The sequence below is a fragment of the Streptomyces sp. NPDC002853 genome, assembly GCF_053591915.1.
The window spans coordinates 249,816-306,436 of record NZ_JBSFUS010000014.1 but is presented as its reverse complement, the minus strand read 5'-3'; the positions used below and the strand labels follow the sequence as shown (position 1 = coordinate 306,436).

Annotated in this window: 51 protein-coding genes, 3 pseudogenes and 1 riboswitch (2 of these 55 cut by a window edge); of the genes and pseudogenes, 34 read left to right on the top strand and 20 right to left on the bottom strand. The window is 69.8% G+C overall.

The window, feature by feature from the left end; translation table 11 throughout:
- Positions 1-154, bottom strand: the start of a protein-coding gene (locus ACWD02_RS35120) for a L,D-transpeptidase family protein (protein WP_451218390.1). The gene continues 368 nt to the left of window position 1, outside the view; only the first 154 of its 522 coding nucleotides appear in the window; it begins with the start codon at positions 152-154; the stop codon falls past the left edge of the window.
- 402 nt (positions 155-556) lie between these two features.
- Here ACWD02_RS35120 and ACWD02_RS35115 point away from each other — a divergent pair, with 402 nt between their 5' ends.
- Positions 557-1,264: a class I SAM-dependent DNA methyltransferase gene (locus tag ACWD02_RS35115; RefSeq protein WP_451218387.1), complete on the top strand. Its 708-nt coding sequence runs from the start codon at positions 557-559 to the stop codon at positions 1,262-1,264.
- 12 nt (positions 1,265-1,276) lie between these two features.
- Here the strand turns inward: ACWD02_RS35115 and ACWD02_RS35110 are convergent, their stop codons facing one another.
- The 5 genes from ACWD02_RS35110 to ACWD02_RS35090 form a co-directional block, all read right to left on the bottom strand.
- Positions 1,277-1,825 carry a GNAT family N-acetyltransferase gene (locus ACWD02_RS35110; RefSeq protein ID WP_451218384.1) on the bottom strand — a complete coding sequence of 183 codons (549 nt, stop codon included), beginning with the start codon at positions 1,823-1,825 and terminating at the stop codon, positions 1,277-1,279.
- A gap of 69 nt (positions 1,826-1,894) precedes the next feature.
- Positions 1,895-3,004 carry a WD40/YVTN/BNR-like repeat-containing protein gene (locus tag ACWD02_RS35105; protein ID WP_451218382.1) on the bottom strand — a complete coding sequence of 370 codons (1,110 nt, stop codon included), beginning with the start codon at positions 3,002-3,004 and terminating at the stop codon, positions 1,895-1,897.
- Positions 3,005-3,006: 2 nt separating this feature from the next.
- Positions 3,007-4,122: a hypothetical protein gene (locus ACWD02_RS35100; RefSeq protein ID WP_451218379.1), complete on the bottom strand. Its 1,116-nt coding sequence runs from the start codon at positions 4,120-4,122 to the stop codon at positions 3,007-3,009.
- A 158-nt stretch (positions 4,123-4,280) separates the two neighbouring features.
- A complete protein-coding gene (locus tag ACWD02_RS35095) occupies positions 4,281-5,027 on the bottom strand; it encodes a transglycosylase SLT domain-containing protein (RefSeq protein WP_451218376.1) in 747 nt (248 codons plus the stop codon).
- Positions 5,028-5,029: 2 nt separating this feature from the next.
- Positions 5,030-5,186: riboswitch (cyclic di-AMP (ydaO/yuaA leader) on the bottom strand.
- A 635-nt stretch (positions 5,187-5,821) separates the two neighbouring features.
- Entirely contained in the window at positions 5,822-7,117 is a 1,296-nt protein-coding gene (locus tag ACWD02_RS35090; protein ID WP_451218373.1) for a PAS domain S-box protein, read from the bottom strand.
- Between the two features lie 340 nt (positions 7,118-7,457).
- On the opposite strand from ACWD02_RS35090, the gene ACWD02_RS35085 reads away from it, so the two are divergent.
- From ACWD02_RS35085 to ACWD02_RS35075, 3 genes are read left to right on the top strand one after another with little or no spacing between them, the layout of a single operon-like run.
- Complete coding sequence (locus ACWD02_RS35085) at positions 7,458-8,813, top strand: ATP-grasp domain-containing protein (RefSeq protein WP_451218370.1); 1,356 nt, start codon at positions 7,458-7,460, stop codon at positions 8,811-8,813.
- Positions 8,810-10,834, top strand: a complete 2,025-nt coding sequence (locus ACWD02_RS35080; protein ID WP_451218367.1) for a PEP/pyruvate-binding domain-containing protein — start codon at positions 8,810-8,812, stop codon at positions 10,832-10,834. The genes ACWD02_RS35085 and ACWD02_RS35080 overlap by 4 nt, the downstream gene beginning before the upstream one ends.
- The gene (locus tag ACWD02_RS35075; protein WP_451218364.1) at positions 10,831-12,189 is read left to right on the top strand and encodes an MFS transporter; all 1,359 of its coding nucleotides are present in this window, start codon (positions 10,831-10,833) and stop codon (positions 12,187-12,189) included. Before ACWD02_RS35080 ends, ACWD02_RS35075 begins: the two co-directional genes overlap by 4 nt.
- Positions 12,190-12,206: 17 nt before the next feature.
- On the opposite strand, the gene ACWD02_RS35070 is transcribed toward ACWD02_RS35075, so the two are convergent.
- Complete coding sequence (locus ACWD02_RS35070; protein WP_451218362.1) at positions 12,207-12,908, bottom strand: hypothetical protein; 702 nt, start codon at positions 12,906-12,908, stop codon at positions 12,207-12,209.
- 223 nt (positions 12,909-13,131) lie between these two features.
- Between ACWD02_RS35070 and ACWD02_RS35065 the strand changes: the two genes are divergently transcribed.
- From ACWD02_RS35065 to ACWD02_RS35045, 5 genes are all read left to right on the top strand, one after another.
- Positions 13,132-13,500, top strand: a complete 369-nt coding sequence (locus tag ACWD02_RS35065; RefSeq protein ID WP_451218359.1) for a YrdB family protein — start codon at positions 13,132-13,134, stop codon at positions 13,498-13,500.
- A gap of 251 nt (positions 13,501-13,751) precedes the next feature.
- A complete protein-coding gene (gene dctA, locus ACWD02_RS35060) occupies positions 13,752-15,185 on the top strand; it encodes a C4-dicarboxylate transporter DctA (RefSeq protein ID WP_451218356.1) in 1,434 nt (477 codons plus the stop codon).
- 54 nt (positions 15,186-15,239) lie between these two features.
- Positions 15,240-16,142, top strand: a complete 903-nt coding sequence (locus ACWD02_RS35055; RefSeq protein WP_451218353.1) for a LysR family transcriptional regulator — start codon at positions 15,240-15,242, stop codon at positions 16,140-16,142.
- Between the two features lie 158 nt (positions 16,143-16,300).
- Positions 16,301-17,383, top strand: a complete 1,083-nt coding sequence (locus tag ACWD02_RS35050) for a tartrate dehydrogenase (RefSeq protein WP_451218351.1) — start codon at positions 16,301-16,303, stop codon at positions 17,381-17,383.
- A 277-nt stretch (positions 17,384-17,660) separates the two neighbouring features.
- The gene (locus ACWD02_RS35045; protein WP_451218348.1) at positions 17,661-18,143 is read left to right on the top strand and encodes a peptidoglycan-binding protein; all 483 of its coding nucleotides are present in this window, start codon (positions 17,661-17,663) and stop codon (positions 18,141-18,143) included.
- Between the two features lie 132 nt (positions 18,144-18,275).
- Here the strand turns inward: ACWD02_RS35045 and ACWD02_RS35040 are convergent.
- Positions 18,276-18,354 (bottom strand): annotated as a pseudogene (locus ACWD02_RS35040) (response regulator transcription factor); the annotation flags it as partial.
- A 134-nt stretch (positions 18,355-18,488) separates the two neighbouring features.
- Here ACWD02_RS35040 and ACWD02_RS35035 point away from each other — a divergent pair.
- From ACWD02_RS35035 to ACWD02_RS35015, 5 genes are all read left to right on the top strand, one after another.
- On the top strand, positions 18,489-19,115 hold the full coding sequence (locus tag ACWD02_RS35035; protein ID WP_451218345.1) for a M15 family metallopeptidase: 627 nt from the start codon (positions 18,489-18,491) through the stop codon (positions 19,113-19,115).
- Positions 19,112-20,182, top strand: coding sequence for an endonuclease/exonuclease/phosphatase family protein (locus ACWD02_RS35030; RefSeq protein ID WP_451218342.1), 1,071 nt, complete (start codon positions 19,112-19,114; stop codon positions 20,180-20,182). The genes ACWD02_RS35035 and ACWD02_RS35030 overlap by 4 nt, the downstream gene beginning before the upstream one ends.
- 242 nt (positions 20,183-20,424) lie before the next feature.
- On the top strand, positions 20,425-20,910 hold the full coding sequence (locus tag ACWD02_RS35025; protein ID WP_451218339.1) for a hypothetical protein: 486 nt from the start codon (positions 20,425-20,427) through the stop codon (positions 20,908-20,910).
- Positions 20,911-20,980: 70 nt separating this feature from the next.
- Complete coding sequence (locus ACWD02_RS35020) at positions 20,981-21,262, top strand: hypothetical protein (protein WP_451218336.1); 282 nt, start codon at positions 20,981-20,983, stop codon at positions 21,260-21,262.
- A 90-nt stretch (positions 21,263-21,352) separates the two neighbouring features.
- The gene (locus ACWD02_RS35015; RefSeq protein ID WP_451218333.1) at positions 21,353-22,318 is read left to right on the top strand and encodes an ADP-ribosylation family protein; all 966 of its coding nucleotides are present in this window, start codon (positions 21,353-21,355) and stop codon (positions 22,316-22,318) included.
- 31 nt (positions 22,319-22,349) lie between these two features.
- Here the strand turns inward: ACWD02_RS35015 and ACWD02_RS35010 are convergent, their stop codons facing one another.
- Together ACWD02_RS35010 and ACWD02_RS35005 are read right to left on the bottom strand one after the other, a co-directional pair.
- On the bottom strand, positions 22,350-22,751 hold the full coding sequence (locus ACWD02_RS35010; RefSeq protein WP_451218330.1) for an Imm10 family immunity protein: 402 nt from the start codon (positions 22,749-22,751) through the stop codon (positions 22,350-22,352).
- A gap of 85 nt (positions 22,752-22,836) precedes the next feature.
- Positions 22,837-23,286: a carboxymuconolactone decarboxylase family protein gene (locus tag ACWD02_RS35005; protein WP_451218327.1), complete on the bottom strand. Its 450-nt coding sequence runs from the start codon at positions 23,284-23,286 to the stop codon at positions 22,837-22,839.
- 82 nt (positions 23,287-23,368) lie between these two features.
- On the opposite strand from ACWD02_RS35005, the gene ACWD02_RS35000 reads away from it, so the two are divergent.
- Positions 23,369-24,274: a sigma-70 family RNA polymerase sigma factor gene (locus ACWD02_RS35000; RefSeq protein ID WP_451218324.1), complete on the top strand. Its 906-nt coding sequence runs from the start codon at positions 23,369-23,371 to the stop codon at positions 24,272-24,274.
- Between the two features lie 36 nt (positions 24,275-24,310).
- Positions 24,311-25,204 (top strand): NAD-dependent protein deacetylase, encoded by an 894-nt coding sequence (locus tag ACWD02_RS34995; RefSeq protein ID WP_451218321.1) that lies wholly within the window; start codon positions 24,311-24,313, stop codon positions 25,202-25,204.
- A gap of 74 nt (positions 25,205-25,278) precedes the next feature.
- On the opposite strand, the gene ACWD02_RS34990 is transcribed toward ACWD02_RS34995, so the two are convergent.
- The 3 genes and pseudogenes from ACWD02_RS34990 to ACWD02_RS34980 form a co-directional block, all read right to left on the bottom strand.
- A complete protein-coding gene (locus ACWD02_RS34990; protein WP_451218318.1) occupies positions 25,279-26,034 on the bottom strand; it encodes a DUF6461 domain-containing protein in 756 nt (251 codons plus the stop codon).
- A gap of 9 nt (positions 26,035-26,043) precedes the next feature.
- Positions 26,044-26,154: pseudogene (locus ACWD02_RS34985) on the bottom strand (hypothetical protein); the annotation flags it as partial.
- Positions 26,123-26,644, bottom strand: coding sequence for a hypothetical protein (locus ACWD02_RS34980; RefSeq protein WP_451218315.1), 522 nt, complete (start codon positions 26,642-26,644; stop codon positions 26,123-26,125). The gene ACWD02_RS34980 and the pseudogene ACWD02_RS34985, both read right to left, overlap by 32 nt.
- Before the next feature lie 496 nt (positions 26,645-27,140).
- Between ACWD02_RS34980 and ACWD02_RS34975 the strand changes: the two genes are divergently transcribed.
- Entirely contained in the window at positions 27,141-27,404 is a 264-nt protein-coding gene (locus ACWD02_RS34975) for a DUF3253 domain-containing protein (RefSeq protein WP_451218509.1), read from the top strand.
- Positions 27,405-27,464: 60 nt separating this feature from the next.
- On the opposite strand, the gene ACWD02_RS34970 is transcribed toward ACWD02_RS34975, so the two are convergent.
- Complete coding sequence (locus ACWD02_RS34970; protein ID WP_451218312.1) at positions 27,465-28,307, bottom strand: LysR family transcriptional regulator; 843 nt, start codon at positions 28,305-28,307, stop codon at positions 27,465-27,467.
- A 72-nt stretch (positions 28,308-28,379) separates the two neighbouring features.
- On the opposite strand from ACWD02_RS34970, the gene ACWD02_RS34965 reads away from it, so the two are divergent.
- Positions 28,380-29,675, top strand: a complete 1,296-nt coding sequence (locus ACWD02_RS34965; protein ID WP_451218309.1) for an MFS transporter — start codon at positions 28,380-28,382, stop codon at positions 29,673-29,675.
- 47 nt (positions 29,676-29,722) lie between these two features.
- On the opposite strand, the gene rph is transcribed toward ACWD02_RS34965, so the two are convergent.
- Complete coding sequence (gene rph / locus ACWD02_RS34960) at positions 29,723-32,386, bottom strand: rifamycin-inactivating phosphotransferase (protein ID WP_451218306.1); 2,664 nt, start codon at positions 32,384-32,386, stop codon at positions 29,723-29,725.
- 430 nt (positions 32,387-32,816) lie between these two features.
- Here rph and ACWD02_RS34955 point away from each other — a divergent pair, with 430 nt between their 5' ends.
- The 6 genes from ACWD02_RS34955 to ACWD02_RS34930 all read left to right on the top strand — a co-directional run bounded on the left by ACWD02_RS34955 (position 32,817) and on the right by ACWD02_RS34930 (position 39,385).
- Positions 32,817-33,641, top strand: coding sequence for a PP2C family protein-serine/threonine phosphatase (locus ACWD02_RS34955; RefSeq protein WP_363311288.1), 825 nt, complete (start codon positions 32,817-32,819; stop codon positions 33,639-33,641).
- A gap of 177 nt (positions 33,642-33,818) precedes the next feature.
- A complete protein-coding gene (locus ACWD02_RS34950) occupies positions 33,819-34,865 on the top strand; it encodes an MASE1 domain-containing protein (RefSeq protein ID WP_451218303.1) in 1,047 nt (348 codons plus the stop codon).
- Positions 34,866-34,918: 53 nt separating this feature from the next.
- Entirely contained in the window at positions 34,919-35,413 is a 495-nt protein-coding gene (locus ACWD02_RS34945; protein ID WP_451218300.1) for a hypothetical protein, read from the top strand.
- Between the two features lie 127 nt (positions 35,414-35,540).
- Positions 35,541-36,080, top strand: coding sequence for a hypothetical protein (locus tag ACWD02_RS34940; protein ID WP_451218298.1), 540 nt, complete (start codon positions 35,541-35,543; stop codon positions 36,078-36,080).
- 201 nt (positions 36,081-36,281) lie between these two features.
- The gene (locus ACWD02_RS34935) at positions 36,282-38,813 is read left to right on the top strand and encodes a DnaB-like helicase C-terminal domain-containing protein (protein ID WP_451218295.1); all 2,532 of its coding nucleotides are present in this window, start codon (positions 36,282-36,284) and stop codon (positions 38,811-38,813) included.
- Positions 38,813-39,385 (top strand): hypothetical protein, encoded by a 573-nt coding sequence (locus ACWD02_RS34930; protein WP_451218293.1) that lies wholly within the window; start codon positions 38,813-38,815, stop codon positions 39,383-39,385. The genes ACWD02_RS34935 and ACWD02_RS34930 overlap by 1 nt, the downstream gene beginning before the upstream one ends.
- Before the next feature lie 244 nt (positions 39,386-39,629).
- On the opposite strand, the gene ACWD02_RS34925 is transcribed toward ACWD02_RS34930, so the two are convergent.
- Positions 39,630-39,896 carry a WhiB family transcriptional regulator gene (locus tag ACWD02_RS34925; protein WP_451218290.1) on the bottom strand — a complete coding sequence of 89 codons (267 nt, stop codon included), beginning with the start codon at positions 39,894-39,896 and terminating at the stop codon, positions 39,630-39,632.
- 238 nt (positions 39,897-40,134) lie between these two features.
- Between ACWD02_RS34925 and ACWD02_RS34920 the strand changes: the two genes are divergently transcribed.
- Positions 40,135-41,115 (top strand): SDR family NAD(P)-dependent oxidoreductase, encoded by a 981-nt coding sequence (locus ACWD02_RS34920; RefSeq protein ID WP_451218287.1) that lies wholly within the window; start codon positions 40,135-40,137, stop codon positions 41,113-41,115.
- Between the two features lie 230 nt (positions 41,116-41,345).
- Complete coding sequence (locus ACWD02_RS34915) at positions 41,346-41,780, top strand: peptidoglycan-binding domain-containing protein (RefSeq protein WP_451218284.1); 435 nt, start codon at positions 41,346-41,348, stop codon at positions 41,778-41,780.
- A gap of 141 nt (positions 41,781-41,921) precedes the next feature.
- On the opposite strand, the gene gdhA is transcribed toward ACWD02_RS34915, so the two are convergent.
- Entirely contained in the window at positions 41,922-43,280 is a 1,359-nt protein-coding gene (gene gdhA / locus ACWD02_RS34910) for an NADP-specific glutamate dehydrogenase (protein WP_451218281.1), read from the bottom strand.
- A 246-nt stretch (positions 43,281-43,526) separates the two neighbouring features.
- On the bottom strand, positions 43,527-44,285 hold the full coding sequence (locus tag ACWD02_RS34905) for a YwiC-like family protein (protein WP_451218278.1): 759 nt from the start codon (positions 44,283-44,285) through the stop codon (positions 43,527-43,529).
- Positions 44,286-44,641: 356 nt separating this feature from the next.
- Between ACWD02_RS34905 and ACWD02_RS34900 the strand changes: the two are divergent.
- The 7 genes and pseudogenes from ACWD02_RS34900 (at position 44,642) to ACWD02_RS34870 (ending at position 54,594) form a co-directional block, all read left to right on the top strand.
- Positions 44,642-48,296 (top strand): annotated as a pseudogene (locus ACWD02_RS34900) (nitrate reductase subunit alpha).
- A gap of 1 nt (position 48,297) precedes the next feature.
- A complete protein-coding gene (gene narH, locus ACWD02_RS34895) occupies positions 48,298-49,818 on the top strand; it encodes a nitrate reductase subunit beta (protein WP_451218275.1) in 1,521 nt (506 codons plus the stop codon).
- A complete protein-coding gene (narJ, locus tag ACWD02_RS34890; RefSeq protein WP_451218273.1) occupies positions 49,815-50,450 on the top strand; it encodes a nitrate reductase molybdenum cofactor assembly chaperone in 636 nt (211 codons plus the stop codon). Before narH ends, narJ begins: the two co-directional genes overlap by 4 nt.
- Complete coding sequence (narI, locus tag ACWD02_RS34885) at positions 50,450-51,178, top strand: respiratory nitrate reductase subunit gamma (RefSeq protein WP_451218507.1); 729 nt, start codon at positions 50,450-50,452, stop codon at positions 51,176-51,178. The genes narJ and narI overlap by 1 nt, the downstream gene beginning before the upstream one ends.
- On the top strand, positions 51,175-52,425 hold the full coding sequence (locus ACWD02_RS34880) for a TIGR04053 family radical SAM/SPASM domain-containing protein (RefSeq protein ID WP_451218270.1): 1,251 nt from the start codon (positions 51,175-51,177) through the stop codon (positions 52,423-52,425). The genes narI and ACWD02_RS34880 overlap by 4 nt, the downstream gene beginning before the upstream one ends.
- A complete protein-coding gene (gene hemG / locus ACWD02_RS34875; RefSeq protein WP_451218267.1) occupies positions 52,413-53,837 on the top strand; it encodes a protoporphyrinogen oxidase in 1,425 nt (474 codons plus the stop codon). The genes ACWD02_RS34880 and hemG overlap by 13 nt, the downstream gene beginning before the upstream one ends.
- A complete protein-coding gene (locus tag ACWD02_RS34870) occupies positions 53,827-54,594 on the top strand; it encodes a DsbA family protein (RefSeq protein WP_451218264.1) in 768 nt (255 codons plus the stop codon). The genes hemG and ACWD02_RS34870 overlap by 11 nt, the downstream gene beginning before the upstream one ends.
- Positions 54,595-54,645: 51 nt before the next feature.
- On the opposite strand, the gene ACWD02_RS34865 is transcribed toward ACWD02_RS34870, so the two are convergent.
- Positions 54,646-55,650, bottom strand: coding sequence for a MerR family transcriptional regulator (locus ACWD02_RS34865; protein ID WP_451218261.1), 1,005 nt, complete (start codon positions 55,648-55,650; stop codon positions 54,646-54,648).
- Positions 55,651-55,653: 3 nt separating this feature from the next.
- Positions 55,654-56,325 (bottom strand): HEAT repeat domain-containing protein, encoded by a 672-nt coding sequence (locus tag ACWD02_RS34860; RefSeq protein ID WP_451218504.1) that lies wholly within the window; start codon positions 56,323-56,325, stop codon positions 55,654-55,656.
- A gap of 130 nt (positions 56,326-56,455) precedes the next feature.
- Between ACWD02_RS34860 and ACWD02_RS34855 the strand changes: the two genes are divergently transcribed.
- On the top strand, positions 56,456-56,621 hold the start of the coding sequence (locus ACWD02_RS34855; RefSeq protein ID WP_451218258.1) for an LLM class flavin-dependent oxidoreductase. Its footprint extends 671 nt past the window's final position; 166 of the gene's 837 nt are visible here — the first part of the coding sequence; the start codon lies at positions 56,456-56,458; its stop codon lies beyond the right edge, outside the window.

Genomic DNA, 56,621 nt, shown 5'->3' with positions numbered 1-56,621 from the left:
GAGTGCTGCGGTCGCTCGCAGTGTGGTGCTCGGTCCAGCCGCGTTGGCCGTTGCGGGCGGGCCACGGCTCGAAGACCCTGCGCCAGCCGCCCCTGACGTCGCGTTCGAACAGGTGAACCGTTGCGTAGCTGGAGTCGGGTGCGTCCCCCGACACGAGGACCACCTGCCTGGCACCCCGACGGTCCACGGCCTTTTGCATGCCCGGCCCGAGTTGAGGGATTGTCGTCGCCCGATCCGGCGGCGGGATTTTGCCGTCAGCGTTGTGCGGCGGCGCGTGATTGCCCGACCGGCCGTCGGCCGGAGCTCTTTCGTCGCTGCATCCGCTGAGAGAAACCGTGCAGATGAGCAAGGGGAGAATCAGTCGGGGCAGCGTGGTTTTGAGCACCCTCGCATTATCAGTCCATTCCATTATTTCGCTCGGAAGCTTGGCGCGTGTCGGGCTCGGCGTCACACGAGCGATGGTCGGCCATAGCGCTGCGCGCCCGCTGCCCGCGGCTTCCACGCACATCGAGTTGCGCCCTTCCAGGGGCGAGCGGCTGTCGGTACGGTGCCGCGCGTGACCCACTCCTATGACGCTCTCGCGCCGCACTACGACCTCATCATGACCTCGGGGTATTACGACTACGACGCCTACGCGCGGGTTCTGCGGGCACTCATCGGCGACCGCGGGGATGTCCTGGAACTCGGTGTAGGAACAGGGCTGGTGTGCGAGCGGTTGCTCGCGATGGGGCCCACCGGCATGCGCATCACCGGTATTGACCACACCGAGAAAATGCTCACCCAGGCTCGGAACAGACTCGGGGATCGAGTGACGCTCGTCGAGATGGACATTCTCCACACCGTGCCGGAATCGGCATTCGACGTCGCCTATTCCGTCGGCGGCATTTGGTACTGCCTCCGTGAGGGTGATGAGATCACCTTGGGCAGCCACCTGGTGGAAGAGGGCGACAACATCAAGGGGCTGGAAAATCTCGCAACTCTGCTGCGCCCCGGGGGACTTCTGATCCTGTCGATCCAGGATGCGCATCGCCCCTGCCGGCGGACGTTGCCCGGAGGGCTTGTCTACGTCCAAGAGTCCCGGGCGGCAGGAGGGGGCCGGTTCACCAAGGACTACTACGTCATGCGCGAGTCCACCGTGGTGGCGCATCAGCGCTCGGGCTATCGCGTATACGGTGCAGCCGACGCCGACCGGCTCTTGGAGCAGTGCGGTTTCCGTCGTCAGGCTGGTGGCGGCGAGCGGTTCTGTCAGTACGTGAGGGTGTAGGGCCGAGGCGGGCTAGACCCGGGGGAGCGAGGGGTCGGGCTTGAAGGGTGGTGGTGCGGTGATGGACCAGCGCTCGTGGTCGCGCCAGGCCCCGTCGATGTAGAGATAAGCGGGGGAGAAGCCCTCGTAACGAAAGCCCAGGCGCTGGACCAGGGCCAAGGACGCCTGGTTGGCCGGTTGGATGTTGGCCTCCAGCCGGTGGAGGTGCAGGTCGTCGAAGGCGTGCCGCAGGGCGACGGTGAGTCCCTCGGTCATGTAACCCCGCCCCGCGGACGGGGCGAAGGCCGCGTAGCCGAGTGACGCGCCCTGGTAGCGGCCCCGGATGATCGAGTTGAAGTTCACCATCCCGGCCGCAGCGCCGGTCTCCTGAACGCGGATCAGAAAGCCCTGGGTGGTGCCGTCACTGAAGCGGCGCATCCAGTCCCGGAACTCCCCTGCGGTCGCGGGCAGTTGCATCCACGGCGCATGGAGGTCGGAGCTGGCCCGCACGAGCGTGCAGAACTCATCCTGGTCGGCGAGGGTGAGCGGGCACAGTTCGACTCGTGACGGCTTGTCGGGCATGGGCCAATGCTAGGACCAGATGCGGAGAAGTGGATCAGCAAAGTGGTCCACTTCTCCGAAAAGCTTCTGTCAGCCGAAGCGTTGAGTGCGCGGAGCGAAGGTGTTCTCGGGTCCCGCGGCGCGGCCGACCGACCACACCGTCGACGTGCCCGGCACCGCCGCGAGCTGCAGCGTCCGCGAGTCGCCCTCCCCGGCCACCGCCGGCTCGCTGTACTCGGCGAACGACTGGCCGTCCCAGGACAGGAAGTCCGGCCCGGGCACCAGTGGCGGGTAGCTGCCGGGCGGACCGTACTTCTGCGAGTTGGCCACCGAGACCCAGCCCAGCTTGCCGTTCGCGGCGGGAGCGAACGAAGTGATGCCACCGAAGTTGGTGGGCACGGTCACCCGACTCCACGCGTTCCCGTCCCAGCGCATCAGGAGTGGCGGAATCGGCTTGCCCGCAGGGCCACCGACGAACCCGGCCGTGCCTCCCGCCCACACCTCTGTCGGCGAGACCGCGAGCACACTGCCCACGGCCGACCGCGGGAACCCGTCCACGATGGTCTGCTGCCACTCCTGTCCGTCCCAATGCGACACCGCCGCACCCGAGTTGGTGGCGCCCGCGGCCCAGATGTCGTCCGCCGCCAGGACGTGCATGCCGTAGACGGCTCCCGGCGGCACCGGCATGTCCTGCCAGTTGCTTCCGTCCCGCCGCAGGAGCACCTGCGCGCCGTCACGCGAACCGATCAGCCAGGTCTCGCCGCCGCCGGCGACGACCTTGGTCAGTACGACACCGCGCGGCGGACGGCTCTCCCGCCAGGTGGCGCCGTCGTAGCGGAGCAGGCGCGCGCCGCCCGCCGAGTCGCGGCCGACCGCCCAGATCGCGGTCGGCGAGGTCGCGGCGATGGAGAGCAGATCCCCCTGCCAGCTGACCTTGGGAAGGCTCTGGCGCTGCCACGCGGTTCCGTCCCAGCGCAGCATCAGCGGAAAGCCCGGGGCCTCGCGGCCGACGGCGTCGGAACCCACCGCCCACGCCCGGTCAGGTCCGAACGCCACGGCTTCGTTCAGCCCTGCCTGCGGGCGTATCTGTGCCGGCACCGGGACGTGTCGCCAGGCGGTGGGCTCCGCCGCGGCCGAGCTCATGACGGTGATGACGGTCATCGCGACGGCGAGGGCCGTGACGAGAAGTCGGCGCACCATGGTCAGCCTCCCAGCCGCTCGCTCATCAGGTTCGGTTTCGAGCCGTAGATCTCGACGGTCCCGAAGGACAGCAGCGAGGACCCTGCCCTGGTCAGTGCGCGCGGCTTCACGTCGATCGCGTTCGTGCGCTCGGGACCGTAGGAGAAGGTGGTGCGGGAGCCGTTGATCCGGGCGTACTTGGACTGGAACGCGCGGTCGCTGCGCACCGGCAACCACAGCGCGCCGTCCGAACCGCGCACCATGGCCTCGGTGTAGGTGTCGCCCAGGGGCGGGTAGGTGGTGCGCCAGGTGTGGCCGTTCCCCGTCATGAGGTAGGTGCGCGGTGCGCCGTCGGTGTACTGGCTGCCGCCGATCGTGACGCGGCCGGACGGTTCGAGCAGCATCGTGTGGACGTTGCTGTTCGGCGGCAGTGGCACCTTCGCGTCCCGCCAGGCGGTGCCGTCCCAGTGCAGGATGGTGGTCCCGCTGGTGGTGTCCGCCCAGGCCCAGGCGTCGGTGGCCGTGCGCGCGGTGATCCCCATCAGGTACAGCACGCCGTCGGGGGTGGTCTGTGTGGTCCAGCCGGAGCCGTCGTAGTGCAGGACCTTCAGCCCGGTGTCGTCCTCGCCGACCACCCATGCGGCGCCGGGTACGGCGGCGAAGTCCTGGTAGGTCCACAGGGTCTGTGGCAGGGGGACCGTGCTCCACCCTTCAGGCCCTGTCGAGCCTCCCGCCGAGCGGCGCAGGATCTGGCCCGCTCCGTCGCGGTTGTGCAAGATCCATGTTTCCTTGCCGACGAACTGCACCTTGCCGAGCCAGCCCGTCCCCTCGGCGCCGGGGAAGCTGCTGTCCCGGCTCCATGCCGCGCCGTCCCACCGGTACAGCATCGGCCGCACCCAGGCGGTGGTGTGCTCGTACCCGGTCGCCCAGGCGTCGCCCGGCCCGCGGGCGGCAAGATCGGACACGGTCACGGGTGGTGCGGCCGCGGGCACCGGCAGCGCCGACCAGCGCGGCGTCATGCTCGGCGCATCGGCTTCGGCGGACGGCGCGGCCGCGGCCGGCGATGAGACCGCGACGGGCGTCACGACCGCGGTACACGCGATGACAAGGCCGATGATCACCGCACGGAGACCGTTCATGAGACCCCCCAGAACGCGAAGGTCGCTCACCTTATGGGCATGCACCCGTCCGTGAATAGACGGGTGCATGCCAATTTGAGTCCCGGGAGGTTCCGGCAGTCCTGAGCCCCGGCACGCACTGCGTGCCGGGGCTCAGGACTGCCGAGACCGGGGTTCCCCTAGTAGGGGCCGTTCACGTTGTCGATCGAGCCGTACCGGTCGGCCGCGTAGTTGCAGGCGGCGGTGATGTTGGCGACCGGGTCGTAGCTGTCCAGCGAGGTGCCGGCCACGTGGTAGGCGTCGAAGGTCGGGGCGATGACCTGCAGGAGTCCCTTGGACGGGGTGCCCGCGGCGGCGTTGACGTCCCAGTTGTTGATGGCCAGCGGGTTGCCGGAGGACTCGCGCATGACGTTGCGGTGGATGCCCTCGTAGGTGCCGGGGATGCCGTGCTGGGCCATGACGTCCAGCGACTCCTTGATCCAGCCGTCGAGGTTGTTGGCGTACGTCTTCTTCGCCGGGGCGACGGCGGGCTTGGCGGCGTTCGTGCGCTCGGAGCGGTCCGCCCGCTCGTCGGACGCCTTGGAGGCGGCCGCGTCGTCCGCCGGAGCCTTCTGTCCGACGGTGATCTTGAGGCCGGGGTGGATCAGCTTCGGGTCCCCGCCCAGAACGGTGCGGTTGTCCTCGTACAGCTTCTTCCAGCCGCCGCTGACCGAGTGCTCTCGGGCGATCTTGGCGAGAGAGTCGCCCGCGGCGACGACGTAGGTCTTGGGGGCGGCGGGCTTGGCGGCCGCGGCGGGCTGCGCCGCGCTCGCGGCGGTCGCGCCGATCACCGGGAGGACGAGCACGGCGCCGCCCGTACCCGCCGCGGCGATGCCCCGGCTGAGCGAGCTGGACTTGGGACGGCGGTGCTTACCCTTTGCAGGCATGACGAATTCCTCTCCGTCGCCTACGAGGTGAGCTGTCGGGTTCGGACGGGAGATGTCCGGTCGCACTGTGAATGCGACTTCACCCCGAGCCGTTCCGGAATCCGGATCGGCGGCCTACCTGGTTCCCCCGCTCCTGCCGTGCGTAAGTGATTGGTTACTGGAAGGGTTTCCGGACAGCGGCAGGATTCGGCGTTCCATCCGGATTGACGGTGACGTTAGGCGAGAAAGCCCGGACAGAACAAGGGCGGAATTCGCTCGGAGAATGCGCGAGGCCCATTCTCCGAGTCCGCAGAGCACGGCCCCATTGATCAAATAGCCTCAACTTTGTTTGCGGGAAACGAAAACGCGCTGGGCGGCCCTTGAGGACCTGATCTTCGGGTGTGACACATTCCACTGCGCCGCGATGCCAAGTGGGTGTACAAGTGGCCTTATTCGCAAAACCGGACATAATGCGATGCCCATTTTTCATGTCAAAACGGGCATCCCTTATAGGGGGACCCGGTGGTGACTCCTGGTGTCGGCGTCTGATAAAGGCTCTCAATTCGTGGACACAAAGCGGGGCGGGGGTGGGATATTGGGCGGCGATTCCCACAACGGCCGTGCTCTGGCTGCCCAGTTGGCGAGCGTGGCGCGGTCGACCAGGTGTATGCGCGGCTACCGGATCGTCCCGTTGGCGCCCTACAGGTCGGGCGTGCCCCCGTTGTCGCCCGTGCCGCCTGACTGCCGGGCATCCGTGCGGCGTCAGATTCCGGGTAATTCCGCGGTGTTGACTCCGGGTTATCGCATATTGCCCGTCAGACGGCGCTGAGCGGATGGGCCGCCGTGGCCGAACGCGGGGGCCAGGCGCGTGGGGCGAGAATGCCGAGTACGTACGCCCGGGCCACCAGAGCGGGCCGGGTGGTGGCGTTCAGGAGTTGCCGCAGGCGGCTCAGGTGGTAGTCGACCGTCTGCCGGGACAGCCGCAGCGAGGTGGCGATGTCACTGTTGCTGCTGCCCTCCGCCAGGAGGGAGAGGATGCGGATCTGCGCGGCGGTGAGCGAGGGATGGGCCTCGTGGGCGAGGCTCTGATGCGTGACCACGGCCCAGACGTGCCGGGCGCGGGCGGCGGAATGGCCGACCGTCGTCAGGTGCAGCTGCGCGCGGCGTTGTTGCCCCCGGAAGTCGACGAGCACGGCGGACGTCTCCACCCGTCTCGTGCGGCGGGCTATCAGACCGTTCCATCTGCGGTGCAGCCGATCGAGGTCGGCGGCCGGTGCGGGGGCGAGCAGCTCGTGCGCGCGGCGGCCGACCAGGTCGGGCAGGCCGAGGCGGAAGAGATCGGCCGCCGCCGAACTCGCCTCGATCACACGCCCGTTGGCCGAGAGCAGCGCGCAGGGCAGACCGCTGTGGTCACGCAGCGCCTGCAGGTTCTCCTCGGCCTCCTGGCGTTGGACCATGGCGCGGAGATGGTCGGTGATGTCCACGTAGATTCCGGCGACGCAGGTCTCCGTGTTCTCTTGCACGGGGAAGCGGTGACCGGCCGCCTGGCCGAGGCTGCCGTCCGGCCGGCGATAGCCGAGGGTGTGCCGCACCGGGGTGCCCCGGGCGAGGATCTCCTGGTCCAGGGCGCGGAACCGATCGGCCTCGGCTGGGGCGTCGAAGTCCTCGATGTACCTGCCGGTGAGCTCTCTTGGAGTGGCGCCGTAGAGGTGCGCGTAGGCGTGGTTGGCCCACAGATAGCGTCCTGCGCGGTCCCGGATGAAGGCGGCGGCCGGGGCGAGGTCGACGAGGTCCGCGAAGGTGGCGTACCGGTGCGGAGCATGCGCGTCCACCTCCACCGCGAGACCACGCGTACGGCTGTGGGCGCGCGTCTCGTCCAGGGGCCAGCTCACGTCGAAGGTGCGACCGTCGAACTGCGCCTGCCAGCTGACCTCCTCCGGCGGATGCCCCGGATCCGAGAGTTCCTCGTGCATGCGCTCCAGGAAGCGCTGCGCTGTCCCGGTGTCGGCGAAGGCGCCGCCACCTCTCTCCAGGACCTGCCACGGCTGGTCCACCTCCCACCAGAACGCGGGCAGGTGCTCGAGCAGTTCCTTCAGATGAGACTCGTTCACAGCGGTTTCTCCGTCCGTATTCAACTGGTTGACGCACAGTCACCAAGCGATGCGTATCCCGTGTCGATCTCGCGCATGCTCGGTTCTCGGCCGAATCGGCCGGAGTGACGGCTGCCTGGGCCCGCTTGCGGTTGCGGCACTCAGGCATTTGCCTGAACGGCGGACGCCCCCGTTGGCGCTGCGGGCGCCTGTCGCCTGGTCCCCTTGAGTGTGCGGGTGAATACACCCCGCAACGTACGCCCCGGTGACCCCGCATGTTCTACGCGCGTCACCGCTCGTGCGTCGTCATGGCTCGAACCGGACGAATGGAGAGGGAACTTCAGTGAGCAAGGTGCTGTTAGTGCATGCCAAGGGTGGTCCGCCGCTCGGTCACGTCCTCACACGGGCGGCCGCCAGGGCGGAAGTGCACCTGCTGGCGCTCAGCGCACTTCCTCCCGCCGTGGCGGACACGGCCGAGCGGCTGTGCGCCTCCGTCGTGACGCCCGCCGACACGCGCCGAGCCGACCTGGTGTCCCTGATCGTCTCGCGGGCCGAAGCCGTGGGCGCCGCCTCGGTGCTCACTTTCTCCGAGTACGCGGTCGTGGCCGTCGCCGAGGCCTGCGAGGCGCTTGGCCTGGCGGGGGCGGGCAGTGCCGCCGCGCTGGCACGCGACAAGCGGCTGATGCGTCGCACCTGGCACGAACACGGCCTTCCGCAACCGGCCTTCCGCCCGGTGGCCACTGAGTCGGACCTGCACGACGCGGCCCGCGAACTGCCCTTCCCGCTCCTCCTCAAGGCGGCCTGGAGTGCCGGGTCCACCGCACACCAGATCATCCGCTCCCCGCACGAGGCGTCCGCCGCGTGGCGCTGGTCGCGAGAAGTAATGGCCGAATCCGCCCAGTTGGGATATGCGGAGCTGCATGTGGCCGAGGCCGATGCGGACTTCGTGGTCGAGCAGATCGTGAGCGGCACCGCCGCGGACTGGTTCGACGAGCCCGGCTGGGGCGACTACGTCAGCGTCGAGGGTGTGGTGGCGGACGGCGTCTTCCGCCCGGTCTGCCTCAGCGGCCGGATGCCCACCGTGGAGCCGTTCACCGAGCGCGCGGGCATCACGCCCGCCCCGCTGTCCCAAGGCGCCCAGGACCGGATCGTGGCCCTGGCCCGAGCGTCCGTCGACGCTCTGCGACTGCGCGACTGCGGTACCCACACCGAGATCAAGCTCGGTGCGGACGGCCGCATGTGGCTGATCGAGACGGCCGCCCGGTTCGGCGGCGCGATGACGGTGCCGCAGATCGAGGAGGTCTTCGGGCTCGACCTCGTGGGCATGCTCGTCGACCACCTCCTCGGCCGCCCGGTCGAGTGGCCCCGGCACGCGCTCGCGCCGGAGCAGGCCAGTGGCGCGGCGGGCTCCCTCGTCGTCCTCGCGGTCGACTCCAAGGGCGCGGCCTGGCAGGACCGCAAGGTCTGGGACTTCTCCGCCGTCGCGGCGGACGTACCGCTCAGCCCCGGCAGCGAGCTGTCCGTGGTCGCCGAGAGCTCGCAGCCCGACGGCACTCTCGTGCCGGTCTACGACCCGGCCGCGGGCGCCAACACCATGGCGGCCCTGTGCCTGCTGTCCGCCACCGACCCGCGCATCGTCCTGCGTGACTTCGAGACCCTGGTGGACGCCCTGCCCCGGGTCCTGCCCGCCGCGCAGCCCGAGGAGATCTCCCGATGACCGCCCAGCTGTTCACCGGCCCCGCCGAACCGGCCACGGACCGCACCGTCATCGGCGAGAACCTCTCCCTGCCCCTCTTCCGCACGCTCTCGGGCGTCCTGGCCGGGCACCCGTACCTCAAGGTCGTCGTCGACCGCGCCGAGAACACCTGGCACCTGCTCGACACGGCCGCCCACCCCTTCCACGTCAACTACATCGCCACCCGCGTCCTGGGCATGGAACTCCAAGCGCTGGACGCCGAGTTGGACACGTTCAACGCCTCCGTCTACATGGACCCCGAGCGCCGCTTCCTGCTCGGAGTGCTGTCCCTGCACACCGAGCAGGAAACGGAAGGCCGCGAACGCACCTTCCTCGTCCTGGAGACGACCGAGGCCGACACCATGCACGGCGAACTCCTCGCCCACTTCTACGAGTTCGTGCGCGAACGCGTCGACGGCCGGCTGCCGGTGCTCCTCAAGCCCGCCAACCACGGGCAGGAGGAGGCCCTGGCGGCCATCAGTGAACTGCGCGTCCCTCGTATCCTGAGCCACGAGCTCTTCGGCTCCCGCACCCGCACCCCGCTGAACCCCGGCGAGGCCACCGGGCGACTGCGGTACTTCCGCACGCACGAGGAGTACGCGGCGGCCGAGGCGGGTCTCGGCTGGGCGGACATCGTGGCCATGCCGTGCCTGCCGGACGACGTGCCCCGAGTGGCGGGATTCCTCAACACTGCGCCGATCACGCCGCTTTCGCACACCAACGTCCTCGCCTCCGGCTGGGGCATACCCAACGCGATCGTGCGCGACCTGCACAAGATCGTCGACAGGGACCAACTGGACGGCGCGTGGATCCGCTACCGCGTGCGCGAGGACGAGATCCTCCTGGAGCGGCTGGATCACGAGCCGGCCCTGCGGGCCCCGGCCTGGCACCAGCAGCGCATACGCCTCCAGCCGCCCCTGCTCGAAGACGCCCCCGTGCTGGCCCTGCACCGGCTCCGCAGCGCGGACCGCGACCGCTACGGCACCAAGGCGGCCAACCTCGGAGAACTGCACCACGTACTCGACAGCCGTACGGCCGACCTGATCGCCTTCTACGGCCGGCCCCGCCCGCCACGCGAGAGCCTCTACACGCACCTCGGGGCGCGGCTCGGCCTCACCACGCCCTCCACGGCCGAACTGCGCTCCGCGGCGGCCGACTTCGTGGCCGCCACGGTCGACGCCCCGGAGGGAGTCGCGCTCCCCTTCGCGCTCCAGCAGCGTTTCCTGGCCTCCTCGCCCGCCCTCCAACAGGGCATCGGCAAGCTCAAGATGGCACTCGAACTCGACGCCACCGACGTCCTGGACTCGCTCTGCCTGCAACTGCAGCACCTGATCCGCAACACGCCCGTCCCCGAGACGGTCACCCGGCAGATCGACCAGGCCTTCCCCGCCACCGCGGCGACGCGCCGACGCCTGGTGGTGCGCTCCTCGTCCAACGCCGAGGACCTGCCGGGCTTCTCCGCGGCAGGCGTCTACGACTCGGTCACCACCGTCCACTCCACCGGCGAACTCCTGGACGCCGTACGCCAGGTGTGGGCCTCGCTCGTGTCGCCCCGCAGCGTGCGCCTGCGCCACCAGGTCGGCATCTCCCTGGACGACACCTACATGGGCGTGATCATCCAGGAGTACGAGAGCGCCTCCCTCGGCGGCGTCCTGGTGACCTGCGACCCGACCCGCCGTGCGGACTTCCGCAACGTCTACCTCAACTGCTCGCCCGGCTCCCCGGAGCAGGTGGTCGACGGCTCGGTCCTGCCGCAGCAGTACCTCTACAACACGGTGGAGGGCGGCGGCCGCACCGTCGCCCTGGGCTCCTGGGGCGAGCCCCTGCCCGCGGCCACCCGCGCCCGGCTCGCCGACCTGTCGCTGACCGGACGGCTCCTGCAGTCCCACTTCAGCGGCTCGCACTTCGGCGGCTCCGACGTGGACAAGCCGCTGGACATCGAGTGGCTGATGACCGAACGGGGCGATTTCCGGCTGGTCCAGATCCGCCCGTACGCGCTGTGAAGGCGCCCTTTCCCAGGGCGGGAGCCACCGGTCTGACGGACACCGCCCGCCGCATCATCCGGCTCAACTACGGCTTCCAACTGCTGTTCAACCTGCTGTGGTGGATGCCCGTCTTCTACGCCTACCAGAAGGCCGCCGGGCTGACGGACGCGGAGATCTTCGGCATCCAGAGCATCTACTACGTGGCCTTCTGCCTCTTCGAGATCCCGACCGGCCTGATCGCCGACCGGATCGGCACCCGCAACTGCCTGCGGGCCGGAGCCGTGGTCATGACGGCGGCCAACCTGGCTCCGGTCTTCAGCGCCTCGTACACCGGCTTCCTCGTCCACTTCCTCGCCATCGCCGCGGGCCGCTCGCTCACCTCGGGTGCGGCAAGCGCCTATCTGTACGACGGGCTGCGCGCGGAGGGCTGCGACGAGCACTACCTGAAGGCGGAGGGCACCGCCAGGGCCCTGGGACTCGCGGCCAAGGTCGGGTGCTGGCCGCTGGTCGGACCCTTGATGTCCGTCGCCCACGCGGCTCCGTACGTGCTCAGTGCCGTCAGCGCGGCGGGCTCCCTCGCCTGTGCGATCGCGCTGCCCCGGCTCGCCGGAGCGGGGGAGGACAAGCAGAAGCCGGCCGACCGATCTCGCGGAGGACGCAGGGGAGGGGCGTTCCTGCGGGACGCGGGCTCCGCGCTGCGCTGCGTCGCCTCCTCGCGGTGGCTGGCCCTGGTCATGGTGCAGGGCGTGGCGGTGTTCACGCTGTCCCGGATCTGCCAGGTCAATCTCTTCCAGCCGATCCTGCTCGACCACGGCATAGCGGAGGCCTCGCACGGGGGAGTGCTGGCCGCGATGACGGTGGCCGAGGCGGTGGCCTCGGCCCGCCCGCAGTGGCTGAGCCGGCGTCTCACACCGGTCGCCTGGGTCTCGATCCTCAGCCTCGTGCTCGCGGGCACCCTGGCGGCCATGACGCTGGGCGGACCGTGGGCGGTGGTCGGACTGCTCTGCCTGTTCGCCGCCGCGACCGGCTTCGCCTACCCGGTGCAGCGCAAGCTGGTGAACGACGCGGTGCCCGCGCACGCCCCGCGCGCCACGCTGCTGTCGGTCGAGAGCATCGTGGACCGCGCGGTGTGCGCGCTGGCCGCGGTCGCCGCGGGTGCCTATCTCTCGGCCGGGAACCTGGACGCCCTGCTGTGGCACAGCGCGCTGGTGACGGCGGTGTTGCTCGGAGCCTTCCAACTGCTGGTACGCAGCGGGGTGGTGCAGCGGGCAGGGCCCCCGGACACGCTGAACGTGAACAGGGGCGACCCATCGGCCCGCACTGTTCCCGGCGCATCCGGAGGCGGGCGCGGCGGGCGGCGGGCCGAGGAGTAGCACCGGCCTGCGTGGGATCAGCGGGACCGGTGGCCGAGGAGTTCGATCAGCCCGACAGGGAGGTACGCGGGCCGGTGAGGCCGGCCGATCTGGTACGGCACGTAGCCGAGCGAGGCGGCGACATCGACCTCCTCGGCCGTCTCGGCCTGATAGACGAGCCGACAGTGGCCCGAGGAGGTTTTCGCGCGCTGCCAGAGCGCCGGAGCCGGTTTGCGTTCCGCCTCGGTGCGGGGAGTCAGGACGCGGTCGCCGAAGTCCTCCCAGGCGAAGGGCGCGGAGCCCCGCCAGGTGGCGTCGACCTCCTTCTTCAGCCTGGCGGCGCGCTCGGCGTCGGTCGTGCCCCAGGAGGGCGGAACGTTGGTGATCAGACCGATCCTGATGTGGCGTTCGCGCAACGCGCGCAGATAGGAGGCCGCCCCGGACCGGTAGCTGGTGCTGCCGTCGTCGGCGGTGTGCACGAGGGTCTCGCCCAGGTCGAAGTACACGACCGGACAGGCGCGTTGTGCTCCCACGCGGGCGGCGGAGGCCGTCGTTGCACCGCCGCTCGCGTCCCCGTGCACCGCCGCGCTCGCCGTCGCGCACAGCACGGTCGACGTCAGTGCCGTGCAGAGCGCGAGGCTCGCCCGGCTGAAGACCTGTAAGGCCGATCTGTTCATGGTGTCGTCGTCGCCCTTCTCCTGGCACACCACGAGGGTGTGCGGCTGTCCAGTACATGACATGGCGATGCTGTCGGTTGGGCCGCCGGCGCCGCCAAGGCGACCGGCGATTCGCGCGTCGTTTCGCCGATCTATCGCGCTCTACCCCCGAACACCGCGCGGCACTCGGGTCCCGTACGCCGCAGCGTGATCAGGCCCCGGTCCTCGGTCAGGCGTGCTTCAATGCGGCTTTGTGGTGGACCTGCTCGCCTGGCGGGACCGTGCCCGTGACGAAGGATGACCCACGATGAAGCTTCCTGCGCCACTGCACGTGTGCAACGAAGGGCTGGCCTTCGTCCTGGAAGTCGTGGCCCTGGTCGTCCTGGCCTGGTGGGGATGGCAGAGCGTGAAAGCACTGCCTCTGCAGATCCTCCTCGCGGTCGCCGTGCCTGCGGCGGCCGCCACCCTGTGGGGCCTGTTCGCCGCGCCGAAGGCCCGGATATCAGTGCCGTTGGCGGGCGTTCTGGCGGTGAAGGTGCTGGTGTTCGGAGCCGCTGCCGTCGCTTGGTACGCCATGGGCCGGCGCGGCTGGGCCACCGCCTTCGCCGTCGTGGTCGCCGTCAACGCCGCCCTTGCCACGCTGGACCGGCGGGCGGCGACGCATCAGCAGACCTGACGACCGGTTGCCGCACCCTCATCCGCTCCCTATAGGCACTGCCTATAGGGGGCATCGATTTTTGGTCGTGGACCTCGTTGTCCGAGAGCCGCTTCACTGTGCCGACAGGCGGCGGCTCCCGGTCGGGACCCGGGGGTCGTGAGCCTTTGACGCCGGCACCGAACGTATGGATCTTCCCCGGGTTTCCCCCGCGGGGACGTGCACCTCCTGGTGCTGCCGGGTCCTTGCCCATGCCCCGGATGGAGGTTGCAATGACGCATGCCCCGAGCGAAGCCGCAGGTGATGTGGTGGCGAGGAAGACGCCCTGGTACCGGCAGTTGTACGCACAGGTGCTGGTGGCGATCGTCGTCGGGATCGTGCTCGGTTGGCAGTGGCCGGACCTGGCCACGTCGATGGAACCGATCGGCACGACGTTCATCACGGCCATGAAGATGCTGATCGGGCCGATCGTGTTCCTGACCATCATCGGCGGCATCGCCGGTGTGGCGGACCTGAAGAAGGTGGGCCGCACCGGTATCAAGGCCCTCACCTACTTCCAGGTGGGCACCATCATCGCCATGGCCACGGGGCTCGTCGCCATCAACATCTTCCGGCTCGGGGAAGGTGTGCACGCCGACCCGTCCCAACTCGAAGTCTCGGGGGACGCGGGCCAGTACATCGAGAAGGGCGAACACCAGCACTGGTGGGAGTTCCTCACGCACATCGTGCCGGACAGTTTCTTCGGGGCGTTCGTCGAAGGAGACATCCTCCAGGTCATCTTCCTCGCGGTGATCTTCGGGATAGCGCTCAAGGCGGTCGGCAAGACCGGGGAGCCGATCATCGCCGGCGTCAACCGGCTCACGACCGTGGTGTTCAAGGTGCTGGCGTTCGTGATGAAGGCGGCTCCGCTGGGCGCCTTCGGAGCGATGGCGTACGCGATCGGCAAGTTCGGCCTGTCCACGCTGACCAGCCTCGGCTCGCTGATCCTGCTCTTCTACGTCACCTCCGCCCTGTTCGTCGTGGTCGTGCTCGGTTCCGCCCTGGCCCTCTATGTCCGGCTGAACATCTTCCAGCTCATCCGTTACTTCAAGGAGGAGTTCTTCCTGGTCCTCGGCACCTCCACCGCCGAACCCGCCCTGCCGGGACTGATGCGCAAGCTGCAGTTCATGGGGGCGGAGCGTTCCACCGTCGGCCTGGTCGTGCCGACGGGCTACAGCTTCAACCTCGACGGGGCCGCCATCTACCTCTCCCTGGGCACGCTCTACATCGCGCAGGCGACCGACACCTCCCTGTCGGCCGGTCAGCAGCTCGGTCTGCTCGCGGTCATGCTGCTGACGTCCAAGGGCGCGGCCGGAGTCGCCGGTGGCGGTTTCATCGCGCTCACCGCGACGCTGTCGACCGTCGGCCATGTCCCCGCCGCCGGGATCATGCTGATCTTCGGCATCGACAAGTTCATGTCCGAGTGCCGGGCCCTGGTCAACTTCTACGGCAACGCGGTCGCCACGCTCTTCATCGCCCGCTGGGAGAACGGCCTCGACCTGCAGCGGGCGCGCCTGGTCCTGTCCGGCAAGATCCGGGAGGAGACGGCCCTGCCGCCGCAGAGGCCGGGGGAGTCCTCATGCGTGGACGACGACGCACACGATGTCGACGCACACGATGACGACATCAAGGCCACCGCCCCCGCCACCACGCAACCCAGGGCTTGATCACCGGCCGCTAGGATCGGCCCCAACCTGCAGCTCGTGGTGGTGGGAGACGACATGGACGCCCGGCAGCTCGAGTATTTTCTCGCCATCGTGGAGCACGGCGGATTCAGCAAGGCCGCCGCCGCACTCCACGTGGCGCAGCCCTCGCTCTCGCAGGCGATGGCCAATCTCGAGGCCGACCTGGGAATCGCCCTCTTTCACCGCACGGGCCGCGGGGTGGTGCTCAGTGAGGCGGGAGCGGAACTCCTCGAGCCGAGCCGCCGCGTGCTGCGTGACCTGGACGCGGTACGGGACACCGCGACCGCCCTGTCCGGCCTGCACGGCGGCACCGTCGAGGTGGCCGTCATGCCTTCGCCGGGCATCGAGCCGCTCACCGGCCTGATCCACCGTTTCGCCGGGCTGCACCCGTCCGTCACCGTCAGCAGCCGGGCAGCCTTCACCCCGGACGAAGTCGTCGACCTCGTCCGCAGCGGTGCCTGCGAGCTGGGTCTGCTCGGGGCGGCCAAGCCCGTCGCCCTGTCCGGACTCGACGTACTGCCCGTGGAGGAACAGCCGTTCATCGTGGTGGCCGGACCGGGCGGCCCCATCGAGGACGGGGCGCAACTGCGTCCGCAGGACCTCGGCGGCCACAAGCTGATCGCCTCGCGCAGCGGCAGCCTGATGCGCACCATCGTCGACGACATCACCGCCCGGACCTCAGGCACCGACATCGTCACGGTGGTCGACCACCGCACGTCGATCCTCCCCCTCGTCCTGTCCGGAGTCGGAATCGCGGTCCTGCCCGCCGCCTGGACCCGGCTCGCCCGGCGCTCCGGCGCGGCCGTGGCATTCATCGAGCCGACCGCGCATCTGCACGTCGCCATGGTGAGCCTGCCCGCCCATCTCACCCCCGGCGCCCGCGCGTTCCTGGAGCTCACCCGCTCGTACGCCCGTCACAGGACGGCCTCCGCCGAGTGACCTCACAGGTGTCGGCGCACCGATCGGCTCAGCCTATGGGCCGTATCGACAGCGTGTCTTGGACGTGGCCGCGCCCACTGGGTTGACTCAAAGGCACCGCATCTCCGGTTCCCCTGCTCCTCGCCGAGCAGGTGATCCCTCGTACTCGGAGGCTCCTTGTGACCGCAACCCATACCTTCCGGATCGCCGCAATCCCCGCCGACGGCGTCGGCACCGAGGTCGTCGCCGCAGGCCGAGCGGTGCTCGACGCACTGGCCGCCGACTCGCACGGATCCTTTGCCTTCGACTGGCAGGAATTCCCCTGGGGCTGCGAGTACTACGGGCGCACCGGCAAGATGATCGGCGACGACGGCCTCGACCAGCTCAAGGACTTCGACGCCATCTACTTCGGCGCCGTCGGCTGGCCCACCGTCCCCGACCACATCAGCCTGTGGGGCCTGCGTCTGAAGATCTGCCAGAGCTTCGACCAGTGGGCCAACGTCCGTCCCGTGCACTTCCTGCCCGGCATCACCAGCCCGCTGCGCAAGGCCGACGACACCGAACTCGACTGGGTCGTCGTACGCGAGAACAGCGAGGGGGAGTACGCCGGTCTGGGCGGACGCAACCTCGCCGGGCGCGGCCCCGGCGGTGAAGTCGCCGTCCAGTCCGCCCTGTTCACCGAGGTGGGCTGCGAGCGGATCATGCGTTTCGCCTTCGACCTGGCGCGCACACGCACACGCCGGAAGGTCTCCTCCGTCACCAAGAGCAACGCCCAGCAGTACGGCATGGTGCTGTGGGACGACGTCTTCAAGCGGGTCGCCGCCGACTACCCCGACGTCGAGACCGAGAGCGTCCTCGTCGACGCCATGTCGGCCAAGTTCGTCCTGCGCCCCGAGGACCTTTCGGTCGTGGTCGCCTCCAACCTCAACGCCGACATCCTCTCCGACCTCGGCAGCGCCCTGGCCGGCAGCCTCGGCCTCGCCGCGAGCGCCAACCTGAACCCCGAACGCCGCTTCCCCAGCATGTTCGAACCCGTACACGGCTCCGCCCCGGACATCGCGGGCCAGGGCCTCGCCAACCCCATCGGCGCCGTGGGCAGCGCCGCCCTGATGCTGGAGCACTTCGGGCTCCCCGATCAGGCGGCCCGCCTGCAGAAGGCGATCGAGACGGTGACCGGCGCGGGCATCCTCACCCGCGACGTCGGCGGCACCGCGACCACGGAAGAGGTCACCAAGGCCCTGATCGACGCACTCAGCGCCTGACCCCCTCGCCCGCCCGACCGGCGGGCCCCGCAGGACCCGTCCGGCCTCTCCCTGTCGCGCCGAGACCCGGACGGTAGTGCCGTCAACCACACGGGACGGCCGTCGGCGCCGGACCCCGAGCCCCAGCTGCTCGCGGTCCGGCGTTGACCATTGAGTACCGATACTCATGCGCGGGGCACCACCTCGTTCCTATCGTCGGTCCCTGAAGAGAGCGGCTCCGAACAGGACTTGCACGCCTTGCCCGGGCCGCATGGGATTCGTCAACGGGGAGCTGCACATGCACACGAAACTGCCGACCAGATCGCTCGTCCGGCTCGCTCTCGCCGCCGCCGTGGTGGGCGCCGGCCTCACGGTGACGGGAGCCGGGTCCGCCGCGGCGTCGGCGGCAACGCCGGGGGCAGCAACGGTGACCACCCCTGGCGTCACCGCGCAGGCAGTGGTCAACCTCGGCCTGGACCGCAGGCAGGCCAGGGCCGTCCAGGAGTGGCTGGCTGCGCACCATGGCTACAAGGGCTCCATCGACGGCTACCTGGGCGCCGGAAGCTGGAAGGCGTTCCAGCGCCACCTCAGGGCGCACGGCTACAACGGAGCGATCGACGGAGTCGTCGGAAGCGGCACGGTCAAGGCGTTGCAGCGCAAGCTCAGCAATGACAGCTGGAACTACAACGGCGCGATCGACGGGATTCCTGGAGCCGGAACCAAGGCCGCCTTCGAGCGCTTCGCCCAGGGCCTCCTGTGCGAGCCCTGCACCTCCCGCTGACTGAACCACCCGGTGACTGGACTCGCCGTGCACGAGACGCCTGGCACGGCGGTCTGCCAGCCGGCCGTGTCCGGTCGGTGAGTGTCGCGACCATGTGCGGGGTGAGGTGCTCACCGGTGTTTTCGCCGGTGAGCACCACAGCCTCGGCCGCCACGAGTACTTCGAGCAGGGCGAACTGCTTCCTGGCCAGCGCGACGTAATGGCCGTCTCGACAGCCAACATGCGCATGCTCTCGACGCTACGAGCGGATGCATATCGTCGGCGTATCCAAAACCGCATACGTGCCGGCAACACCCTGCTGCCTTGACTGGCGGCATGACTCGAATCCCACCATCAGCACGGACGATGCCCCGTCGGATGCGTCGGCGCCTTGCCGTCGGTCTGATCTGCCTGCTCGGCCTGACAGTCGTCATGGCGGGGCTCACCGCAGCCCTCGGCGGGCGATTACTCGAGCCCTCGTCCTCCTCGGCCGCAGCATCACCGCTGAGTTCACTCGGCGGCGATCGCGAGGATGCGCTCGGCGAGGATGACGGCGTGGTTCCCGACGGAGTGACGGTCTTCGATGACGCGACTCCGGCCGTGGCCCGCCTCGATCCGGAGCTGCTCAAGAATCTGCGCCAGGCCGCTGCGGACGCGGCGGACGACGGGGTCAAGATCTACGTCAACAGCGGCTGGCGTTCCGCGGACTACCAGAACCAGCTGCTTCGCGAGGCGGTCGCCGAGTACGGGTCCCAAGACGAGGCTGCCCGATGGGTGGCCACCGCGGCGACGTCTCCCCACGTGTCAGGGGATGCGGCCGACCTCGGCCACTCCGACGCCACGCAGTGGCTTGCCGAGCGTGGCGCCGAGTACGGGCTGTGTCAGATCTACGAGAACGAACCGTGGCACTACGAACTACGCCCCGAAGCGGTCGATCAGGGCTGCCCGCGTACGTATGCCGACCCCACCAAGGACCCGAGGATGCAGCAGTGAGCGTGAGCGAGCGAGGACAGACCATGGCGTGGGTCGACACGGCGGAGGGGAGCGGTCAGGGCGACCACGTCGATCGAGGCGAGCAGGACGGAGTGGGCGGGCCGGGACCCTGGAAGCGCGGCCCGGTGCTCACTGCCCTGGCCCTGCTGCTGGGACTGTTCATGCTCCTCCACGCACAGATCACGGACCACGGGGGCCTCGGCAGCCTGGTGGAGACCTTCCTGCCATGGTTCGGCCTGCTTGTCCCGGTGCTGCTGGCCGGGGCGCTGTGGCGTCGCTCCGCCTCCGCGGTGGTCGCGCTGCTGGTACCGGTCACGGTGTGGCTGCACCTCTTCGGCGGGCTGCTCACCGACAAGTCCCACCCCGGCAGCGACCTCACCGTGGCCAGCCACAACGTCGGCGCCGGCAACTCCGACCCGTCCGGCACCGCCCGCGCCCTGGCCGACTCCGAGACGGACGTACTGGCCCTGGAGGAGATCAGTGCCCAGGCCAAGCCGCTGTACGAGAAGGCGCTGGCCCAGACGTATCCGTACCACGTGATGAAGGGGACAGTTGGGCTGTGGAGCAAGCTGCCGCTGTCCGACACCCAACCCGTCGACACGGAGATGGACTACGGACCGCTGGCGGACACCAAGCCGACCGACGTCAAGATGACCTACAACCGGGCGCTGCGCACGACGGTGGCCACGGACCGGGGTCCGCTGGCGGTGTATGTGGCCCACCTGGGTTCCGTACGCGTGGTCCCCAGGGCCGGCTTCACGACGGGCGACCGGGACCGCGGCGCGAAAGCGCTCGCCAAGGCCGTCGCCGCCGAGCGGAACGAGCGGGTGGTGTTGCTCGGCGACCTGAACGGCACCACCGACGACCGCGCGCTGGCCGGTCTCACCTCGCAGCTGCGCTCGGCGCAGGACGAGGCCGGTGACGGCCTCGGCTTCAGCTGGCCGGCGTCGTTCCCGGTGGCACGGATCGACCAGATCCTGGTCAGGGGCGTGGAGCCGGCGCGTGCGTGGGTGCTGCCGGAAACGGGCAGCGATCACCTGCCGGTGGCGGCAGGAATCAGCTGGTGACCGGCGTACTGACGCGAGTGCCATTGCTCGCTTGTGGTGGAAGGGGAGGCCCTTCGACCTCCCCAGGCGTACAGCCCTCCCCTTCCAGCCTTCGCCGTGTGCCCATTCGCGCCGGAACCATGCGCATCGGGTCTACGCGCGTATGGATCCATGCGAGCCGTGATCGATGGCGGGCTGTTCCCGGCCCCTGTTTGTCAGAGGCGTCCGCTACCTTGCGGGCCATGGGAAATTCAGGCGGATCTTTGGCGACCCGGTGGTCCACGGGCGAACTGCACCAGCTCATGCAGGCGGCTGGTTTCACCGGTATCGAAGAAACGGAGACGCTGGCGGAGGGCTGGGGCGTGACGGACTTCGCCGACGCGGGGCAGCGCAGCCTGGCGGCCCTCGTGCAGAGGACGGGGACGCCGGCGGTCATGGTGTCCTTCATGGACAGCGATCTGGGGTTCGTCGAAGCCCGGACGCCGGGAGGCGGCAGCTGGGAGGGCTTGCTCAACCGCGAGCTGGCGGAGAGCTACGAGATACCTCTCGAGGAATTCCCCATGGAACCCGCCGTTGCCGGCGCACTTGCCTGGTCCATGGATGCCGGACTGACCCCCGACGAGAAGGCGATTCGACAGACACTCGCCGGGTCGGCTCTCTTCGCGGAAGAACTTTCCGCAGCCCTCTTGGCCGCCCTGGGAATGCCTGGCGCGACCTCCCCCGGGCGAGACGCAGTCGGCGCAGGATGAGCGCGTGCTTCCCCCTCGACTGCTGTGGTGCGACCCGCGACCCATCCCTCCGTTCAACCGGCAGGAACGGGTGACGCTGGTCGTGCGCGACCCCGGTTTCCATGAGCCCACTGATGACGACGACTGCACGACGTTCTGGTACTTCTGCTTGCCGCATGATCGTGCCTATCGGCATGAGGCGTGTGGGGAAGGTCCGCACCTGCTGGTTTTGCGCTGTGAACGACACGGAGCCGAGAACTTGTGGCCACAGCCGCGGATGCTGATGTTCCCGGCAGGCTTTGATCCTCCGCTCAGCCAGGCCCAGCTCGGCTGGGTGCAGGCGCAGGAGGACGCGGTCTGGGGTCAAGGTTAGAGTCCTGTCAGGCCCGAGCGCGACCAGTAGGCCGTGGTTCGAAGCAGTCGGCGATCGGCTTACATGTACCACAACTTGGGGGACCTTCCGATGAGCGGCAACTCGCAGAACCCGGCAGCACGAGCCGCCATCGAGGCGCGCGTCCTGGGGGACTGGGGGCTCGAACTGCCTGAGTCGATCTTCCGCTTCTGGTCGTTCCTCGGGACACTCGGCCCGATCGAAGGGCGCGCGCTGGCGGAGATGGGGGTCAGCCCGGCCGGGATCATGGATCTGTTCGACGACCCTGACCGGATGCCCGTCAAGGACATCGACGTACGCGTGCACGGCCGTTACTACCGGGACCCGCCCGAGTTCCTGACCTTCATGCACGGCGGCACGGATGGTCTGCATTACGGCCTGTGGTTCGACGACGGCCGTACCTGCAGCGGGGTCGCGTCCTACTACAACAACGACGGCGGCGAGATCGACACCACCGCGAGCACGCCGCTGGAGGCGGTACGCGCTCTCCTCGAACGTGTCTGGCGTGACATTGAGGACGACATACGGGACGAAGAGGCGCCCGTGCGACGCGAGCAACTGGCCTTGCTGCGCGATGCGCTGACCGCAGTGGAGACCGGGGACCGGCCCGAAGTGGGACTCTCCTACTCCTCGAAATACGACAGGGCGGCCGGGCCCGTGGACCCGGACCGCATCACCACACTGGACGGTGCGGGCGGGCTCGCTTCAGGGGCCTCCACCCTGGACCGCCCCGGGCACCGCGGCGCCGACGAGTACAAGTTCGCGACCTACATGTACGACCTGTTCGACGATGCCGCCGCCTTGCGGGCGACCGTGGAGGACGCCCGCCGCCGCTGCGCGCAGGGCGATCCCACGGAGGCGCTGCTCCTGGGCCGCGACCTGCACTGGGCGTCGGCGGGTGACCCGGGCCACGAGGCCCTCGCGCACGAACTGCTCGTACTCGCCTATCGCGCGCTGGACCGCCCCGCGCTGAGGGCCATCGCAGAGGCGCACCACCGGCACCGCTCCCTCCCACAAGTGGACGTACTGGAGAGGTGAACCGCAGGGACGGGCAGGGAAGCAGTCTCCATCAGACCGCGACCCGCAGCGGGCGAGCGTCCACGCGGCCGTAGGCGAGCACCTTCATGAGGACCTCGCGGAACTGTGCCATGTCTTCGGCAGGGGCCTCGATGGCTGCTTCGATCTCGCAGTCACTCAGCCCCAACGCCGGCAAGGAGTCCGGGTCCAGGGACACCCGAAAAACCTCGTTGGTCAGCTCAACCGCCCGCACACATCCGTATGCGGTGCCTTGGTTCGCAGTGACCAGACAGTGCGTGTCCATCCCCAGCGACAGATCCTGCTCGTCAGGCTCCTCGCCGCCGCACTGGAACAGCATGATGAAGCCGTTGCGGTCCGAGATGCCGGCCTCGATGAAGTAGCCGTCAGGGTCTGTCTCTGCGCCGGCTTCACGCGCGACGAAACGGTAGGTCATGACGCTTTTTCTAGCAGCCGCTCCACCCTGAGCCGTACCCGGCGCCCGCCGACGGGCGGTGCCGGGCGACGACACCCCGCGCGGGTCACCAGGTCTTGCCGGCCTGTTCCCGGGTCGTGCGGTTGATGCGGTTGAAGAAATTGGTCAGCGCGATCTCCATGGTGATCGCGCCCAGTTGCTCCTGGCTGAAGTGCTCGGCGGCGGCGTTCCAGATCTCGTCGGAAACTCCCGGTGCGCCGTCCTGGATGCGGGTGGCGGCCTCGGTCAGTTCGAGCGCCGCACGCTCCTGATCGGTGTAGAAGGGGGTCTCGCGCCACGCGACCACGTGGTGCAGCCGCTCCTCCGTCTCGCCGGCCTTCTTCGCCCCCGTGACGCCGGCGAAGACGCACGGCGCGCAGCCGTTGATCTGGCTGGCGCGCAGGTGGACCAGCGTCAGCAGGTGCTGGTCGACGCCGCCGGCGGCAATCACCTTGTGGAGGTGCTGGATCGCGGTGATCAGGTCAGGACTGACCGTGCTCTTCAAACGTGCTTCCATCGGTCTGCTCCTTCATCGGTTACCTACGCCCGTTCGGGCCCGTCATCACCCACGACGGAGCAGCTTCGAGAAAGGTAACGACATGCGCGACACCAGCCCGACGGACCCGAGGGAAGCGGCAGACCTGACGGGCCCTGTGGCCGCGGCGTTCGAATCCCAGCGTGACCGGCTTCGCGCGGTCGCCTACCGCATGCTCGGATCGCACGCCGACGCCGAGGACGCCGTCCAGGAGGCATGGCTGCGGCTCTCCCGCCAGGATGCGGCGGCCATCGACAACCTCGCCGGCTGGCTGACGACGGTAGTCGGCCGGATCAGCCTGGACGTCCTGCGATCGCGCCGGTCCCGTCCCGAGGCGCCCTTCGGCGACCAGCTGCCCGAACTGGTGGTGACGCTCGACGACGGTGTGGTTCCCGAGGAGGACGCGATGCTGGCGGACTCGGTCGGCCTCGCGCTCCTCGTCGTACTGGAATCGCTCCGGCCGAACGAACGGCTGGCTTTCGTACTGCACGACCTGTTCGCGGTGCCCTTCGACGAGATCGGCCAGATCCTCGGCAAGTCGACCGATGCCACCAAGATGCTCGCCAGCCGCGCCCGCAAGAAGGTGCAGTCGACCGAGCGGCCGACCGGCGTCGGGCCGGGACAACGGGAGGTGGTCCGGGCGTTCTTGGCAGCGGCTCGGCTCGGTGAGTTCGAGGACCTGCTGCGACTGCTCGACCCCGACGTGCGACTGACCGTCGGCACCCCCGACGGCGTGGCCGTCGTCCTCGGCGCCTCCAAGGTCGCCGCGGGCGCGAAGCTGGCCGCAGGCGCAGCTACAGCGGGGCACGCGGCGATCGTCAACGGAATGCCCGGCGTCCTTTCCTGGCACGAGGACGGCACCCCGCTGTCGGTTCTCGCGTTCACCGTCGTCGACGGCCGGATCACCGAGATGACGGCAGTGACCGACCCGGCCAAACTCGCGCTGATGGACCTGCCGGCCCCGGTGTGAGGCGGCGTTCACGCGTCAGAACGTAAGCTGGCAGGCATGCGGATGCGACCGACGTTGACCTGGGAGCCCACCGGCGGTCTGCTCCCGGCCTCGCGCGACCTCACCGCTGTCGTCGAGGCGGTGCGCGCGGGCAAGGTCGTGGTGCTGAGCGGCGCGGGGTTGTCCACGGAGTCGGGCATCCCGGACTACCGCGGCGAGAACGGTTCCCTGCGTCGGCACACGCCCATGACGTATCAGGAGTTCATCGGTGCCGAGCAGGCTCGCCGGCGGTACTGGGCGCGCAGTCAGCTGGGGTGGCGGGCGATGACGCGGGCCCGCCCCAACGCCGGCCATCGGGCGGTGACGGCGCTGGCCGAGGCGGGCTTCGTCACCGGCGTGATCACACAGAACGTCGACGGGCTGCAGCAGTCGGCCGGGGCCCGGAACGTCATCGAGCTCCACGGGAGCCTGAGCCGGGTGGTCTGCCTGACCTGCGGGCGAGGCAGTACCAGAGCGGAGCTCGACCGTCGGCTGAGGGAGGCCAATCCCGGGTTCGAGGCCGCCGCCGAGCGCTATCGTGCCGCGCGGGTCAACCCGGACGGCGACGTGGAACTGCCGGATGAGGCGGTACGTGAATTCCGGGTGGTGCCGTGTGCGGCCTGCGGCGACGGGGTGCTGAAGCCGGACGTCGTCTTCTTCGGTGAGAACGTCCCCCCGGAGCGGGTCGCGGCCTGTCGCCGCCTGGTGGATGAGGCCGCCGTCCTGCTCGTGCTCGGTTCCTCCCTCACCGTCATGTCCGGCCTGCGTTTCGTGCGCCAGGCGGCCGAGTCAGGCACACCGGTCCTGATCGTCAACCAGGGCCCGACCCGAGGCGACCGCTGGGCGACCCAGCGCATCGAACTGCCGCTGGGGGAGGCGCTGGCGGCTCTGGTGGCGAAGGTGTGTGCCTGAGGAGTCGATGCGACCAGCGTGCTGCGAAAACGTTCTCCCCGTGCGGTCCCTCCGGGCGTGGCTCGGCCCCTCTCTCAGTGGCGAAGCCGTGGAGGCAACTCCACCCAGCGGCGCGGCGAGCGACGGTCCACCGCCTTCTGGGCGTTGCTGATGCGCAGACCGGCTGCCGCGGCGGCGTAGGCGAGGGTGTTGGCGTAGTGGGGGAAGGTGTGCTGTCGCTGCCAGAAGCGGAAGTGCCAGTAGGCGGATGGATCCGACGCGTCCGGCGGCAGGCCGATCTCCTCGTGCGCTGCGACCTCGCCGTTCCGGGCCAAGGTCCCGAAGGTGCCGCCCTTGGGGTTGAAGTAGATGCCGTACGCGTCGGTGCCCGCGGATATCGCCCGCAGAAGGGTGTCGTCGCTCGGCATGTACCCCTCTTGAGTGATCACGCAGCCGCCCGGTGCGCCGGCCACGCTCGTCACGCCCACATGGCGGAGGGTCGCTTCATGGTCCGCCAGGTCGAAGGGGCCGTACTCAAGGCCTGCCGTCGGGCATCGCGTGGGGTCGGCGCCGAGGCGGCGGATCAGTTCTTCCTCACTCAGTCCCCGCACGAAGCAGAGGCCAAGGCCCTCGGTCCACAGTTCTTGCTCGCCGCAGGCCGCGATGAGGGCGTCCGCCTCCCGGAAGGCAGCGGCTTCGTCGGCGGGCAGCTCCACTCTCCCGGGCAGTTCCGCGACGAGTGGCGCGAGCGATGTGGTCAGCAGCAGCCGGCCCGGCGACCAGGGCCCCGTCTGCGGGGTCCACACGTCGGCCCCAGCGGCGATCAACGCACGGACACTGGCCTCGTTCACGGTGCAGGCGGCGTACCACAGAGGTGTGTGTTCCTCGTCGTCGTGTGCGTCGGCTTCCGCGCCATGGGACAGGAGTGCGGTGACCGCGTCAGCTGCCTCGTGCTCCGCTGTCCGGTGCAGTGGAGTCGAACCTTGGACGCGTGCGTTGGGCGGTGCGCCCCCCCTGCAGGCGGGCCCGGATCACCGCCGCGTCCCCCCAATCCCGGTAAGCCATTCGTTCCCAGTCGGCCCTCGGCAGGTAGCGCAGCTGTTCTTCCTCCTGGCGGCGCAACATCGTGCGCTGGCGTCCCGTCAGCGGCGGAGCCAGGAGGGTGGGCGGTCCGCTCACCTCGAAGGCCGCGAAGGACTCCGGCTGCTTCGCCGGATCCGGTGGTTCGAGGCCAGGCCAGATCTCGAGCGCCCTGGCCGACGCGGCGACCAATGCGGAGGCATCGATCGGGGTGCGAGTCTCGTCGATGCCCTCGTCCGGCCACTCGATGACCAACTGCGCCTCGCCGGACGGGGGAAGGTGTGGCAGATACAGGTCGACGTCGGTCTTGAAGAGGGTGCGGCGGGGCTGGTGCAGCCCAGTGTCCAGCGGGATCAGCCCGACGGCCTGGTTCGTGATCACCGTGGTCCTCCGGCCATCCGGACGTGTCTGCTCCAGAGGCCGTTGCACCTTGGCGTCCAGTGAGGTCACCCGGCGCCCATCACAGAACAACAGGCCGACCCGGAGCCCGGACTGCCGGCCTGCCTCGGTGGTGGACCATCTCGCCCTGCGGAAGACCGACAGATGCAAGGTCGCCGCGTGCGGCCACAGGGACCATCCCGTCATCACCACCCGGGCGTCCGCCCCGGAACCGACCACCGCCAACTGCGAGTGCAGCACCGGTGCAAACCACTCGGCGGGCGGTGCGTAATGCCCAGCGTCGCTTCCCGGCGGACTCAGCCAGACCAACGCGGTCCGTTCTGCGGCCGGTTGCTCCGCTAACACCAGATCATCGAAGAATCCCATGCGCCGATCGTGGCAGACAGGTCTGACACTGCTGCTGATGCTCAGGTCCCGGTGGCCGTGGCCGATCCCCGGTTTTCGTGGTCGGCGGTGCCACACTGGCGCCGTGACCGACATGGAACGGCGGACCGAGCGGCGCTTGGAGCGAGCCATCGTGGAGTTGCTTGAGAAGCGGGCGGCCGATGCGACCATCTGCCCGTCCGACGCCGCGCGGGCGGTCTACGACGGCGACGACGACGGCTGGCGCGCCCTCATGGAACCGGCCCGCCGTGCGGCCCGGCGCCTGGTGACGGCCGGAGAGGTGGAGATCACCCAAGGCGGTCGGCCGGTCGATCCGGACAAGGCCCGCGGCCCGATCCGTATCCGCCGCGTCCACTGACGGACGCGCTCCGCGCCGGGCGCGACCCGGCACAGAGCCACCCTTCGAGCGCAACGCTCCTCAGAGGGTGCGCCGCAATGCCGTCTCCACCGCGTCGATCAGTGGATCGCCCTCGGTCCGTGGGTGTCGTGCGAGACCGAGTTCGACGTCCGGCAGAGTGGGCAGGGCGCTCGTGTCGTGGCCGACCATGCCCGGTTCGAGGTTCGTGGGCATGAGTGCGGCGACCCCGAGCCCGGCCCGTACCGCGGCGAGTACACCGACCAGGCTGTTGCTTTCGAACGCCACCCGCCAGCGCCTGTCGGCCCGTTCCAGGGTCTCCAGCACCGACGTACGCCAGGTGCAGGCGCCCGAGAACAGCACCACGGGCAGCGGATCATCGGCCACATCCACGCCTTGGCCGATCGCCCAGACCAGCGGGCGGCGTACCGTCCAGCGTGGCGGCGCGGGGACCACCGGCACCTCGTCGAGGACGAGTTGCACGCGGCCCGCTTCGTAGGCCTCCCGCATCTCGGCGGTGGAACAACTCAGCACCTCCAGCGTCGCGCCGGGGTGCAGTCGGGCGAGGTCGGCGAGCGCTTGTGGAAGCTGGGCCGCGGCGAGGTCTTCGAGGAGCCCGACGCCGCAGCGGCCGGTCAGCGCGCGCCCGGTCTCGGTGAGTGCCTGTGCGCTGAGCGAGAGGATGCGTTCGGCGTACGGCAGGAGCTCCTCGCCCGCCCGGGTCAGTGAGACACCGGACGGCGATCGGTAGAGCAGCGGGCGGCCGACGGCGCTCTCGAGCTTGCGGACCTGCTGGCTGAGCCCGGGCTGGGTCTTGCCCAGCGTGGTCGCGGCGCGGCTGATGCTGCCCGCCCGGACGACGGTGACGAATGACCGCAGCAACGCGGTCTCGAGGTCCTTGGCCATAAATATCCATTATGGCTGATGCAGCGAAATAACCACTACCTATGGTGCGAGCAAGGATCTAGCGTCACACGGGTGACCGGATACCGACAGATACTCGCCGTGCCGGGGATGGCATCGCTGCTGGGCATCTCACTGCTCGCGCGTGCCGCGATCACGGCCGACGTGATGGCGCTGACGATGTACGTCGTGCTGGGTCTGGACATGAGCTACGCGGCAGCCGGAGGTGTCGCGGCGGCGCTGACCACCGGACTGGCGCTCGGCGGGCCACTGCTCGGCCGCATGATCGACCGGCGGGGCCTGCGTGCGGTGCTGCTGGCAACTGTCGTGGCGCAGGTCGTGTTCTGGCTGAGCGTGCCGGTCCTGCCGTACGGGACCCTGCTGGGCGCCGCCTTCGCGGCGGGGCTGCTGATGGTTCCGGCCCAGCCGGTGACCCGGCAGGCGATCGCCGCGATGACGACGGCGGAGCAGCGCCGCCCCGCCTTCGCGCTGGAATCGGTGCAGGGCGAACTGTCGTACATCGCGGGCCCGCCGATCGTGATCCTCTGCGCGGCGAAGGTGTCCCCCGAGGTGGTGGCATGGGGTGTCGGAGCCGCGATCGTGGTGGGGGGAGCGGGGCTCGCCCTTCTCGACCCGCCGCTGCGCACCAAGGACGAGGCGGGCGCCGAAGCGGTCGGACGCCCCCGTCGCCGGGAGTGGCTCGGCCCGGGCATGATCGCCATGCTGATGATGGCGTTCGGCACCACGATGCTGCTCAGCGGTACCGACCTGGGGATCGTCGCCACCCTCAAGGAAGCCGGCCAGGTCTCCTGGGCCGCCGTGGTCGTGGCAACGTACGGCGCGGCCTCCGTCGTCGGCGGGCTGGTGTACGGCGTGCTGTCCCGGCCGTTGCCGACTTGGCTGCTGCTCGGTCTGCTCGGACTCGCGACCATTCCCGCGGGGCTGGCCCACGACTGGCCCTGGTTGTGCGTGGCCGTCGCCCTTTCGGGGTTGCTCGTCGCGCCGACACTTTCCACGGTGGCCGACGCGGTGATGCGACTCGCGCCCGCCGGCGTACGGGGTGAGGCGACGGGTCTGCAATCCTCGGCGTTGAGCGCGGGTTTCGCGCTCGGAACGCCGATCGTCGGGATCGCGATCGACGCCTCCGTGCCGGGCGGCGGCTTCGTGGCGGCCGGGCTGGCCGGCCTCGCCGCCGCCCTGGCCGGATACCTGTTGTCCCGCGGCTCACGCGCCCGAACGCGGCCCCCGCACAACGGACTTGGGCTCACCGGGGCACGGGGCCTCGATCCGCACCCGCCGCACCCGCCGCATCCGCCGTGCCCGCCGCTCCCGCCGCACCCGCACGAGACCGGTACCCGGCCCGGCGCGTGAGGTCCGGCAGGAGCGTGCGCCGCCCCTCGTCGGTTCGGTGGGGTCGGTCAAGGCAGGATCTCGACGTACCCGTCGGTTCCGTGGACGCGGATACGCTGCCCGTCACGGATCAGGCGGGTGGCCTGCTCCACACCCACGACGGCCGGCAGGCCGTACTCACGGGCGATCACCGCGCCATGGGTCATCAGGCCGCCCACCTCTGTCACCAGGCCCGCGATCCCGACGAACAGCGGGGACCAACTGGGGTCCGTGAAGGACGTGACCAGGATGTCCCCCGCTTCGAGATCGGCCTGCGACATGTCGAGGATGACGCGGGCCCGGCCCTCGACGGTCCCTGCGGAAACCGGCAGGCCGACCAGGGCTCCGGACGGCACGTCGTCGCGCCGGTACGCCCCGGTGAGGGCCTCGCCGTCCGACGTGAGCACCCGGGGTGGGGTGAGCGTCTGGTACGCCCGGAAATCGTCCTTGCGCTGCGCGATGAGCTGGTCGTCCAGCTGCTTCGAGCGTACGACCTCGTGGAGTTCCTGGAACGTGAGGTAGAAGACGTCCTCCCTCTCGGCAAGCACGCCTGCGCGCACGAGGCGCTCCGCCTCGTCGAGAAGGGCCTTCTTGTAGACGAAGTAGCGGCAGATGATGCCGTACTTGGGGTACTCCCGGTATCCGATGAAGGTTCTGACCCGGTCGATCATCGCCTTGGTCTCGTCGGCCTTCCGGTCTCCGTCCGGCAGGGCCCGCAAGCGGGACAGCACTTCCTGTTCCTTCTTCTGCGCCCGCTGCCGCCCTTGCTCGAAGTGGCGCTCGGCGGCGCCCGGTTCGAAGATCCTCACGTTGTCGAGGATCACGGGCACCAGCGTGGTGGGACTCTCGCTCCAACGAGGCCTGGTGATGTCGATCTCGCCGACGCAGCGCATGCCGTACCGGTCGAGGTAGGCCTGGATGGCGTCGCGCGCCTCGGTTCCGCCCGCGAGCTTCGGCAGCTCGTCCAGGAAGTCCTCGTTCTCGACGCCCTGCAGGTACGCCATCACCTCCGGGTGCGGGCGGATCACGTCCGCGACGTCGAGCAGCTCCAGTCCCATCTCCGAGGTGATGTTGTCGGGGGCGGACAGGGTGAGGGTGTCGGCGGCGTTCTTCTCGCCCAGCCACTCCTGCAGCTTTTCGTTGAGCCACCACGTGGCTTCCATCCCCGCCATGATCGCCTGCACGCTCAAGGGGTCACCGAGGACGCGTTTGTGCTCCTCGAAGGCCTCCAGGAGGAAGTCGAACAGCTCCGGCCCGGTCTTCGTCCGGATGTCGCGCCGCAGGGCGGCGACGGACGCCTCGCTGCGCTCGATCAGCTCGGTGACGACGGCCGGATCGGTCGCGATCGGGGCGGCGGGCGCAGCGCCTCGCGGTGGCCCGCCGGGGATCGCCTCCGGAAGGGACGGGACGAAGTCGTCGCGGTCGATGACGGTCTCCAGAGCGTCCCTGACCAGCGGATCGCCCTTGCCCAAGAGGTCCAGAAGGCCGGCGCGGCTCGCGGGCGATGCCAGGCGCTGGGTGACGTCGACGAACAGCCTGCCGCCGGCCTCGTGCATCGGCGCCATGGCCGTCAGTTGCCACATGGAGTACCCGAGGGGCTTCATGGCGTCGGTCATCATCTGCTGGTGGCCGACGGAGACGTATACGTGATTGTCCTGGTCACCGGCCTCGGGGACGGGATAGAGGGTGGTGATCGGCCGACTTTGAACGATCAGGAAGCCTGCGCCTTCGCCCTCGCCCGCACCAGCACCAGCACCAGCACCAGCACCGTCATTGTCATCGGCCAGGCACCATTCGATGTCCTGTGGGCGGCCGAAGTGCGCTTCGATCTGCCGCCCGAGCCGCACGAGTTCCACCGCTTGGCCGTCCGTCAGCGCCGGCTGCTCCTGCTGCCGTGCGTCGACGGTGACCTCCCGCGTGCCGCCGGTGGGCAGGGCCTGCACGGCACGCTGTTTGGCGGCGATCGTCCTGGCAACCACCTCGCCGTGGCGCACCTTGAAGATGTCCGGGTTCACCAGGCCGGAGACCAGGGCCTCGCCGAGGCCGAAGCCCGCGTCGATCGTGGCGACCTTCCGGTCGCCCGTGACCGGGTCGGCCGTGAACAAGATCCCGGCCGCGTGGGGGAAGACCATCTGCTGCACGACCACGGCCATGTGGACCGTACGGTGGTCGATGCCGTTGCGGCGGCGGTAGGTGACGGCCCGCTCGGTGAACAGCGAGGCCCAGCACCTGCTGACGTGCTGGAGGATCGCCGTCGGGCCCACGACGTTCAGGTACGTGTCCTGCTGGCCGGCGAAGGAGGCCGTGGGCAGGTCCTCTGCCGTCGCACTGGATCGCACGGCGTAGGCGGCTTGCCCGTCGATCCGGGTCAGCGCCTGGGTGATCGCCGTCGCGAGATCGGCCGGGAGGGGAGTCTCCTCGATGGTCCGACGGATCTGCGCGCTGAGCGTGCGGATCTCTTCCTGGTCGTCAGGGTTCACGCGCGCCAGCTGTTCCAGTCGCTCGTCGAGTGACGGCGCTTCCGCCATGGTGCGCCGGAAAGCGTCCGTCGTCACGCAGAAGCCTCGCGGCACGCGGATGCCCTCGATCCGCGACAGCCCTCCCAGGTGCGCACCCTTGCCGCCGACGACCGCGACCTGCGTCTCGTCGACCTCTTGAAGATCCAACACGTACTGCACGTACTGCTCAGTCACTGCGTTACCTCCGGGGCAGCCGCGCTGCGTTGTACTGGGGTGGCTCTGGTTCGTGGTTCGACGTCACCACGCCGCCGTGCGGTCGACAAAGGCACTCGCACCTCGTGCCTCATTTCCGCAGGTGGTGGCGTCGGCCGATGATTCTGCGCCGTGGTGGGGGCCTTGTGGCAAGCCCCCTACTGGGTTATATGTTGAGAGTGGCAAGGAGAGATCTCTCCTTGCCTTTGTTCTTTCTGCCGCCCGCGACGTCTTGTCCGCCGTGCCCGTGACCGGCTCGGACTGCCGGTGGAGGGCTGACAGGGTGCGTGCGCCGTCATCTCCGGGCAGAGTTGTTGGCGCGAAGACGTGCCAGTGGTGGACGTGCCAGTGGCGCACGAGGCGAAGCACAGCTGAACTTATGCAAGGTGTGCTCGCGGAACCGGGGCGATCGATGTTCCGTACGCAGGCGGCCGACGACGGCGACGAGCTGCTTGCCAGGCTCGGGGCCCTGACCGCCCGCGCCCGGGAGCTCGCGGAGATGCAGCGCTCCCGCGTGGAGCTGGCGGTGGCCCTGCAGCGCGGCATGCTCCCGCACGACCTTCCGGAGCCTCCCGGTGTCCGCCTCGCCGTGGGCTACATGCCCGCCAACCACGGGCTCAACGTCGGGGGAGACTGGTACGACGCCTTCACCATGCCCGACGGCCGTATCGGGCTGTCCATCGGAGACGTGCAGGGGCACAACATCAAGGCCGCCGCGTTCATGGGGCAGGTCCGTGTGGGTCTGCGCGCGCTGGCCTCCGTCACGGGCGACCCGGGGGAGCTGCTCACGCGTACCAACGACCTGCTCATCTCCCTGGGCGCGGACCTCTTCGCGACCTGCACCTTTCTGCGCCTCGATCCGGCCACCGGCGTACTGGAGTGCGCTCGGGCCGGCCACATCCCCCACATCTGGGCCACGGCCGACGGCCGGTCCGGTGTCGACGAAGGAGAGTGCGGGCCCCCGCTCGGCGTGCTCGAAGGCGCCGAGTACCCCGTGGTGTGCCACCGGCTCACCACGGACGGCGTGGTCGTGCTGCTGACCGACGGCGTGGTGGAGGGGCCGTCGCTGAGCCTCGACGAGGGCCTGCGGCGGGTGATGCGGCTCGCCGAGATCACCACCGCTGCCGGGCTGGGCATCAACGCTCTCGTCGGCGGTGTCATGCGGCTGGCGGACACGGTGGGGCACGAGGACGATGCCGCCGTGCTTGTCGTGGGCCATGACGGTGGGGCGCTGTAGCGGGGCTGGTGCCGGATCGCCGAGGAAGACTGCGTAACGCGATGCGACGGGAGGGGACGAGAAGGGAGGAAGGAGAGGAGACGGCTCGGAACGTGACGCGACGGGACGCGAGGGGACCCGGTCAGGGGCCTTCACATGGCCGAAGTGGTCCACTCGGTGTCTGATGGCCCTGTGTTGGTGACTCGACGGTTCCGGCGGTTCCGGCTGTCCCTGGAGGTAGTCCTCAAGACACTGGCCGTGGCCGCCTGCTACTACGTGGCCGGGCGGCTGGGCCTGCTCGGCCGGCTCACCGTCGAGGGAGTGATCGTCACACCCATTTGGCCGCCGACCGGCGTCGCCGTCGCCGCGCTGCTCGTCTACGGCGTGTCGGTCTGGCCCGGGATCGCCGTGGGTTCCTTCCTCGTGATCGCGTCCCTCACCACCCCTCAGCTCACCACGCTCGTCACCGTGGCGGGCAACACCGTCGGCCCGCTCTGCGCCTACCTGATGCTGCGCCGGGTCGGTTTTCGGGTCGGAATCTCACGGCTGCGGGACGGCCTGGCCCTGGTCTTCCTCGGCGGGCTCGGCGCCATGCTGATCAGTGCCACGGCGGGGGTCGGGCTACAGGTGCTGACCGGTGGGCTGGAATCGGGGGAGTTCTGGTCGGTGTGGCTGGCCTGGTGGGTGGGCGATGCGATGGGTGTCCTGCTGGTCACCCCCCTCCTGCTCGTGCTGGTGGGCGCCGCTGGGCCGCTGCGGCTGAGGCGGTGGAAGGAGATGCTGTGTCTTGGCCTCGCGGCCGTGATCGTCGTACCTCTGGCGGTGCTCGGCGACCTGAGCCTGCTCTTCCTCGTCTTCCCGCTGCTCATCTGGGTGGCGCTGCGCTTCCAGCTGGCCGGGAGCATGCTGTGCGCGCTGTTCGCGTCCGTCCTGACGACCTTTGAGGCGAACAAGCAGCAGGGTGCCTTCCAGGACCTGACCGCCGTCGAGGTCATGACGAAACTGCAGGCGTTCAACGGAGCCACCGCGCTGACGGCGCTCCTGTTGTCCGCCATGGTCGCGGAACAGCGCGCCACCCGACGGTCGGTGAAGAGTGCCTGCGGGGAACTGGCAGAGGTCCTGGAGCACCTGGCCGCGGGGGAGACCCCACCCGAACTGTCCCCCCGGCACGTCGCCGCGCTCCATCCCGACGACGGAACGGTGACGGTAACGGACAGCCTCAGCCGCCGGGACACGGACGTGTAAGCGGCCCGATCCGGCGCGCCGACCCCGAAGGGCGACGTCGTACGGTGTCCCCCGTGGGCAACGTGTTCGGTGGCGCTTCGAAGAGCCTGTACCTGTCCAACGGCGGGACAGAGGTGTTCGTCAACGTGCTGATGCTGGCGGTGTCCGATCTCGCCGACGACGAGTGGGACTACCGCTTCGCATCCCTCCTGTCGCTGCAGGACCAGAATGTGATGGGTCGTGGGGCTGTCGGATTCGACCTGCGAGACATCGCCTGGGGCGCCACGGAACGCGAACGTGCCAGATCGAAGGACTTCGTGTTGCGTGCCACCGCCCTCGCGTCGAGCCGCCACCGCTGGAGCGAGCTGGACTACGAGCCTTCCTTCGCCCGTGACTACCTGCGCCAGTTCAAAACCATGGTCGAGTCCTTCGAGCCGACCGACGAAGTTCTCCGCGAAGGAGGCTTCCCGGGAGCGGACGAACGCGCGACGGCCTCCTGCGCCTTGCATCGGATCCTCAGTGCGCTTCCGTACTGGGAGGGGTGCTTCCTCTGCACCGAGCCGGCCTGAAGCGCGCGGGACGGGATGCGGTGGCGGTGGTGAATGGCGCGTTGAGCATGTTGCTCGGCCACCCATACGGGTAGAGCGGCGCCGGTAGGGGCTGGTTTCGATCTAGGGCGGCAAGTCGGTGCCTGGGATGATCTCCGGCATGGTCGACTCTGCCCTCTGGATTTCATCGTTGACCGCCGGCACCGCAGTCATGGCCAGCTGGGTCACCAGCAGAGGGACCGCCAGGGCCGCGCAGATCCAGGCGGCCACCGCCGAGCGGATGCAGCGCTCCGTACATGTGAGTGAGGTGCGAAGGGCCGCTTACGTGCGCCTCATTGAGCAGGCGCACAAGATGGCCGAGTTGTACTGGGCGGTGTCCGACATCCATGCGGCCGGCGGCACCCGAGCCGAGCAGGTGCCCGCGCTGAAGGAGATACGGGTCGGCCTTCGGGAGGCGTACAGCAGACTCCGCCACTGCATCTGGGTGATCAGCCTTGAAGGGCCGGACGATGTCGCCGAGGCCGCGGAAACACTGCGGCTCGCGACCAGGCCCCCGTACCGTGCACTCGATGAGGCGATCACTGACAACCCCGACGCCCTCGCGGCCTTCGACCAGTACTACGACCCTTTCTGGCAGTCTCTCCTGGCCTTCGTCGCGACCGCCCGAGTCGCGGTGCACAACCTGTAGCACCAGCAGGCGAGGCAGAACCCCCGTGGCGGCTCACCTTGTCCTCTTGGGAACGCGCACGCATAAGGGTGACTTGAGGCGTGAAGAGTGGTGAGCCTGGATTGGGGAGTGGTGGGTTGTCGTTAGGGTGGGGGTGAGTTGAGAGAGGCTGTGGGGATGGATCAAGCGCCCGAGAGTGAACGCACCCCGGGGATCAGGAATGTGACCGAGGCCCGTGAGGAGCTGCACGCCCTGGTGAAGCTGGCCGAGGGGCAGGACGCCAGGTCGACGCTGATCGGCAATCGCGGTGTCCGTGCGGTGCTCGCCCCCTTGGACCGTTTCCCCGCCGCTCGGCGCCCGGAGAGCAACGGCCTTGCCAGCCACGCCCTGGGCTCGGCGCAGAAGGAACTCGGCGAGCTCGTCGCGCTCGCCGCGGGCGGGCAGCCCCAGGTGCTGCGCCGCTATGCCACCCCCGTCGCGGTCCTGTTGCCCGTGGATGGCCCCATCAGCGGCACCCCATCCGATGTCGCCGCCTCTGGCGCGGCCCAGGCAGGAGGCGCGGTGAACACCCAGCCCACAGCACGCCGCAGGCTCGCCACGCTCGGCGATGCCATCGGCGACGTCCTTACCTCTGTCTCGGTGCCGGGTCTCTCGTTCGGCCTTGCCGGTCTGGATGACGCCACCGGTGGCCTGCACCCGGGACGCCTGGTCCTGGTGGCCGCCCCACCGCAGGCGGGCGGCAGCCTGGTCGGCCTCGCCGCGGCCCGTCACACCGCGCTCGTGCAGGGCGGCCGCGTCCTGTACGCGGCATCGGGACCCAGCAGCGCGGACATCACCCGCCGTGTCATCGCCGCGGAGGCCGGTGGCGACTACGCACGCCTCAAGCGAGGCACGCTCACCCCCCACGAGCAGGAGGTCGCCGACCGGTTGCGGCACGCACCGCTGCTCATCGATGACGGCACCGACCTGAGCGCGCAGGCCATCGCGGAGACCGCACCGCTGGCCGACGACCTGGCGCTCGTCGTGGTCGATCGCCTGCAGCGGGCCCCCAACCCGCGTCTGCCGCTGTCGGGAGAGCACCTCCCGCAGGCCGTGCAGGTCTTGGGCGAGCTGGCCCGCACCCTTGATGTGCCGGTCCTGGTGGTCGTGGACACCGATGAGCCGGCCATCGTGAACCTGCTCGACGCGGACGTCATCCTCACCCTTGCCCCGGGGCCGTCGCTGACGGCCGTCACGGTCGCCGAACGGGATCTGGGCATCATCGGCCGTGCCCATCTGCGGCCCGACCTCGTCCGCGCCAGGTTCCTGGACGCCGGTCCCGTTGCCTCTGCTCCCGCCGCCGAGGACACGGCTGCGGCTGCCGCCAGTGCGCAGGAGGGGAGGGGGCACGACGCCGAGCGTGAACTGGCTGACGCCGGGCTTCCCTTCACCTCCGGCGCCCTCAAGGGGCTGCCCGCCGAGGCCACCCGCCTGCTGGCGGCGCTGCGCACGGCCGTGGCCGGCGGGGATGCGGGCGCCCTTGCGCACCTGCGCGGTCCGCTGCACGACCTGGCCGCCGCCGGTGTGTCGTGCCCGGACACCGCCCAGGGGCGACGGCTGGCCGACGCCCTGCACACCTACGCCACCACGGCGCCCGGATCCGCCACGGAAACCACGGCAGTGGTGGGTCCCGCGAGCGGCGAAGTGCCCCCATCGGAGGTCCAGCAGCCGGCCGAGGCGCGCATCGAAGAACAAATCGGCGAGGCCGACGACGACGGCGACGCCTACGGTCTGGCGCCGGGGGATGAGGAGGATGAGCCCGAGGGAGCGGTGTTCCCCGCGCTGGTGATCCTCAAGGACGCGGTGGCCCGTTCGAAGATGCACCCGATCCAAGTCATCCGTACCGAGGAGCGCGACAGCGGCCCCTGGCCTCTGATCAGCGAGGACATGGACGGCGAGCCGCGCTGGGTGCACCCCGAGGTCACCAGCGAACGCGTCGCCCACGTCAACGCGAACGGCAAGCGAGTCAGGCGTGACCAGCTCCTGGTACCCGACTCGTTCGGCGACGGCGTGATGTGCCTGATCGACCGCAACGGCTCCTATCCCTCGGCCTGTTCGGCCGTCCCGCTCGCCCCGAACAAGCTCCTGCACACCGGCCCTCTCGAGGCGTTCGACAAGACCCAGGCCGGCATCTACCTCATCGACATCCCGCAGTGGGACCGCCCCGACATGCCCCACCCTCTGGGCCGGGTCGTCGAAAGCGCCGACGAGCACGGTCGTGTGTGGGTCACCACCCCGCACATCAGACAGTTGGAACGGCTCATCCGCGAGGGCCACATCGACACCCCGCTGACGTTCCACGATTCCTGGACCGGCAAGGCCAACGAATCGCTCCTCAAGCCGTTTTACACGGCGGCCCGCGAAGCACGTATGGAGCTCGTTCAGGGCGGCGGCGAGCCCTACAAGGCGTACAAGACGCGTCTGTCGATCGCGCTGCGTCTGCTGTGGCCCAAACGAGAGGAACAGCGCTCGCCGTTCTGGCGGCCCGACTGGCGCATGAGCATGGTCGCCGAGGCGTCCGTGCGCCACTGGATCACGGCCTTCAAGGCAGTCCAGGAGGGCCACCGGCTCATCGCCCTGCGCAACGTCGACGCGGCCGTCTTCTTCACGCCCGACGCCACGCCCCCCACCCCCTACCGGGTCGGGGCCGGCTTCGGCGAAGTGAAGGCAAAGTTCGTCCCGCGCGGGGAGTTCATCCCCGAGGGTGAGGACTGATGGCCGGTCCCACCGGGCACGGCCCCTCACTGGGCGCCGCTCTGGGTGACCTGTTGCGCGCCCAGGTCACCCCGCGCCACCGCCTCTCCTCCTACACCGCCCGGCACTGGCACGCCCAGCTCAGCCACCTCACCAAGACCCATCGCGGCTACCAGATCCTGGAGGACGCCGGACTGCACGTCACGACCAAGACCCTCGTCAACTGGCTGTCCGACCCCGAGTACAGCGTCCGCCGCAGCTATCGCGACGTGATCCACACCGCCTACGAGAACGCCGCCATCGTCCCGGCCGAACCGATCCCCACGCAGGTCAAGGGCGGCCAGTTCGAGATCAGCGGCACGGTCAAGACCGGTGCCGACGAACGCGTCCGTGGCACCAGGCGGGCCGCGCCTCTGCGGATCGACGGGCGCCGGGGGCACTGGGACGACATCGAGACGCTCTGGGCGGCAGGCGAGCTCACCGACGACGCGTTCGAGGATCACTTCATCGACGACGTCATCGTCGAGGACATCGGCGAAGGCACGGACGGGTGGGACTTCCCCGGAGCCTCGTACGCCGTTGAGCTCAGGTGAGGGCAGCACTCGGACAAGTGGTGCACTGCTCGGCCAGATGCCGCCGCTGAAAGGCGACGTCCACGTGACCGGCCTACGTTGAAGGCCCAGGGCCCCGCACCAGAACCGTCAGAGGGGCTCTTTGGAAGGAGAGGCCGTCGTGGCGGACAAGGTCGGTCGGAGAAGGTGAACGGCAGGGCCGAGGGATCGACCGGCAGAGGCCCGGGCGACGGCAACCTGAACTGCCGCCGGCGCCACCCGCGGGTCAGGTTCTGGCCGGGGTTCTGCGGGCCGCGGCCCTTGTCGCCCTGCGTCGCCGCCTCGACCGCTCGTCCTCTCCCATGCCGCCCCACACACCTGAGGCCTGCCCCGTCTCCAGCGCCCAGTCCCGGCACCGGTCGAGGACCGGGCAGCGATGACACACCCGCTTCGCGGCGAGCAGGTCCTCCTCGGCGGGGCCCGACGTGCCGACCGGGAAGAACATCTCGGGATCTTCGTCGGCACAGGCGGCTTGCCGCCACCACAGCTCCATGACGCCTCCTTGCGGCGCCGGATCAGGACCGCGCCGCCAGATTGGTTGTGCCGTGTTCACGCTCAACTCCAGCCCGAGTGCCCGGGAGGCACCGGGCGAAACAGAGGGAACACGGGTAACGCCCCGCACACCGGAAAGAAGATCCCGACGCCACGGGATCGAAGCGTCGCGACCGGGGAACCCGGCGGTACCGCCGCCGCGGTGTCGCGGTATCTGAGGAAGGGAGCACCCAGCGCTCATGGCACGGACCACGGAAGAATCCTTGGCAGGGCAGACCGCGCTCGTCACCGGAGGGTCGCGAGGACTCGGGCTGCTCATGGCCGACCAACTGGCTGCCCGTGGCTGCACGGTGGTCATCGCTGCCCGTGACACCGATGAGCTCGCGGCCGCCCAGAAGAAGCTGCTCCACCGCCGGCCCGACGTCGCCGTCCACACCTCGGTCTGCGACGTGCGTGACCAGGAGGCGGTGCACGCCATGTTCCGGGCCGCCCACGACACCTGCGGCGGGCCGGACATCGTCATCGCCAACGCCGGTGTCATCCAGGTGGCGCCGGTGGAAGCCATCGGCGCCAAGGAGTTCAGGGACGCCATGGACACGATGTACATGGGGGCCGTGCACACCTGCCTCGAAGCGCTTCCGTATCTCAGGGAGAGCGAGCAGGGAGGGCGGTTGGGCGTCATCTCCTCGGTGGGCGGGCTCATGGGCGTGCCCCACCTGCTGCCCTACGCCGGTGCCAAAGCTGCCGCGGGTGTCCTGGCGGAGGGGCTGCACGCCGAAGCCGCCGCGAGCGGTGTCAGCGTCACGGCGGTGTATCCGGGGCTGATGCGGACGGGGTCGCATCTGCAGGCCGAGTTCGGCGGCGCACGCAGCAAGGAGTACGGCTGGTTCTCCGCGGCGGCGGGTGCGCCGCTGGTCTCGATGAACGCGCAGCGCGCTGCCGAACGCATCGTCAAGGCCGTCGTCCGGCGCCGTACTCGGCTGGTCCTGACCCCCCTGGCTCGTGCGGCCGACCTGGCCCACGGTCTGGCGCCCGCCGCGACGACACGCCTCAACGGCGTGGTGGCGCGGCTGCTGCCGCAGGCCCCCTCCGGACGCCCGCGGCTGCGTCGCGGCACCGAGGTCGACCCACCGAAGGGAGCAGTCAGCGGCCGCTTCCAGACATGGGGAAGCGCCCTGAACGAACGCGCCGCCGACGCCTACAACGAGCGCGAAAGCTGACTCACCGCCGCCCCGAGCAGGGCCTCGGGCCGCTTCGGATACCACCAAGGTTTACTGGATTACCTCCGTGGTTGGACGACTTGGTCCCGCCCGTGCCAGATGCTGATTCCGGTCGACGATGCGTGCCCATGGCGCGCCGACCAAGGGAAAGCCTCAGACGCATGCCGCCGAGTCGGCCCGTACCGAGCCGTTCGGCCGACCACGCCATCACACACGGGGGTAACAACACCATGTCCGTCTCCGCACCCATCCGGCGCCTCACTGCCGCCGGCCTCGGCTCGGCTCTCCTCGCGTCAGGGCTCCTGACCGCGACAGCCGCCCCGGCGCACGCAGCAACGCCGATCTGCACCAAGACCGTGATCAAGTGGAACGCGGGCTATTCGGGGCCGGTGGCCGCGGCCTCGAACGGCTCCCTCAACTGCCAGCTGGGCCCGGGCAACAGCAGCTCCGCGGTCAAGGCGCTCCAGAACTCCCTGTTGCGATGCAGCATGAAAAGCCCCGGCGCCATCGACGGCATCTACGGCCCCGCCACCAAGGCGTCTGTCGCCCATCTCCAGCAGGCCAGGGGCGTCTCACCCGCGGACGGTCTCTACGGCCCGAAAACACGCAAGGTCTTCAGCTGGCTCATCAAGGGCCCCGAGGGCGCGGCCTGCTTCAACTTCTGATCCGCGCCGACTGCCGGGTCGGCATTACGCCGACGCCGCCTTCACGCACCCGCTGACCAAGAGGTGGGCGAGAGGGCGAAAGCGGGGCGCCTCACCCCATGGGGAGAGCGCCCCGCTCCTCGCTGCCGTCCAGGCCTCGGTTCAGATCACGCCCTGCGCCAGCATCGCGTCCGCGACCCGCTCGAAGCCCGCGATGTTGGCGCCCGTCACGTAGTTGCCGGGGGCGTCGTAACGCTCGGCGGTCTCGTGGCAGGTGCTGTGGATGTCGTTCATGATGTGCGTCAGCTCTTCCTCGACCCGTGCCGCCGACCACGACGTACGGGCGTGGTTCTGGGCCATCTCCAGGGCGCTGACCGCGACGCCGCCCGCGTTGGCTGCCTTGCCGGGCCCGAAGGCGACACCAGCCTGCTGGAAGAGGCGTACGGCATCGGGCGTCGTCGGCATGTTGGCGCCCTCCGAGACCACCTTCACGCCGTTGCGGATCAGGGCGGCCGCGTCGTCGGCCTCCAGCTCGTTCTGCGTGGCCGACGGCAGCGCGATGTCGGCCGGGACCTCCCAGACCCGCCCGCCCGGGACGAAGCGGGCCGATGCGCCCCGGCGTTCGGCGTAGCTGTCGACCCGGCCGCGCTCGACCTCCTTGATCTGCTTGAGGAGGTCGAGGTCGATGCCCTTCTCGTCGACCACGTATCCGGATGAATCCGAGCAGGTCACGGCGTTGGCACCGAGGGCGGCCAGCTTCTCGATGGTGTAGATGGCGACGTTGCCGGAGCCGGAGACGACCGCGGTGCGGCCCTCCAGGTCCTCGCCGCGCTCGCGCAGCATCGCCGCCGCGAAGAGGACATTGCCGTAGCCGGTGGCCTCCGGACGGATCAGCGAGCCGCCCCAGCCCTGGCCCTTGCCGGTCAGGACGCCGGCCTCCCAGCGGTTGGTGATGCGCCGGTACTGGCCGAACAGATAGCCGATCTCCCGGCCGCCGACGCCGATGTCACCCGCGGGCACGTCCGTGTGCTCGCCGATGTGCCGGTGCAGCTCCGTCATGAAGGACTGGCAGAAGCGCATGACCTCCGCGTCGCTGCGGCCGTGCGGCTGGAAGTCGCTGCCGCCCTTGCCGCCGCCGATGCCGAGGCCGGTCAGCGCGTTCTTGAAGATCTGCTCGAAGCCCAGGAACTTGATGACGCCGAGGTTCACCGACGGGTGGAAGCGCAGGCCGCCCTTGTACGGGCCGAGCGCGCTGTTGAACTCCACCCGGAAACCGCGGTTGACGTGCACGCGACCCCGGTCGTCCTGCCACGGCACCCGGAACAGGACCTGCCGCTCGGGCTCGCACAGTCGCTCGATCAGGCCGGGCTCGGCGTACTCGGGACGGGCTGCGATGACCGGCGCCAGCGTCTCCAGGACCTCGTGTACGGCCTGGATGAACTCCGGCTGAGCGGGGTTGCGGTGCTCGATCTCGGCGAGCAGCTGCGCGAGCGTGGTCTTCGTCTCGGATCGCGTGGTCAAGGGGGCCCTTTCTGGCACGGCTGACACCGGGGATCCGGCCCGGAGCGCGGCGCAGCTGCGGCGTGCTCCGGTACAGCCCGGTCGGGACGCTCGGCGCCGTTGCCGTGCGCGTGACACTCATGTATTACGCGCATGTAAACACACTGACCAGCATCCGGGTCCAGGGTGCGACCACAATGCGAGATCACGCATCCGGCGCCACCCGTACCGGCGCTGCCACACGCACGCACGGAGTGCCGGGGAGCGTCACGCGCCGTACGCCGCGACGAGCGCCCCGAGCAGGGCCAGGGACAGGACCACCTCCACGGCTCCGATCACCGGTGCCCGTACGGTGCCGCGCGTCGGCATCCACACCGCCCGGAGGAAGCAGACACCGAAGAAGACCACGAGCGCCGCGGACAGGTGCATGGCATACGTCACGGCCGCCGCGCCGGCGTGCCAGACAGCGGACGCCCGGCGATACCGGGAGCTGCCCCGCTCCCGGATCATCGTCTTGACGTAGAGAACCGTGCCCGCGAAGTAGAGCAGGCAGGCCAGCGCCGGGCGCCAGGCGTGGCCGAGGTCGCCGCCGCCCAGGAGGAGCGCGACCGGCAGCATTCCGCAGGCGGGGATCACGGCGGCGATCCCGTTCGGCAGGGCCCGCTCGCGGTTGCGCCACGCGTACGCGCCATTGACGGCGAGGAACGGCATCGCGCACGCCCCGGCGGCCAGCAGCCACGGCGCGTGGACGACCAGCGCCACGGCGGGAGGCAGCAGGGCGAGGCCGAAGACCCGGGCCGGGAGCACGTGACGTCGGGCGGCCCGGGGGTTGCGGGAGTTCCGGCGCAGCCGCAGCCACTGCTGGACGTGGAACGAGGCCAGGTATCCCAGCAGCCAGGCCAGGAGCAGGACGGCGTGCCAGGGAGTGGGGGTACCAAGGAGCATTCCGGTGAGGAACGGAACGACGAGCATGGCCCAGGCCCCGTGCTGATGGGGCAGCCAGCGCCGGAGGGCACGCGATGCCATGACAATCCCCTTCGCGGCCTTCTTGAACCTCTGGGCCTTGTCGGTCTGCTCGACCCCCCGGACGGTCACCAGCCTGTCAGCGAAGCTGCCGCGTGGTTGCAGCCGTTGGTCCCGTTCCGGCCGGGCGAACGTCCCGCGAACCGGGCTTGCGTGCGGCGTCGTCCGCCGGTCGGATCCGCCGCGGCCTGCGGTCTCCACAAGTACGGGCCTTGGTCCCGCCGTTATGGGACCAATGCCGTGAAATCACCGCAGGGCGCCCGCATAGTGTCATCGCGTACCGATCTTCGTACCGGTGCTCGCGCCACATCGGGCGCGCCGCGGCGCGCCCGATCCGTCGATGTCCATGAGGAGTCCGGGTGCAGCAGAAGCAGGGCGGAGACCCCGCCGACCTTTTGATCAGGGCCGGCCGTTTCTTCAGCCGGGATACGGTCTCCGACGACCTGCGGACGGTGACCCGCACGGGCGGCCGCGACGCGGAGTCCTTCTATCGGGACCGGTGGAGCCACGACAAGGTCGTGCACTCGACGCACGGCGTGAACTGCACCGGTTCGTGCCGGTGGAAGGTGTATGTCAAGGACGGCATCATCACCTGGGAGACGCAGGCCACGGACTACCCCAGCGTGGGCCCAGACCGGCCGGAGTACGAGCCGCGCGGCTGCCCGCGCGGCGCGTCCTTCTCCTGGTACACCTACTCGCCGACCAGGGTCCGCTACCCCTACGTCCGCGGAGCCCTGATCGAGATGTACCGGGAGGCGAAGTCCCGCCTGAAGGACCCGGTGCTCGCCTGGGCGGACATCCAGGGCGACCCCGAGCGGCGCCGCGAATACCAGCAGGCGCGCGGCAAGGGCGGCCTGGTGCGGTCCACTTGGGACGAAGCCCTGGAGATCGTCGCCGCCGCGCACGTGCACACCATCAAGGCGCACGGACCCGACCGGGTCGCCGGGTTCTCGCCGATCCCCGCCATGTCGATGGCATCGCACGCGGCAGGCGCCCGGTTCCACTCGCTGATCGGCGCGCCCATGCTGTCGTTCTACGACTGGTACGCCGATCTGCCGGTCGCCTCGCCGCAGGTGTTCGGCGACCAGACCGACGTACCCGAATCGGGCGACTGGTGGGACGCCGCGTACCTGATGATGTGGGGCTCGAACGTCCCCGTCACCAGGACCCCCGACGCGCACTGGATGACCGAGGCCCGCTACCGGGGCCAGAAAGTCGTGGCCGTCTCGCCGGACTACGCGGACAACACGAAGTTCGCCGACGAGTGGATGCATCCGCACCCCGGCACGGATGGCGCGCTCGCCCTCGCGATGGGCCACGTGATCCTCAAGGAGTTCTTCGTCGACCGGCAGACGCCGTTCTTCACCGACTACATAGGCAGGTTCACCGATCTGCCGTTTCTGATCACCCTGAAGGAAACGGATGCCGGGCTGGTCCCGCACAAGTTCCTCAACGCCGCCGACCTGGGCCAAGACGTCGAGAACGCCGAGTGGAAACCGGTGCTGCTCGACGACGCCACCGGCGAGCCGACCGTCCCGAACGGGACCCTCGGTCACCGCTGGAGCAGCGGCGAGAAGCCTGAGTGGAACCTCGACCTCGGTGGCGTCGTCCCCCGGCTGAGCCTGTACGCGAGCGGCTGCGAAAGCGCCGAGGTGACGCTGCCCCGGTTCGAGGAGGGCGCCCCCGGGACCGAGCGCCGCGGGGTTCCCGTGCGGCGCGTCGGCGGGCGGCTCGTGACGACCGTGTTCGACCTGATGCTCGCGCAGTACGCGGTCGGGCGCCCGGGTCTGCCCGGCCGGTGGCCGACGTCGTACGAGGACGCGGACACCCCCGGCACGCCGGGCTGGCAGGAGACCCTGACGTCGGTTCCGGCGGCCCAAGCGGTGCGCGTGGCACGGGAGTTCGCTGACACCGCCGAGCGCTCGCAGGGCCGCTGCATGATCCTGATGGGGGCCGGGACCAACCACTGGTTCCACTCCGAGACCATCTACCGCGCGTTCCTGGCCCTGCTCACCCTGACCGGCTGCCAGGGCCGCAACGGCGGCGGCTGGGGCCACTACGTCGGCCAGGAGAAGTGCCGCCCGGTCACCGGGTGGGCCACCCTCGCCGCCGCGTCGGACTGGTCGCGGCCGCCGCGCCAGATGATCGGCGCGGGCTGGTTCTACCTGCACACCGACCAGTGGCGTTACGACACCCTGCCGGCCGAGGCACTGGCCTCGCCACTGGGCGACGGCCGCTTCAGGGGCATGACCGGCGCGGACTGTCTCGCCGCGTCGGCCCGCATGGGGTGGATGCCCTCGTACCCGACGTTCGACCGCAATTCTCTGGAGCTGGGCGAGGCCGATGACCCCGTCGCCCACACGGTGGAACAACTCACGTCCGGCAAGCTGAAGTTCGCGACCGAGGATCCCGACGCGCCCGAGAACTGGCCGCGCGTGCTGACCGTATGGCGGGCCAATCTGCTCGGCTCCAGCTCCAAGGGCAACGAGTACTTCCTCAAGCACCTCCTGGGCACGCACTCCAACCTGCCGGCCGACGGGCCGCGCTGTACCCCGCGCGACGTGACCTACCGGGAGGGTGACGTCGAGGGCAAGCTCGATCTGCTTCTCTCGCTCGACTTCCGCATGACGTCGACGACGCTCCTGTCCGACGTGGTGCTGCCCGCGGCGACCTGGTACGAGAAGCACGACCTCTCGTCGACGGACATGCACCCTTTCCTGCATGCCTTCACCCCGGCGATCGACCCGCCCTGGCGGGCTCGCTCCGACTACGACATCTTCCACGCGCTGGCCCGACGCTTCAGTGATCTGGCGGCCGATCACCTGGGTGTACGCAAGGACCTGGTGGCCACGGCGCTCCAGCACGACACGCCGGGCGGCGAAATGGCCCAGCCGGGCGGCGTCGCTCTGGACTGGTCGCAGGGGGAGTGCGAGCCCATACCCGGCCGCACCATGTACAACCTGAGCGTCGTGGAGCGCGACTACGGCGCGATCGGCGAGAAGTTCGCGGCGCTCGGCCCGCTCGTCGACACCCTCGGCGTGACGACGAAGGCGGTCACCTTCGAGGTGGGCGAGGAAGTCGCCTACCTGCGCCAGAAGAACGGAGCGGTCCGGGGGGGGAGTGGCCGACGGTCGCCCCCGCCTGGACACGGCGCAGCGGGCCTGCGAGGCGATCCTCAGTCTCTCCGGTACGTCCAACGGCCGTCTCGCCACCCAGGGCTTCAACACCCTGGAGGCCAGTACGGGCCAGGAGATGGCACATCTGGCCGCCGAGCACGAGGGCAAGCGCGTCACCTTCGCGGACACCCAGGCGGCACCCGTGCCGGTGATCACCTCACCGGAGTGGTCGGGCAGTGAGTCCGGCGGCCGGCGCTACACCGCATTCACCGTCAACACCGAACACCTCAAGCCATGGCACACCTTGACGGGGCGTCAGCACTTCTTCATCGACCACGACTGGATGCACGAGGTCGGCGAGGCGCTGCCCGTCTACAAGCCGCCGCTGAACATGCACCGGCTCTACGGGGAGCCGGAGCTGGGCACAGTCGGCGACGAGCGCGAGGTGGCCGTGCGGTTCCTCACCCCGCACAACAAGTGGGCCATCCACTCCCAGTACCAGGACAACCTGTACATGATGACGCTCGGTCGCGGCGGTCAGACCGTGTGGATGTCGCCGCAGGACGCGGACGCCATCGGCATACGCGACAACGAGTGGGTGGAGGCCGTCAACCGCAACGGCGTCGTCACCGCCCGCGCGATCGTCTCGCACAAGATGCCGCCCGGCACCGTCTACATGAACCACGCCCAGGAACGCACGGTTGGCGTACCCAAGACGCGCACGACGGGAAAGCGCGGCGGCATCCACAACTCGCTCACCCGGATCATGCTCAAGCCCACCCATCTCGTGGGCGGCTACGCCCAGTTGACGTGGGCCTTCAATTACCTGGGCCCCACGGGCAACCAACGTGACGAGGTGACGGTCATCCGCCGCAGGTCGCAGAAGGTGGAGTACTGACATGCGTGTCATGGCACAAGTGGCGATGGTCATGAACCTCGACAAGTGCATCGGCTGCCACACCTGCTCCGTCACCTGCAAGCAGGCGTGGACCAACCGGCGCGGCACCGAGTACGTGTGGTTCAACAACGTCGAGACCCTCCCCGGCCAGGGCTATCCGCGCCGCTGGCAGGACCAGGACCGCTGGAAAGGCGGCTGGGAGCGCACCCGCTCGGGCCGCCTTCGCCTGCGGGCCGGCGGCCGGGTCAAGCGGCTCGGCACGATCTTCGCCAACCCCGACCTGCCGACCGTCGACGACTACTACGAGCCGTGGACCTACGAGTACAAGAACCTCACCGAGGCCCCCACGGGCGACGACATGCCGGTCGCGCGCCCGTACTCGCAGACCACCGGCGAGCCGATCGACACGATCCAGTGGGGGCCGAACTGGGACGACAACCTCGGCGGCGCCCCCGAGCACGCCTCCAAGGACCCGATCGTCGAACGCATCAGGGACGAGGTCGGCGAACGCATCCGCTTCGAGTTCGAGCAGAGCTTCATGTTCTATCTGCCGCGGGTCTGCGAGCACTGCCTCAACCCGGCCTGTGTGTCGGCCTGTCCCTCGGGTGCCATGTACAAGCGCGCCGAGGACGGCATCGTGCTCGTGGACCAGCACGACTGCCGGGGCTGGCGGATGTGCGTCAGCTCCTGCCCGTACAAGAAGGTCTACTTCAACCACGCCACCGGCAAGGCGGAGAAGTGCACGTTCTGTTTCCCGCGCGTCGAGATCGGCATGCCGACCATCTGCTCCGAGACCTGCGTCGGGCGCATGCGCTACCTCGGCGTGATGCTCTACGACGCCGACAAGGTGACCGAAGCGGCGGCCGTCGCAGACGAACACGACCTGTATCCGGCCCAGTTGGAGTGCTTCCTCGATCCGCGTGACCCGGCGGTGATCGAGGCGGCGCGCGCGAGCGGCATCAGCGACGAGTGGCTGGACGCGGCACGCCGCTCCCCGGTGTTCGACCTGATCCGCACCTACCAGGTGGCGCTCCCGCTGCGTCCCGAATACCGCACCATGCCCATGGTCTGGTACGTTCCGCCGCTCTCCCCGGTGGTGGAGGCAGTCTCCGCCGGCGGGCACGACGGCGAGAACGCGGGAAATCTCTTCGGCGCCATCGAAAGCCTGCGCATCCCCGTGGAGTACCTGGCCGAACTGCTCACCGCGGGTGACACCTACCCCGTGGACGCCGTGCTGCGCCGCATGGCCGCGATGCGCGCCCATATGCGCGGCCGCAACTTCGGCGAGGAGCCGGACCCGCGCATCGCGGCGTCCGTGCGGCTGACCGGACAGGAGCTCGAGGACATGTTCCGGCTGTTGGCCATCGCCAAGTACGAGGACCGCTACGTCATCCCGAGTGCGGCCCGCGCCGACGCCGACGCCCTGGCCGACTCCCATCCGCTGGACGCCGGGTGCCCGGTGGGATCGGTGCCCGACAAACCCGTACTGCTCAACCTGCCCACCCTTCGGAGGCCCGCATGACGCCGGACGCCATGCTGCGGCTCGCGGCCGCGCGCCTGCTTGCCCACCCCGACGAGCACATGTATCAACAACTGCCGCTCATACGGAAGGTATGCGAGGCCGTTGACGGTGGGCCGGACGGCCACCTCGCTGCCTTCCTGGACCACGTGGACGAGGTGCGCCCCCTTGACCTGGCCGCGCACCACGCCTCCGTCTTCGACACCCGCAACCGCCGCAGCCCCTATCTGACCTGGTGGACCGACGGTGACACCCGCAATCGCGGCCTCTCCCTCGTCCGCGTGAAGGGCGTCTACCGCGCGCACGGCCTGGAGTTCGACGGCGAGGAACTGCCCGACTACCTGCCCGTCATGCTGGAGTTCGCGGCGCTGGAGCCGACAGCCGGCACCGACCTGCTCCAGGAGCATCGAGCCGGACTCGAACTCCTGCGGCTCGCGCTCACCGAGCACGGCACCCCCTACGCGCATCTCCTCAAAACCGTCTGCGCCACACTCCCCGGCCCCTCGCCCGTCACCCGCCAGGAGGCCAAGGCGCTGGCCCGCCAGGGGCCGCCGCGCGAGAGCGTCGGCCTCGAACCCCTCGGCCCCGGCATCGAACTGCCCTGGCCGGCCCTGCCCGAAAGGACCCCGGCGTGATGGACCTGCTGCTGTGGGGCGTCCTGCCCTACGTCGCCCTCGTCCTGCTCGTCTCGGGCCTGGTGTGGCGCTCGCGCCACGACCGCTTCGGCCTGACGACCCACTCCTCCCAACTGCACGAGTCACGGCTGCTGCGCATCGGCTCCCCGCTGTTCCACTTCGGCATGGCGTTCGTGGTGATCGGCCACCTGGTGGGGCTGCTGATCCCCCAGAGCTGGACGGACGCGGTCGGCGTGGGCGACCACCTGTACCACCTCGTCGCGGTGTCGACCGGCGCTCTCGCGGGCATCGCCGCGCTGGCCGGCATCGGCATCCTGGTGTACCGCCGCCGCACCGTGCCGGGTGTACGCCGGGCGACCTTGCGCAGCGACCACCTCATGTACACCGTGCTGATCGGCGCGATGCTCCTGGGCCTGACCGCGACGCTCCTCAACTCAGCCGGAATGAGCGGGGATTACAACTACCGCGAGGGCATCTCGGTCTGGTTCCGCTCCCTGTTCACGCTCCAGCCGGACTACGCACTGATGGCAGGCACGCCCCTGGCCTTCAAGCTGCACGTCCTCTTCGGCTTCGCACTCATCACCCTCATCCCGTACTCCCGCCTGGTCCACATGTTCAGCGCCCCGGTGCGTTACCTCTTCCGGCCGTTCGTCGTCTACCGCCGCCGGGACCCGGATCAGCAGCCCGCGCAGCGTGCGCCAAGGCGCGGCTGGGAGCGTGTGCAGTGAGGCCGGGCAGTTCAGCAGGTTCTGCGAGCTCGGTGCGGGGTGACCGGGCCCTGCGCAGCCCGCGCCACGCCGTCGCGGAACGCCCCTTCATCGTGATCTGGGAATCCACCAGAGCCTGCCCACTCGCGTGCCTGCACTGCCGCGCCACCGCCCAACCCGGCCGCGACCCAAGCGAGTTGAGCGGGTCCGAGGCGCGGCAGCTGATGCGACAGACCGCGGAGTTCGGGCGGCCGTCACCACTGTTCGTGATCACCGGCGGCGATCCGTTCCAGCGCCAGGACCTCACCGGCCTGATCGCGTACGGAACCTCGCTGGGCCTGCGTATCGCCGTGTCACCCTCGGGGACGCCGACGCTGAACCGCGCCAACCTGACGGCGGTACGCGACGCGGGCGCGGTGGCCCTGTCGCTGTCCCTGGACGGGGCGACGGCCGAGCGGCACGACACCTTCCGCGGGGTCGAGGGTGTCTTCGAGTGGACCCTCGACGGCTGGCGCACGGCGCGTGACCTCGGCCTCAAGGTGCAGATCAACACGACGCTCACCCGGCACACTCTGCGCGACCTCGCCGACATCGCCGCGCTGGTGCGCCGTGAGGGAGCCATGCTGTGGTCCGGTTTCCTCCTGGTGCCCACCGGCCGGGGTACGCGGCTGGACGGTCTGACGCCGCAGGAAGTGGAGGACGCGATGCACTTCCTCTACGACTGCGGTGCGGTGATCGCCACCAAGACCACGGAGGGCCACCACTTCCGGCGTGTGGCGGTGCAGCGAGCCATTCACGCCCAACGCGGAACGCGTCCCCAGGTCGGCCCGACGCACCGGGAACTGACACGGCGAGCCGATGAGTTGGGGCTCTTCCAGGGGCAGCTTCGGGCACGGCGTCGCCCGCCGATGGACGTGTCCTCGGCGCGCGGCTTCGTCTTCGTCTCGCACACCGGCGAGGTACACCCGAGCGGGTTCCTGCCGGTGTCGGCGGGCAACGTCAGGCACGGGTCGCTCCCGGAGATCTACCGCACGTCCGACCTGTTCGTCTCCCTGCGCGACCCCGGCCGGCTGGGCGGCAAGTGCGCATCCTGCGAGTTCCGTCAGGTCTGCGGCGGTTCGCGGTCCCGCGCCCACGCGGTCACCGGTGACATGTTCGCCGAAGACCCCTACTGCGCCTACCGGCCGGGCTCCTTCCCCCACCAGGCCGAGCTGCGAGCCGTCCTCGCGCCGGCCTCCTCCCGAAGTGGATCCTCATGCGATCGGTAACCGTCATCGGCGCGGGCGTCAGCGGCCTCTCCGCGGCATGGGCCCTGCGCGACACGGCACGCGTCACCGTGCTCGACAGCGCGCCCCGGGTGGGCGGCAAGATATGTACCGGCCGTGTCGCCGGGGTCCCGATAGACCTGGGCGCGGAGTCCATGGTGACGATGGGACCCGATGCCGTGCGGCTCGCCCAGGCCGTCGGCCTGGGCGACTCGCTGTGCGAGCCCGCCGTCGCGCCGGTCACGATATGGACGCGCGACGCGCTGCGGCCCATGCCTCCAGGACACCTGATGGGCATCCCGTCGAGACCCGAACTCCTCGCACATACAGGCCTGTTGTCCGAAGAAGGCCTACGCCGCCTGTACCTCGGTGATGACCTCGAGCCGCTCCCGCCGAGCACGGACGTGAGCATCGGCGGCTATCTGGAACCCCTCATCGGCAGGGAGGCGGTGCAGCGGCTCGTGGCCCCGGTGCTCGGCGGCATCTACGGCGGCGACGTCTTTCGCCTGTCCCTCGCCGCGGCGCTGCCCTTCCTCACCAGCATCACCCGGTCCGGCGAACCCCTCATGACCGCTCTGCGTCGCCGCGAGGCCGCCCGCGCGGGTGCTCCACGAACCGCCCCGGTACGCGGTGTGCGCGGCGGCATGGGACGCCTCGCCCAGGCGATCGCGGAAACATCCGCAGCGACGGTCCTGACCGGCACGACAGCCCGCTCCCTGCGCCCGCGGCCCGACGGCGAGGGGTGGCGCGTTCACGCCGACACCGGCGACGGGCCGCTCACCCTCGACTCGGATGCCGTGATCCTCGCCGTACCCTCCGACGTCGCCGCACGGCTGCTGGGCTCGCACGCCCCGCGTGCCGCCGACGCACTCGCGGAGGTCGAACACGCGAGCTCCGTGGTGGTCACCTTCGCCTTCCCCGCAGACGACGCGACCCGCAAGGCCTTCGCGGGCCGCAACGGATTTCTCGTGCCGCCCGTCGACGGGCGCGCCGTCAAGGGCGCCACGTTCCTGTCCCGGAAATGGCCCTGGTACGCGCAGGACACCCCCGATGCCGTCATCGTCCGCGCGTCGCTGGGACGGGCCGGGGCCGATGCGCCGCTCGGCCTCCCGGACAAGGCGCTGGCCCAGATCGCCCTGTCGGACCTGACCGCGGCACTGGGGCCCCTGGGCGATCCGTCGGCGAGCCGCGTCACCCGCTGGGAGCGCGGCCTGCCCCAGTACCACGTCGGTCATGGCGCCCGCGTGAGCCTCGTCAGGGACGAACTGGCCGCACTGCCGGGCCTCGACGTGTGCGGGGCGACCTATGAGGGCGTCGGGGTCGCGTCCTGCATCAGCAGCGGCCTGGCCGCGGCACGCCGCCTGGCGCCGGGAATCGAGCCGTTCACCCGACAGGAGACCGCCGGTGCGCAGTAAGAAGAGCGGCGGCAAGACCGTCAAGGGGAGCGAGGCCAAGCATGCGCGCTTCCGCCGGCGCGCTCTGATCGGCGGCTGCGCCGCCACCGTCGTGGCCTTCGCGGCCGGTCTCGGTGCAGCGACTGGCAGCAGCTCGGCCGGGGAAGCGGACCGGCCACTGATGATTCCCGCCAACTCCGAAGGCCGGGACGGTACGTTGATCGCCTACGGCGACAGCGACGCCAGGACCACGATCAAGGTCTACGAGGACCCGCGCTGCCCGTACTGCGCGGAATTCGAGCGCAAGCTCGGCCCGGCGCTCGACGAGATGGCGGATTCCGGCAAGGTCAGGGTCGAGGTCCAGCTGGCCGCCTTCCTCGACAAGAGCCTGGGCGGCCAGGGCTCGAAGACATCGATCGCCGCACTCGGAGCAGCCCTGAACGAGAGCTCGGCGACGTACAGGTCCTTTCACGACGCGCTCTTCGCCCACCAGCCCGAGGACGAGGGCGACGACGAGTTCGGCAGCACCGCGAGTCTGCTCGAAATCGCGGGCAAGGTACCCGGGTTGCGGACGCCGTCCTTCAACAAGGCGGTCAAGGAGAAGACGTACGCGGCCTGGGCGGACAAGGTCGCCGACGCCTTCTACGAGAGCGATGTCACCGGCACGCCGACCGTGACGGCCAACGGCAAGAAGCTCACCGTCATCGACAAAAACGGCACAGCGGTCAGCCCGAAGGACTTCACCCGCCAGGTGGATGCCGCGAACGACGGACCCTAGGCCGCCGGCTGCCTTCCGGGGCAGCCGAAGTCGCGCGTACCGGCCGATCCGTCACCGCGTCTCGCGCAGCTGGAGAAGGTAGGCCGCGGTCACCGCCACGGCCCGGTCCTCGTCGTGGGAGAGCTCGGCGAGGGCACGTGCCGTCGTCGTGCCCGGGATGCCTGCCATGGCCTGGGTCAGCCGGCCGCGTGCGGGCGCGCCAACGGTGGGGTCGGCGAGGCGGTCGACGAGTCTGGTCGCGATCTGGTCCGCCCGCGCGGAGTCGCTCGCCAGCACGCTCAGCGCATCGGCCGCGTCGGTGTCGTTCCTGCCTTCCACGATCATGTCGACGAGTGTCGGGACGGCGGCGGGCACCCCTCGTGCCCCGAGCGCCAGTGCCGCATGCCCGCAGACCACGTCATCAGGGCTCGCGAGGCCCAGGCGCAGCAGGGCGTCGGCCTCGTCGCCGGGCATCTCGGCGAGGGACCGAACGGCACGTTCCCGCACCGCGGCCGCCGGTGAGCCGAGGCCCTCCGCCAGCAGCGCCACGCCGTCCTGGCCCGAGCGTGCCAGCGCCCACCGAAGGGCCCCGGCGACGTTCGCGTCCGTCTCACTGAGTGCCGCCTCCACCAGGGCCTCGACCGGCACCGGAACCTCGTCGTCCGCCGAGAGGGCCGCACGCTGGCGCGCGCTCGCGCTCTTCGAGCCCAGCGCCTGGAGCAGCGCCACGACCTGGAGAACGTCCTCCCAGTCCGCCGGGTCGGCGGCATCGATCCGGCGCAGCCGCGTGAGCAGCTCGGTCTCGGCCGCGATGCGCTCGCGTGTCTGCAGGACGAGGTCCCCCACGAGCGCCGAGGGCGTGAAGCCGGGTTCGTCGAGAGCGCGCCCGATCTCCCGCAGCGAGAGTCCCAGCGACCGCAGACTCTCGACATGGAAGATCCGCCGGATGTCCTGCCCGGAGTACTCCCGATAGCCGGAGCCGGTACGCCCCGAGGGCCGTACCAGGCCCAGCGACTCGTAATGCCGCAGCATGCGGGCACTGACCCCGGACCGTCGCGCCACCTCACCGATCAACACGCTTCATTGTCCCTCCGGGCCGTCACCGCCGAGGGCCACCACGCGCTTCGCCTCCTCGATCGCGAACTCGAACCCCGTGTCCGGGTCACGCAGCAGCCGTGTCGTGGCGAGGGCGTGCGTACGCGTGCGAGGGTCCGCGGCCCTCGTCGCGGCGCGCAGTGCCGGCTGGATCGCTTCCCCCAGTGCGACCAGCGCCCGGCTGAGGCTCAGCTGCGTCTCCCGCTCACCGCGTCCGAGCTGCGTCGCGAGGGCCGTGGCCAGCGCGGGCTCCTCGCCTTCCGGCACGAGGATGACCGCGGCCCGCCAGGCGCTGCGTGCCACCTCCGCGTCGGGGTCGGACAGCAGCGCCCCCGTGATCTCCGGCCACGCCCGCCGGTCCCCGATCTTCGACAGCGTGTGCAGCGCCTGGCTCCGGGCCTGTGGCCGCTCCGAGCGCAGCTCGCGGAGCAGCTCGGGGAGCGTCAGGGAGACCGGATGGCGGGTGAGCGCCCAGGTCAGCATGTCCCGGACGAAGAATTCGGGCTCGATCGCGGATCGCTCGACGAGCTTGTCGACGAAGCGCGGGTCCGGCGCCGTGCCGAGGGCCAGAGCGGCCCGCAGTCGCACCGACGAGCGCCCGTCCTCCAGACCTTGCAGCGCTCGCAGCGCCTCCGTGTCCTGTCCCGTGACCGTCATCGAGATCACCTCCTCGCCGATCAGTGAAGACCTTGCCACCGTGTCAAGGTCAAACAGGGGCACAGGGCCGTGGCCCAACCGGCGTCCACAGCAGGCACGTTGCACCAGACTCATTGCTAGGCTGACGCCCATGCGGATTGGTGTGAACGTCCCCAACTTCGGGCCCGGGGCCAATCCCGATCACCTGGCTCGGTGGGCCGAGACCGTGGAGGGCCTCGGCTTCGACCTGCTGATGATGTCCGATCACGTGGCGATCACGCCGGATGTGGCCGAGCAGTATCCCGCGCCGTTCTACG

Coding starts and splice junctions, on each gene's coding strand:
- ACWD02_RS35070 (WP_451218362.1), bottom strand. CDS start 12,908: ATGTCATGTACTGGACAGCCGCACACCCTCGTGGTGTGCCAGGAGAAG.
- ACWD02_RS35010 (WP_451218330.1), bottom strand. CDS start 22,751: ATGACCTACCGTTTCGTCGCGCGTGAAGCCGGCGCAGAGACAGACCCT.
- ACWD02_RS34860 (WP_451218504.1), bottom strand. CDS start 56,325: ATGACGGTCACGGGACAGGACACGGAGGCGCTGCGAGCGCTGCAAGGT.
- ACWD02_RS35095 (WP_451218376.1), bottom strand. CDS start 5,027: ATGCCTGCAAAGGGTAAGCACCGCCGTCCCAAGTCCAGCTCGCTCAGC.
- ACWD02_RS34925 (WP_451218290.1), bottom strand. CDS start 39,896: ATGGAGCTGTGGTGGCGGCAAGCCGCCTGTGCCGACGAAGATCCCGAG.
- ACWD02_RS35005 (WP_451218327.1), bottom strand. CDS start 23,286: ATGGAAGCACGTTTGAAGAGCACGGTCAGTCCTGACCTGATCACCGCG.
- ACWD02_RS35045 (WP_451218348.1), top strand. CDS start 17,661: ATGCACACGAAACTGCCGACCAGATCGCTCGTCCGGCTCGCTCTCGCC.
- ACWD02_RS34905 (WP_451218278.1), bottom strand. CDS start 44,285: ATGGCATCGCGTGCCCTCCGGCGCTGGCTGCCCCATCAGCACGGGGCC.
- ACWD02_RS34940 (WP_451218298.1), top strand. CDS start 35,541: ATGATCTCCGGCATGGTCGACTCTGCCCTCTGGATTTCATCGTTGACC.
- ACWD02_RS35080 (WP_451218367.1), top strand. CDS start 8,810: ATGACCGCCCAGCTGTTCACCGGCCCCGCCGAACCGGCCACGGACCGC.
- ACWD02_RS34975 (WP_451218509.1), top strand. CDS start 27,141: ATGGAACGGCGGACCGAGCGGCGCTTGGAGCGAGCCATCGTGGAGTTG.
- narH (WP_451218275.1), top strand. CDS start 48,298: ATGCGTGTCATGGCACAAGTGGCGATGGTCATGAACCTCGACAAGTGC.
- ACWD02_RS35000 (WP_451218324.1), top strand. CDS start 23,369: ATGCGCGACACCAGCCCGACGGACCCGAGGGAAGCGGCAGACCTGACG.
- ACWD02_RS34995 (WP_451218321.1), top strand. CDS start 24,311: ATGCGGATGCGACCGACGTTGACCTGGGAGCCCACCGGCGGTCTGCTC.
- ACWD02_RS34955 (WP_363311288.1), top strand. CDS start 32,817: ATGTTCCGTACGCAGGCGGCCGACGACGGCGACGAGCTGCTTGCCAGG.
- ACWD02_RS35100 (WP_451218379.1), bottom strand. CDS start 4,122: ATGAACGGTCTCCGTGCGGTGATCATCGGCCTTGTCATCGCGTGTACC.
- ACWD02_RS34915 (WP_451218284.1), top strand. CDS start 41,346: ATGTCCGTCTCCGCACCCATCCGGCGCCTCACTGCCGCCGGCCTCGGC.
- narJ (WP_451218273.1), top strand. CDS start 49,815: ATGACGCCGGACGCCATGCTGCGGCTCGCGGCCGCGCGCCTGCTTGCC.
- ACWD02_RS34930 (WP_451218293.1), top strand. CDS start 38,813: ATGGCCGGTCCCACCGGGCACGGCCCCTCACTGGGCGCCGCTCTGGGT.
- ACWD02_RS34970 (WP_451218312.1), bottom strand. CDS start 28,307: ATGGCCAAGGACCTCGAGACCGCGTTGCTGCGGTCATTCGTCACCGTC.
- ACWD02_RS34920 (WP_451218287.1), top strand. CDS start 40,135: ATGGCACGGACCACGGAAGAATCCTTGGCAGGGCAGACCGCGCTCGTC.
- ACWD02_RS35065 (WP_451218359.1), top strand. CDS start 13,132: ATGAAGCTTCCTGCGCCACTGCACGTGTGCAACGAAGGGCTGGCCTTC.
- ACWD02_RS35105 (WP_451218382.1), bottom strand. CDS start 3,004: ATGGTGCGCCGACTTCTCGTCACGGCCCTCGCCGTCGCGATGACCGTC.
- ACWD02_RS35035 (WP_451218345.1), top strand. CDS start 18,489: ATGCCCCGTCGGATGCGTCGGCGCCTTGCCGTCGGTCTGATCTGCCTG.
- hemG (WP_451218267.1), top strand. CDS start 52,413: ATGCGATCGGTAACCGTCATCGGCGCGGGCGTCAGCGGCCTCTCCGCG.
- dctA (WP_451218356.1), top strand. CDS start 13,752: ATGACGCATGCCCCGAGCGAAGCCGCAGGTGATGTGGTGGCGAGGAAG.
- narI (WP_451218507.1), top strand. CDS start 50,450: ATGGACCTGCTGCTGTGGGGCGTCCTGCCCTACGTCGCCCTCGTCCTG.
- ACWD02_RS35055 (WP_451218353.1), top strand. CDS start 15,240: ATGGACGCCCGGCAGCTCGAGTATTTTCTCGCCATCGTGGAGCACGGC.
- ACWD02_RS35110 (WP_451218384.1), bottom strand. CDS start 1,825: ATGCCCGACAAGCCGTCACGAGTCGAACTGTGCCCGCTCACCCTCGCC.
- ACWD02_RS35015 (WP_451218333.1), top strand. CDS start 21,353: ATGAGCGGCAACTCGCAGAACCCGGCAGCACGAGCCGCCATCGAGGCG.